This is a genomic window from Bacteroides sp. DH3716P (assembly GCF_025914115.1).
Classification (GTDB): domain Bacteria; phylum Bacteroidota; class Bacteroidia; order Bacteroidales; family Bacteroidaceae; genus Bacteroides; species Bacteroides ovatus.
The window spans coordinates 499036-556706 of sequence record NZ_CP083673.1; the positions used below are offsets into that span (position 1 = coordinate 499036).

Consider the following 57671-nt stretch of genomic DNA (forward strand, 5'->3'; position numbering starts at 1 on the left):
AAATGTAATAAATCAGCCTGATTTTAATAAGTACATAAGATTCTATTTATCAAATATTTGAGTATTTATTTTTCAATTAGGAATCTTTCTATTCTATTTTTTTCGAAAAAAATCTTATCTTCGTTTAGTAAGGTTACAACATAAAATGTATTACTATTGAATAAGCGCTTATGGAATTTATTTTAAGTATAACCTTTAAATTTATTAATTATGAGAAACAGAGATACATGAAACCTTTGTGTGAAAACGGTAATCTCATTTACCGCCTCTAATTACAAATTCTCTAAAAACTATTTCTAATTAAAAAGAATAAGATGAAAGAAATTATAAAACACAAGTTTTCATACTTGTTATTCTTCCTTTTGTTGGTTTCGTGTTTTGCTTCAGCTTATGGGCAAGAACGAACGATCACTCTTAATCTATCGAAAGTACCCTTGAACACTGCTTTGAAAGAAATTGAGAAACAAACTTCAATGTCAGTAGTCTATAACACAAATGATGTCGATATAAATCGTGTCATATCTATCAAGGTAACAAAAGAATCTTTGAATAATGTAATGAATCAGTTATTCAGAGGAGTAAATGTCAGTTTTTCAATAGTAGATAATCATATTGTACTTTCTGCGAAGAGTAATAAAGAAGAGCAGCAGAAAAAAACACCAATTACTGCAAGTGGTACTGTTACTGATTCAAAAGGAGAACCATTGATTGGAGTTAGTATTTTGGTAAAAGGAACTTCAAATGGTACTATCACTGATATGGATGGAAATTTCAAAATACAAGCAGCTAAAGGTGATGTACTTGAAGTATCCTATATCGGTTATGCCTCCCAAGCAATCACGCTTACTAGTGCACAACCCTTGAAGGTTACTTTAGGAGAAGATACGCAGGTGTTGGACGAAGTAGTCGTTACTGCATTAGGTATTAAGCGCGCAACTAAAGCATTAAGCTATAATGTGCAAGAAGTAAAAGGTGATGAATTGACAACTGTAAAAAGTGCCAATTTTATGAACTCACTGGCTGGAAAGGTGGCTGGTGTTAATATCAATGCATCTTCATCCGGTGTTGGAGGGGCTACACGTGTAGTTATGCGTGGTACCAAATCTATATCTTCAGACAATAATGCTTTATATGTAATTGATGGTGTTCCTATTTTTAATACAAATAAAGGTGACACTAACGGACAATATTCAGCCCAACCGAGAGGAGAGGGCATATCTGATATCAATCCGGAAGATATTGAAAGCATGTCTGTATTAAGTGGACCTGCTGCTGCGGCCTTGTATGGCTCTAATGCAGCGTCTGGTGTAATTTTAATTACTACAAAGAAGGGAAAAGAAGGTAAGGCACGAATTATTATTTCTAATAATTCTACTTTTTCCAATCCTTTTATAATGCCTGAATTCCAAAATTCTTATATAAACCGCGCAGGTTCCTTTGCTTCATGGGGAGATAAAGCGTCTTCTCTTTTCGGAACTTATGAGCCAAAAGATTTTTTCAATACTGGTACTAATATCCAGAATAACGTTTCTTTATCTGTTGGTAATGAAAAGAATCAAACTTATCTGTCTGTAGGTACTACTAATGCAACTGGTATCATTCAAAATAGCAAATATGACCGTTACAATTTTACCTTCAGAAATACAACAAAATTCCTGAAGGATAAAATGACATTAGATGTGGGTTTTAGCTATATTATTCAAGAAGATCTTAATCTAATGGCACAAGGTGAATATTTCAATCCACTACCAGCCGTATATCTGTTCCCGCGTGGCGAAAACTTTGAAGCTGTGAGGATGTATAAAACGTATGACACAACTCGTAAGATAGATGTACAGAACTGGGGATGGGGTGATCCTGGATACAGTATGAAAAATAATCCATATTGGGTGGCTAATGAGATGAACCATGGCATGAAAAAACAACGTTACATGGCTAATGCTTGTTTAAAATATGAAATTTTGGATTGGCTTGATGTGACAGGGCGCGTTCGCATTGATAATGCAACCAATGATTATTCAGATAAAAGAAATGCTTCTACTGATCTTTACTTTACTAATAGTTCTATTTATGGATTCTATAAGTACTATAAAGCTGACGATAGACAGGCTTATGCAGACGTGATGGCTAATATTAATAAACGCTTTGGTGACTTAAGTTTAAGTGCTAATATTGGCGGTAGTTTTACTCAAACTTATTATGACGAAAGAGGATTCCAAGGTGGTTTGAAAGATATGTCTAATGTTTTTAGTCTATATAATATGACTACTACCTTGGATAAAGATACTTATCCTATAGAAAGTGGATATAAACAACGTACCAACTCTATTTTTGCTAGTGTGGAAATTGGCTGGAAGAGTATGTTATATATGACTTTAACCGGGCGTAATGATTGGGATTCAGCATTGATTAATACAGAACAATCATCTTTCTTTTATCCATCAATAGGACTTTCAGGAGTTATTTCCGAAATGGTGAAATTACCCAAAGCTATTACTTATTTGAAAGTACGCGGTTCATTTGCTTCAGTAGGTGCTCCTATTCCTAAGAATCTTTCTTCTAACAAAACGTATGAGTGGGACCCTGCGACTAGTCAATGGAAATTACAAACTTACCGTCCTTTGCCTAAACTTTATCCTGAACGTACAAATTCTTGGGAGGCTGGTTTGAATGCCAAATTCTTTAATAATAGTTTAAGTTTGGAAGTTACCTGGTATAAGGCTAATACTCGCAAACAAACATTCCAGGTTCCTTTGTCAGGAACCGCTGTATATGCGACTATGTATGCACAGTCTGGTAATATTGAGAATAAAGGTATGGAATTTTCTTTAGGGTATAATAAATCATGGGGAGATTTCTCATGGAATTCCAATTTGACTTTTAGTTTTAATAAAAATAAGATTGTAGAACTCTTGGATGATGCAGTGGATGATGAAGGTAATCACTATAGTTTGAATGAGATAGATAAAGGTGGTATTGGATCGGCTAAAGTTATTCTTCGTAAAGGAGGAAGCATGGGAGACATGTATGTCACTAATCGTTTGAAACGTGATAACGAAGGAAATGTATATATTGATAAAGCGAGCCAGAATGTAAAGAAAGAAGATATAAAGAATTCGGATGAGTTTATTCATATTGGCTCTGTATTGCCTAAAAGCAATTTAGGCTTTAGAAATGACTTCTCTTATAAAGGTATTAGCCTGGGATTTATGCTTGCTGCCCGCTTTGGAGGTATTGTTATTTCACCGACACAAGCTGTGATGGATCAGTTCGGAGTATCTAAGGTCACAGCTTTAGCACGTGATAATGAAGGTGTTCCTGTAAATAATGGAAAAGTGGATCCCCAGACTTATTATACAGAAGTGGGTGGAATAAGTGGATTGATGTCTAACTATGTATATAGTGCTACTAATGTTCGTTTACAAGAGTTATCGGTGGGCTATTCACTTCCAGCCAAATGGTTTAATAACAAATGTAATCTTAGTTTGTCAATAACAGGTCACAACTTGTGGATGATTTATAATAAAGCACCATTTGATCCGGAAGCTACCGCTTCTACTGGTACTTATTATCAAGGTGTTGATTACTTTATGCAACCAAGTTTGAGAAGTTGGGGATTTAATGTAAAAATACAGTTTTAACGATAAAAGAATAACCAAATGAAAATATATAAATTCATAACGCAGATTTCTATTGCAGGTTGTATGCTTGTTGGAACTCCAATGTTACAAGGATGCATGGATAATAGCTTGAATGATCCGTTGGGAAAAGTTTCGGAAGAAGAACTTGGACGAGATGGATTTGCTGCCAATGCTTTCTTCTTGACTTTATGTGATTATGCATATCCCATAGCTACTGAAAACATTTATAATACCAATGAATCCTTGATTGGTGACTGCTATGGACGTTATCAGGTAATGGCAACAGATAAGTTTAAAGGGGCAAATTTTGCTACATATAATGCACCCGAGAACTGGTTAAACTGGCAGTTTGCAGATGATAATGTAATGGTATTGACGTATGGTGCATGGAATAAAATAAAGAATGTAACCCAAGGGACAGGGGTTAACTTTGCATGGGCACAGATCCTAAGAATTGCGACAATGCATCGTATGCTTGATATGTATGGGGCACTTCCTTATTCCCAAATTTCAAGTGATAAACTTTCGACTCCTTACGATACAATGGAGGAAGCATATCATGCAATGTTTACTGATCTGACTGATGCAATTAATGTAATGACTGTTTATGTGACCGAAAATCCAAACAACAGAACGATGGCTAAGTATGATAAAGTTTATGACGGTGATTTTGAGAAATGGGTGAAATTTGCAAATTCACTGAAACTACGTATGGCCATTCGTATTCGTTTTGCAGATCGTGAATATGCCAGACAGATGGCGGAGGAAGCTATTAACCATTCTATAGGGGTAATTACTTCCAATGAAGATAACGCAACTTCTTTAGGCACTAAAAATCAATTGTATACGGTATTAGTGCAATGGCCTGACCAATGTGTCTCTGCCGATATTACATCTTATATGAAAGGATACAACGATCCACGTATGTCGAAATATTTTAAAAAGAAAACGAGCGATAAAGGAGATGATGATTATGTGGGTATGCGCGCAGGTTTGTCTTATGGTAATGATATTACCGGACCGACTTTCTCTAGAATAAATGTTGGAGAGATGGATCGTACTTTATGGATGAGTGCAGCTGAAACAGCTTTTAATAAAGCTGAAGCGGCAATGTTAGGATGGGATGTAAAAGGAGAAACGGTGAAAGATTTGTATGAATCAGCTATCAGACTTTCCTTTGCACAATGGGGAGTATCGGATGGTATTGACCAATACCTGAATGATGAATCAAGTACTCAGGCTGATTATGTAGATCCTAATGAGAATAAGGGGAATGAAAGTGCTATTAGTTCTATAACTATCAAATGGAAAGATGATGCTGGTGAGGAAGAAAAACTGGAAAGATTAATAACCCAAAAATGGATTGCAATGTGGCCTTTGGGACAAGAAGCATGGAGCGAGTATCGTCGTACTGGGTATCCGCGTTTTTTCCCGTTATTGAATGGAAATGTAACCAATCTTCCTTCCGCTAATCGTATTCCGTTCCCACCATCGGAATATATTCGTAATGCTGCTAATGTAAATGCTGCTGTAAGTAAATTGGGTGGCGCTGATAATTATCAGACTAAGGTTTGGTGGCAGCGTAGGGATAAGTGAATAATAGTATAATCTATATTAATATAAATAGTATGAGAAAGATATTCTATTTTATAATGTTGTTATTTGGCATAACGGTTGCGAATACAGCGTGTGATGATTGGACAGACATGGAACCAAAATTCCAGGAAGATATGACTCAGTCGTCACTTCCGGAAGAATACTATGCCCAGCTTCGCGCTTATAAGAAAACAGATCATCCGGTTGCTTTCGGATGGTTTGGTAATTGGACCGGAAATGGAGCTACTTTAGAAAAATGTTTAGCCGGACTTCCTGATAGTGTGGATTTTGTTTCTATTTGGGGTAACTGGAGAAATTTGACAGAAGCGCAAACAAAAGATTTGCGTTATGTACAAAATGTAAAAGGGACTAAAGCTTTGATGTGTTTTATTGTTCAAAATATCGGTGACCAATTGACTCCCGAGGAATATAAAGATAATTATCTGGAATTCTGGGGATGGAATGAGAATAAGGAAGAAGCTATAAAGAAATATGCCCATGCAATATGTGATAGTATTGATAAATATGGATATGATGGCTTTGATATTGACTATGAGCCTAATTTTGGTCATCGAGGTAACATGAGTGGAAGTGATGAGAATATGTTGTTGTTCATTCAGACCTTGGGAGAAAGAATCGGACCAAAATCGGGTACAGACAGGCTATTAGTAATTGACGGTGAGCCACAAAGTATTGTATCGGAGTCAGGTCCTTATTTTAATTATTTTATAGTGCAGGCTTATGATTCTCCAGGAGATAATACTGGACGTGACAATTTGGATAGCCGTTTAAACTCTACAATAAGAAACTTCGATGGGCATTTGACTGCAGAAGAAGTTGCTAAGAAATATATTGTAACTGAAAACTTTGAAAAATGGGCTTTGTCTGGTGGGGCTGATTTCACTGATCGATATGGAAATAAAATGAAGTCATTGGAAGGTATGGCACGTTGGACACCTATTATTAACGGGAAAAAATGTGTAAAAGGAGGGGTTGGAACTTATCATATGGAGTATGAATATACAATTGATGGTACAGAAGAATCTTATCCTTATTTGCGTAATGCTATCCGCATTATGAATCCACCGGTAAAATAATAAATTTAAAGATATAATAATTATGAGATATCTGGTAAAAAATAAAAATACAATAATGTTCGCCTTTGCCATATTGCTTTGTGCAATTATAGCAAGTTGTGAAGATGCAAAGTATGATACTATCGGCAGTAGAATTTATTTAGCTGAATCCAGTAGTTTGTCTTATGAGTCCAAAAAGGTAACAGTAGCCGAAGAGGGTAGTGTTGTCACTGTGACTCCGCGGTCGGGACAAATTGCAACAGAAGATATAGAAGTTACTTTGGGACTAAGTCCGAAATCGTTGGAAGTATATAATACAAAAAGTGGTACGAACTATAAATCTATGCCGGAAGGTTCATATTCTTTTGATCAAAAGACAGTGGTTATAAAAAAAGGAGAATTAGTGGCTCCTACTGTTAAAGTAACAATTGATCCGTTGACAAAGGAAATGCTTGATTCTGGTGATAAATTTGCACTACCGGTTGCTATTACTGCTGTATCAGGTGGGCAACAAACTTTGGAAGGTGCAGATGTGATGATTTATATCATGGATCAGGTTATTATAACCTCTGCACCAGTGTTGACGGGTACAAAACCAATTACTATGGAAATGCGTCAGGATTATACAGTAACTCAATGGTCACTTGAAATGCGTATTAATATGAGCGAACTTGGGGATGGGGTGACTCCTGGAGTTGGTTATCCTGGTCCTCCTAGCTATCAGAATCAAGCAATATTTTCTGCAGGTCCAGGTAATGGTATCGCAGAAGATGGTGAAATTTATATCCGTTTTGGTGATGGCCCGATTCCTGGTAATATTTTGCAGATAAAAACACAAGGTACTCAAGTAAATGCTGCTACTAAGTTTAAAAATAATCAATGGTATCATTTAGCATTTGTTTGTGATGGAGTGAAATTGACTATTTATGTAAATGGAAATATTGATGCAACATTAGATCTTCCAAGAAAACCTTTGCGTCTTGTTAAGAATAGTTTTGGTATATGCAATGGTGATTGGATGGTTACAGATGCTATAGTTAGCGAAGTACGTTTTTGGACTACTGCTATTTCACAGTCGCAGATTCAGAATAATATGTTTGCGATAAATCCGGGTACGGATGGCTTGGAGGCTTATTGGAAATTGAATGAAGGGGCAGGAACCGAGTTTAAAGACGCAACTGGTCATGGAAATAAAGCCACGGCGCCTAATGGAGTTGTCAGATGGGTAGATGGCATTAGATCAGATGGTAAATAATATAATATTCAAATGATGTAATTATGAGATTGAAAAATATAATATGGAAAACAGTAGTGATGTCATTAATGGCATCACCACTGTGCATCTCTTGTGACGATGATGACGAAGTTACTGTAAATTCTAAGTTTTATCTTTCTACGAAAGTTTTTCCGGTAGATTCTTATGAAGCATCGTTGTCAGTGATTTTGAAAGATAATTCAGTGGTCGTAAATGAGTTACAACCTAATTATCGGTTTGTTGCATGTGCCACGGAGAGATTATCGAAAGATGTGAAAATAACAGCCGATAGTGATGATAATCTAGTAAGTGCTTACAATAAAGCTAATGATACGGAATATAACATATTACCTGCTGAAAATTATTCTTTCACCAATAAAACTGTTACTATTGAAAATGGAGAAAGTGTATCTGGAGATTCTATAAAAATAGAGCTATTAAATGTAGGATCGTTGACTACAGAAGGGGGATATTTGTTGCCAGTTACCATATCTTCTATAGAAGGTAATAACTTAGATGCACTTAGCTCTAACAGAGGAGTAGTTTATGTGAAAATTCAAAATATTCATGTCAATGTAGAGTCCGGGCAACCGGCTGAAGGTACTTTGATTGCCGATCGTTCTGGCTGGACTGTAAAAGTTGCCCCGACGACTCGTGGAGATGCTAAAAATCTAATTGATGGAACAAATTCTGATGTAGCTCGTGATGGAGGAGCAGAATATTGGCTAACTGTGGATATAGGTAAGGTGCAGACATTAACAGGAATAAGAAATAAGTGTTATGCTAGTAGTTATTCACCGACTGCAGTAGAAGTATTTAGGAATAAAATGGAAATCTATCGGAACTGTAACTATTTCAAGAAGTGGCACACAATATATTAAGTTTTCGAAAGCTATTGAAACGCGTTATTTAAAGTATTATGTGAAACAAGGTCCCAATACGGTCAGCCTTACGGAATTTGACCTATATGCGAAATAATTAATAGGTTATTGAAAATTTTTAAGTCCCACTTTTTCGTATTTTCGGATAAAGTGGGACTTATTATATAAGTTAATAAATAAAAAAAGAAAAAGATTGATTGTTTAATAGTATCATATTGATTGTATTACTATTATATAATAACTTTTAATAGCAAGAAAAACATGAAATTATCTATTATTCTACGGTTCTGTTTATGGTTTATGGGAATTAGTATGGCGTTTCCGTCTCTCTCTCAAACTATGTTAGTAACTAATGGGAATACAAGTTCTAGGATCATTTTGAAAGAGAATAATCAAATATCGTGGACAGCTGCAAATTTGTTACAAACATTTATTCAAAAAGTAACCAGTTGTAAGCTGCCTGTTGTTGTAAGTCAAACTCCTCGAAAAGGAGATATTCTCATTGGTGGTCAATCTTCGGCGGAAGTAACAGAGGACGGATTCTCTATTTCTACTCAAGATGGTATTCTAAAAATATCTGGTAAAGAAAACGGTGTTGTATATGGGGTTGTTACTTTATTGGAGCAATATTGGGGTATCGATTATTGGGGAGAGAATGAATATTCTCTTACCCCTTCAAAAACGGTGAACTTACCCTTCATTAATAAAGTCGAGAATCCGGGCTTTCGTTACCGTCAGACACAATGTTATGCTATCCATACAGACTCTATTTATAAGTGGTGGAATCGTTTAGAGGAACCGAATGAAGTGTTTGCTGCCGGTTATTGGGTGCATACTTTTGATAAGCTTCTGCCTTCATCCATTTATGGGAAAGAACATCCGGAATATTATTCTTACTTCAAAGGAAAACGCCACCCGGGAAAGGCCAGTCAGTGGTGTTTGAGTAATCCGGAGGTTTTTGAGATTGTAGCTCAACGTGTTGATTCTATTTTCAAAGCAAATCCAGATAAGCATATCATGTCTGTAAGTCAGAATGATGGTAATTATACAAATTGTACGTGTGATGCTTGTAAGGCAATTGATGATTATGAAGGAGCATTATCAGGAAGCATAATCACTTTTCTGAATAAGTTGGCTGCCCGTTTCCCGGATAAAGAATTTTCCACATTGGCTTATCTATATACTATGAATCCTCCGAAACATGTGAAACCTTTGCCGAATGTGAATATTATGCTATGTGATATTGACTGTGACCGTGAAGTAACTTTGACGGAGAATGCTTCGGGAAAAGAGTTTGTGAAAGCCATGGAAGGATGGTCTAAGATTACCAATAATATTTTCGTGTGGGATTACGGTATTAACTTTGATAATTATCTGGCTCCATTTCCTAATTTCCATATTTTACAGGACAATATCCGTCTTTTCAAAAAGAATCATGCCACCATGCATTTCTCTCAAATAGCAGGGAGCAGGGGAGGAGATTTTGCAGAACTTCGCGCTTATTTAGTGTCAAAGTTAATGTGGAATCCAGAAGTTAATGTAGACTCATTGATGCAACATTTTCTGCATGGATATTATGGGGAAGCAGCGCCATATCTTTATCAGTACATAAAGATAATGGAAGGAGCATTAATTGGTAGTGGACAGAGGTTGTGGATATATGATTCACCTGTATCACATAAATATGGCATGCTAAAGCCTGCTTTGATGCGTCGTTATAATCATTTGTTTGATTTGGCTGAAAAAGCTGTTGAAGCAGAACCTGGTTTCTTGAAACGAGTTCAACGGGCACGTCTGCCAATTCAGTATTCAGAACTGGAAATAGCACGAATGGAGACAGAAAAAGACTTAGTAGATATCAATAAAAAGTTAGACCTTTTTGAGGAACGCGTGAAAGAGTTTCAAGTTCCGACATTGAATGAGCGTTCCAATTCATCGGTAGACTATTGTAAATTGTACAGGGAACGTTACATGCCACAAAAAGAGAAAAGTTTGGCATTGGGTGCAAAGGTTACTTATCTAATTCCTCCTACCGGAAAATATGCGGCATTAGGAAAGAACGCACTGATTGACGGTTTGTTTGGTGGAGCAACCTTTGTTGATAGCTGGATTGGTTGGGAAGGAACCGATGGTGCATTCGTTATAGATTTGGGCGAAGCGAAAGAGATACATAGTGTGGAAACAGATTTTCTTCATCAAATAGGGGCCTGGATTCTTTTTCCTCTAAAGGTGGTTTATTCATACGCTGAAGACGGTGAGCATTATACACATTGGAAAACGATTGATTTACTGGAAGAACGTACCGGTGAGGTAAAATTCCGTGGAGTCAAGGCTGAATCAGCCGAACCGATAAAAACTCGTTATGTGAAAGTAGAAGTCACCGGAACAAAAGAATGTCCGACTTGGCATTATGGTGTAGGCCATCCTTCGTGGTTTTTTATAGACGAAGTGATAATAAAATAAAAAAAGTAGGGGGGAGACGTTAGTAGTTTCCCCCTTTTAGTTGTATTATATATAGATGGGTCAGAAAAATGAATTTTTTCATCTATATACTATGATTTATGCAACAGAATAAAACTGCTTCTCAACGAAAAACTATTAACCCGGCTTGCTGGGTACCTACTGCTTATTTTGCAATGGGACTTCCCTTTATTGCTATTAATCTGGTTTCTGTTTTCATGTTTAAGGATCTTGGAATTTCGGATACGCAAATTGCATTCTGGACTTCTCTGATTATGATGCCTTGGACACTGAAATTTTTGTGGAGTCCTTTTCTTGAAATGTATCGGACGAAAAAATTCTTCGTATTGATTACAGAATTATTGAGTGGTGTATTGTTTGGAGTAGTAGCCTTTTCTTTGTTTTTCGATTACTTTTTCGCCATAAGTATCTCTACGATGGCAGTGATTGCTTTTAGTGGAGCAACGCACGATATTGCTTGTGATGGTGTATATATGGCTGAATTGAACAAAGAAGATCAGGCAAAATATATCGGAGTTCAAGGTGCTTTCTATAATGTAGCCAAATTGGTTGCTAATGGAGGATTAGTTGCTATGGCAGGAGCATTGGCAGAGCACTTCGGAGCAATAGAAGGTGCTTCGATAGATGCTAACAAAGGAGCGTATTCATCTGCATGGATGATTATTTTCGGCGTAATTGCGGCAATAATGGTACTGATCGGTATTTATCATATAAAAATGTTGCCTTCTACACAGGTTCCGTCAACAACAAAGAAAACTGCATCGGAGGTTGGACACGAATTGGTAGCAGTCATTGCTAACTTCTTTACTAAAAAGCATATTCTTTATTACATCTGTTTTATTATTTTATATCGTTTGGCAGAAGGCTTTATCATGAAAATAGCTCCGCTGTTTTTACGTGCTTCAAGGGATGTAGGCGGCTTAGGACTGTCGTTAACAGAGATCGGCACGCTAAATGGTATCTTTGGTTCCGCTGCTTTCGTTTTAGGCTCATTGTTAGCAGGTATTTATGTCTCTAAGTTCGGATTGAAAAAGACATTATTTACTCTCTGCTGTATTTTTAATCTTCCGTTTGTAGCTTATACTTTTTTGGCAGTTGCACAGCCTACTAATGTATATCTGATCGGAACTTGTATAACAATGGAATATTTTGGTTATGGCTTTGGTTTTGTCGGATTGACGTTGTTTATGATGCAACAGATTGCTCCAGGTAAACATCAAATGTCACATTACGCATTTGCTTCAGGAATCATGAATCTGGGAGTGATGCTTCCGGGAATGGTTAGTGGTTATCTTAGTGACTTATTAGGATATCGTAATTTCTTTATCTATGTGTTAATTGCAACTATTCCAGCTTTTCTGATTACTTATTTCATACCTTTCACGTATGATGACTCAAAAAATAAATAATATAAAATCAACGATTATGAATAAAATTCAAATTCCTTGGGAAGATCGTCCTGTCGGATGTACGGACGTTATGTGGCGTTACTCACAAAATCCAGTTATCGGACGTTATCATATTCCTTCATCTAATAGTATTTTCAATAGTGCTGTTGTTCCTTTTGAGGATGGTTTTGCAGGCGTATTCCGTTGTGATAACAAAGCTGTACAGATGAATATCTTTGCAGGTTTTAGTAAGGACGGAATTCATTGGGATATCAATCATGAACCTATTCAGTTTAAAGCAGGTAACACGGAAATGATTGAGTCGGAATATAAATACGACCCTCGTGTTACATGGATTGAAGACCGTTATTGGGTGACTTGGTGTAATGGCTATCATGGCCCTACGATTGGTATTGCCTATACTTTTGACTTTAAGGAGTTTTTCCAGTGCGAAAATGCTTTCTTGCCTTTCAATCGTAATGGTGTACTTTTCCCGCAGAAGATCGATGGCAAGTATGCGATGTTGAGTCGTCCCAGTGATAATGGACATACTCCGTTTGGCGATATATACATCAGCTATAGTCCGGATATGAAATATTGGGGTGAACACCGTTGTGTAATGAAAGTGACTCCTTTCCCGGAAAGCGCTTGGCAGTGTACGAAGATTGGTGCAGGTTCAGTTCCTTTCCTTACAGATGAAGGCTGGTTGCTGTTCTATCATGGTGTAATCACTACTTGTAATGGTTTCCGTTACGCTATGGGAGCTGCCATATTGGATAAAGATCATCCGGAAAAAGTTCTTTACCGTACACGTGAATATCTGCTTGGTCCGGCTGCTCCTTACGAACTTCAAGGTGACGTTCCTAATGTCGTATTCCCCTGTGCTGCTTTGCAAGATGGTGAACGTGTTGCTGTTTATTATGGTGCGGCAGATACTGTGGTAGGTATGGCCTTCGGATATATAAAAGAGATTATCGATTTTACGAAACGAACGAGTATCATTTAATAAAGATATGAAACGTATTATATTAACTTACACACTTGCTTTTTCCCTTCTTTCCGCCTATGCGGGGGAAGGGGGGAGCCCTCCCCTTAAAAATACGGATAAAAGTCTTTTGATAGATTATGTGGATCCTTTTATCGGAACTACAAATTTCGGAACGACCAATCCGGGAGCGATTTGCCCCAATGGTATGATGTCTGTGGTTCCTTTCAATGTGATGGGATCTTCCGAAAACACATACGATAAAGATGCCCGATGGTGGTCTACGCCTTATGAATATACAAATTGTTTCTTTACCGGATATGCTCATGTGAATTTGAGTGGAGTCGGTTGTCCGGAATTAGGTTCTTTATTATTGATGCCTACTACCGGAGAACTGAATGTGGATTATAAAGAATATGGTAGTAAGTATAAGGATGAACAGGCCTCACCGGGCTATTATTCTAATTATCTGACTAAATATAATGTAAAAACAGAAGTTTCGGCTACTCCGCGTAGCGGTATTGCCCGGTTTACTTTCCCAAAAGGGAAAAGCCACATCCTGCTGAATTTGGGTGAGGGGTTAACGAATGAGAGTGGCGCTATGCTTCGTCGTGTAAGCGATAGCGAAGTGGAAGGAGTCAAACTACTTGGCACATTTTGTTATAATCCTCAAGCTGTATTCCCCATTTACTTTGTATTGCGGGTTAAGAAGAATCCTTCTGCAACAGGGTATTGGAAGAAACAACGTCCGATGATGGGGGTTGAGGCTGAATGGGATAAGGATCAGGGAAAGTATAAACTTTATACTCGCTACGGAAAAGAAATAGCAGGAGATGACATTGGTACTTATTTCTCCTTCGATACAGAAGAAGGTGAACAAGTAGAAGTACAAATGGGAGTTTCTTTTGTAAGCATAGAAAATGCCCGTTTGAATCTGGATCGTGAACAGGCTGGAAAGGATTTTGAGAAGATTCATGCGGAAGCACGTTCCAAATGGAATCATGACTTGTCACGCATAACAGTGGAAGGTGGTACAGATGCCCAAAAGACTGTGTTTTATACAGCGCTTTATCATTTGCTGATTCATCCTAATATTTTGCAGGATGTAAACGGAGAATATCCGGCAATGGAAAGTGATAAGATCCTGACAACCAAAGGTGATCGCTATACCGTATTTTCTCTTTGGGATACCTACCGCAATGTTCATCAATTGCTGACCTTGGTTTATCCGGAACGTCAGATGGAAATGGTGCGCACAATGCTTGATATGTATCGTGAACATGGATGGTTGCCTAAGTGGGAATTATATGGCAGAGAAACATTGACAATGGAAGGTGATCCGAGTATTCCGGTAATTGTAGATACCTGGATGAAAGGTTTGCGTGACTTTGATGTTGATTTGGCTTATGAGGCAATGTACAAATCTGCTACGTTACCGGGGGCGGAAAACTTGATGCGTCCTGATAATGATGATTATATGTCTAAAGGATATGTACCCCTTCGTGAACAGTATGACAATTCCGTCTCTCATGCATTGGAATATTATATTGCCGATTTTGCATTGTCTCGTTTTGCAGCTGCTTTAGGTAAAAAGAAAGATGCAGAGATGTTCTATAAACGTTCTTTAGGATACAAACATTATTATAGTAAAGAATTTGGTACTTTCCGTCCGATTCTCCCCGATGGAACGTTTTATAGCCCGTTTAATCCGAGACAAGGAGAGAACTTTGAACCGAATCCCGGTTTCCATGAAGGTAGTTCCTGGAATTATACGTTCTATGTACCACATGATGTATATGGCTTGGCGAAATTAATGGGGGGAAAGAAACCTTTTATCGATAAACTACAAATGGTTTTTGACGAAGGACTTTACGACCCGGCAAATGAACCGGATATTGCTTATGCTCATTTATTCTCATACTTTAAAGGTGAAGAATGGCGTACGCAGAAAGAGACGCAGCGTTTATTAGATAAGTACTTTACAACAAAACCTGATGGTATTCCAGGAAATGATGATACGGGAACGATGTCTTCCTGGGCTATTTTCAATATGATCGGTTTTTATCCGGATTGTCCCGGACTGCCCGAATATACATTGACGACTCCGGTCTTTAATAAGGTAACGATCCGGTTAGATCCGAAATGGTATAAAGAGAACGAATTGGTGATTGAAACCAATCGTACTCAACCAGGAGCTTTATATATTGATAAGGTACTATTGAATGGCAAGAAGTTCAATAAATATCATATCACACATGATGAACTTGTTCACGGCAAATATTTAAAGTTTGATTTGAAATAACACACAGTGTTTCATAGGTATCGTTTTTGGGTTGACAGGGCTGTCGGACTTCTTATAGTCCGGCAGCCCATTTTTTTACATTTACTTCTGTTATTACTTCTTCGAAAATAGTGACGGTATATGCCCGGGATAGTGACGGTATCGGACTAAGATAGCGTCACTATTTGTCTTGGATACCGTCACTATCTTACTTTTATTAAATTATACTCCGTAGTATTTTTAGTTATTCTCTGTTTTATAGGTGATTACAAAAATCTATTCCATACGTCTACTATGTAAATCGTATGCAATAAAATAAAAAATGAGAAGAAATTTATTTAAACATATCCTTTGGATATTGATACTTGCAGAGTGTTTTCCTCTATTGGCAATTGCCGGATCGCAGCAAAAGGAACAACGTTATAAAATAGCCGTATGTGACTGGATGATTCTGAAACGTCAGAAAATCGGTTCATTCCAATTGGTACATGAATTGAATGGTGACGGTGTAGAATTGGATATGGGTGGTCTTGGCAAGAGGGAAATGTTTGATAATAAATTGCGCGAGCCCCATTTCCAGCAGTTATTTCGTGAAACTGCTCAAAAATATCAATTAGAAGTTTCTTCTATTGCTATGTCCGGTTTCTATGGACAGTCTTTTCTGGAACGAGCTAACTATAAAGATTTAGTTCAGGATTGCCTTCATGCCATGAAAGTGATGAATGCCAAAGTTGCCTTTCTTCCTTTGGGAGGAATCAAAGCCGGATGGGAAAAGATTCCGGCACTACGGACAGAAGTTGTAAAACGCTTGAAGGAGGTAGGAGATATGGCAGCTTCTGAAGGGGTGGTGATTGGTATTGAAACTCAATTGGATGCAAAAGGAGATGTGAAACTACTGAAAGAAATTAATTCTCCCGGAATCAAGATCTATTTTAAATTTCAAAATGCATTGGAGAATGGAAGGGATTTGTGCAAGGAGTTGAAGATTCTGGGGAAAAAGAGGATTTGCCAGATTCACTGTACGGACACAGATGGAGTGACTTTACCTTATAATGAACGATTGGACATGAATAAGGTGAAAAAGACGCTGGATAAGATGGGATGGATTGGATGGCTGGTAGTAGAACGTTCGCGCGATAAGGATGACGTGCGGAACGTGAAAAAGAATTATAGTACGAATATTAAGTATTTGAAAGAGGTGTTTCAACAGAGATAGGAGGATATTATGATATAGTTAATATTACAAAGAGAGAGAAAAAAATGCAAAATCTATTTTTTTTATTCTTTTAAGTGATTACATATTTTTTGATTGTACGTCTTTCCTTAAAAGAACTTTTAGATTTTGAAGATATAATGTATTATTTTTGTTTAAATTAAAATTTAATCTATGAAGAGTAAGATGAAGATTAAAATGAAAGTTGTCGGGAGCATAGCTTGTTTATCGATGATTTTATTTATGGGCTCTTGCGCTGGAGATGGTTTTGATGAAGAAACCTTCTCCGGTGGCGTGACGAATACGCAATTGGATTCGCCGAAAGCATCGGATGTGGCTTTTGAAAAACTGGCTACAACTGAAAATAATGTAAAAGTTACTTGGTCTGTTGTTATGGGGGCAGGTGGTTATAAATTTTCTATGTACATTGTAGATGACCCTGATCATCCTGTAGCTGTAGTGAAGGACAGTATTGTAGACGGGACGGCTGTAGTATGTCCTTGGGTAGAAGATACGAACTATAAGGTTGAGATTGCAGCATTGGGGAATGAAAAGTTGAATAATACAGCTTCCGTTTCCGCCACTGAAATCAGTTGGTCTACACTTGTTGCCGCAACGCTTGTTCCTAATGGTACAGACTTGACTACATATTTTGCTGAACATCCGGTGACTACGGGAAAAGATACAGAAGTTGCTTTCGAACTGGAAGCAGGAGGGACGTATTATATTTCAGGAGATTTGAACTTTGGCGTAAATAATGTACAGTTGCGCGGAAATAAAACACGCGGGAATGCGAATGTGAAATTCACTGCTCCGGCTTCTATTATTACTTGTGGTGGAGGATTAGCCTTGAAGTTTATCAACTTTGATTGTGATGTAGTGACAGATGGGGCTTTTTTAAAGTTTGGTGATGTTCCGGAAGAGATATTGGATACAAAGAGAACCGATCATGGAAAAGTAACTAATCCTATGGTTATTCAATCTTGCAATATCAAGGCTGTTAGAAAATACTTAGTTCACATTAACGGAAAGAAGTATGGTATTCAAAATTTTGCAATCAGAAATTGTGTAATAGATTGCTATCAAGCTGCTGACCTGATAAACTTTAACTCTAGCAGTTCGATTGTGAAAGACTTCGAAATAAGTAACTCTACGATTTATAGTCATAACCAAAACGGTTCTCGTTTTTTACGTTATGGAGGTGGACAAACAACCAGTTATGATGGTTGGTCAAGAGGATCGATGACATTTATAAGCAATACATTCTATAATCTCTCCTATTCCGGACAGAGTTTTAATGGCAATGGTTGGTCACAGACACATAATGAGGTAATTTCAAAGAACAATTTGTTTATTGACTCATTTTCGGGAAATTTCAATCGTCGTATAAGAATGCAGGGTACAAAGGTAGCTGCAACTTTTGAAAATAACTGTTATTGGTACAATGGCGCATTGCCACTGGATGAGACTTCAAATCGTGCGGATGGTGATAAGAGCAATTCTGCTTATGGCGTGGATCCGGGATTCGCTGATGCTGCAAACGGTGATTTTACTCCGAGTGCTCCCGAAGTATTTGCTCATGGTAGTGGCGACCCGCGTTGGTTAAATTAAAAAGATAATAAATCTAGAATACGATAAAGATGAAACATAAGAATATATATAGAATCAGTATCAGCCTGCTTCTAGCTTTTGTGATGGCTTTGCCGACAATAGCACAGAATACTAAAACATTCAAAGGAGTTGTGCTGGATGAGACCGAGCAACCTATTATTGGAGCTGCCATAAAGGTTGTAGGAACAACAGTGGGAACAATAACGGATTTAGATGGAAATTTCACATTGAATGTTCCTGATGGTAAGGAAGTGGAAATCTCTTATATAGGATATGTACCACAACGTTTTTCTGCTCCATTCAAATTGACAAAGATCATCTTGAAGGAAGATACGCAGCAATTGGATGAAGTTGTAGTTGTGGGTTATGGTACGCAGAAGAAAGCGCATTTGACTGGTGCTATCGCCACTGTTCCCGTTGATGATATTCAGGATATTTCAAGTGGAAGTTTGGCCAGTACATTGAGCGGTTTGGCAAATGGTATCTCTGTAAACGGAGGTGATACTCGTCCGGGACAAAACGCTACGATTACTATTCGTCAGAATGGTGAGTTGGAAGAAATGGGAGGTACCAACCTGCAGCCATTGTATGTTATTGATGGTTACATTTATCCTACGGAAGTAAAAGTGGGAAGTACTTATACTAATTTGGGTGCGGAAGCGTTTAACAACTTAGATCCATCAGTTGTGGAAAGTATTTCTATCTTGAAGGATGCTTCTGCAGCAGTTTACGGTGCTCGTGCAGCAAATGGTGTTATTCTGGTAACCACAAAAAAGGGAAAGTTAGGTGCGCCTAAAATTTCATATAATGGAACATTTGGTATTACAGATGAAGTATCTCGTCCTAAGATGTTGAATGCGTATGAGTATGGCAAGTTATGGAATGCAGTACGTATGGCTGACCCGACGGAGACAAGTATTGATCCGTTAAGAGCTATTTTTCAGCAGGATGAGTTGAATGCCATGAAAAGTTTGCACTATGATTTACTGGATAAATATTGGGAATCCGCATTGACGCAGCAGCATAGTGTAAACCTGAGCGGTGCTACTGAAAAAGCCAGTTATTTTGCCGGAATTTCTTATTTTGATCAGGATGGTAACTTAGGTAAGCTGGATTACAATCGTTGGAATTACCGTGCTGGTGTAGATGTGAAAATCAGCAAGTGGATAAAAGCGAATGTACAGGTCTCCGGTGATTATGGAAAGAAAAATACTCCTCTGAATCAGGTCGGAGGTTCGTCTGCAGAGAAAGATTACAATACGCTGTTGACACATCCTTATTATATTCCCGAATATGTGGGTGAATATGCGGTAGCTGCTTACGGTCCTACTAATTCATCGGTAAGTAATATTCAGAATTACAATTTCAATGTACTTCAGAATAATGGCGACTATAAACGAAACATGACATCAAACATGAATATTAATGCCGGGTTGGAATACGATTTCGGATGGAATAAATGGTTGAAAGGACTGAAATTGAAGTTTACTTATTCGAAGAGTGTCAATACGAATAAGACAAATGATTATGGTACTTCTTATAATCTTTATTATTTGGAGACTCGTTCTGGTAGTGGAGAACATTTGTATACTCCAATTGAAGGAGCGGATAACAGTGCATTTGAAAATACTAGTTTTTATTTGGCAAATAGTGGAAAACCGGTGGTTAACTCCAGTACAAGTGATATTACTGGATATTTGTCTCGTTCCATGACTCGTTCGGATAACTATCAGATGAACTTTACTGCAGCATATAATAGGGATTTCGGACTACATTCTGTAGGAGGTTTATTCTCCATTGAAAAGTCTGAATCAGAAACAGAATATTTGTACGGTATGGTTACTAACCCATACGAATTTACGACAGGACAATCTAATTCGGTAGACTGGAATAGTACTCCTAGTACAGAATTCACTCGTTTTGAGTCGGGTAATTTATCTTATATCGGTCGTTTGAATTATTCTTATGATAACAAATATTTACTGGAGTTCCTGCTTCGTTCGGATTCTTCCACCAAGTTTGCTCCTGAAAATTATTGGGGATTTTTCCCGTCAGTATCTGCTGGTTGGGTGGTTTCACAAGAAGAATGGTTTACTAAGAACGTTACATGGATTGATTACTTAAAGTTGCGTGCATCTTTTGGTTTGACCGGTCGTGATAATACAACAGCATGGCAATGGTTGCAGACTTACGGAACAGATAAGGATAAAGGGCCAGTATTTGGCACTAGTACAGAGGCCAATGCCGGTAGTCACCTCACAATGAATAAAAACAATGCAGCAATCAATCGGGATGCTCATTGGGATAAATCTTATAAAGGTAATTTGGGGCTTGATTTCAATGTTCTCGATAATCGTTTATCATTCAATATTGACGCTTACTATGAATGGAACCGTGAGATGTTGCTTAGTTATAATGCCTCTGTTCCATCTACAGTGGGAGCTAATTCTGCGAAAGTGAATTATGGAGAATTGAATACTTATGGTATCGAACTGTCTGCTACATGGAGAGACAAGATAGGTAAGGATTTTAAGTATAAAATTCAGTTGAACACCGGGTATAGTGATAATGAGATTTTGGTAAGAGACTGGGATCAGAAGCCTACTTATAAGAGCTATAAGAAGGGTGATCGTTTGGATCAAGGCATCTGGGGTATGCAGTGTATCGGTATGTTCCGCAGCTATCAGGATATTGACGAGTATTTTGCCAAGTACAATATTACTTCCTATATGGGTAACGTTAAAGAAGATGTAAAACCGGGTATGTTGATTTATAAAGACGTGCGTGGAGCCAGACAAGATGATGGTACATACGCCGGACCGGATGGTGTGGTTAGCTCTGAAGATGACCAAGTACGGTTATCTAATCGAAGCAATCCTTACAGCATGACAATGAACCTGAACGCAGAATGGAAGGGGCTTTCTTTGACAGCTCAGTTTAATGCGAGCTGGGGTGGTTATAGTTTCTTGCCTGATGATGCAATTTCTTTAGGAAACCAAGGAACATCGGCTAATAAGTATAATGATTTGGAATATGCAAATATGCCTTCGTTCTGGACTACAGACAATATGTTTGTGTATAACGATGTAGTAGATGCAGCAGGTAATGTAGTGGTGAAAGCCAATCGCAATGGTAAATATCCGAACTTGAGATGGGGCAGCGTGAATGCAGTAACTTCTTCTTTCTGGAGAGTAAGCGGAACACGTGTCAAACTGAATCGCGTTACATTAGCTTACCGTATACCGTCAAAATATACAAAAATGATAGGTATCGAAAGTTGCCGTTTCAACATTACAGGACAGAATCTATTAAGTTTCTATAATCCTTATCCGGATAATTTTATTGATCCGATGACTACTTATGGAAATTATCCTACACTGCGTAAATTCACGATTGGTGTCAATTTAACATTCTAAAAGAACAGTAAAATGAAAAGAAAAAATATATTCCGTATCAGCGTAGCTTTTTTTGCAATGACGGCGTTTACTTCTTGTAGCGACCAGTTCATGCAAGACAAGCAGAACTTTGACAGCACTACTGCCGATGCTTATAATTATTGGAGTGGTGCACTGGGACGTGTGGCAGACGTTTATAGAGTATGTTTGCCAGACCCTAAGGCTACTCCCAGTTCAATGTATAACAGTACCGGTTTAGCAGACGACCAATCTAAGTCGACTGAAGAATATAGTGGATTCAGTGCTTTTGTCGATCCACTCAAGCCGTTGACTTATCAAACCGGGAATAACCCTGTACCTGATTACTTTGAAGGTACGAAAGGTGACCCTATAACTTCCGCTTACGGACGTATTCGTAATATTAATGATGTCATTGCAGGCATTGAAGGAAGCACGCTTTCTCAGGAAGAAAAGAATGAGTTGTTGGGGCAGGTTTACTTTTTTCGTGCATGGTGCTATTATAATTTGGTGAAATGGTATGGTGGTGTGCCCATCATTACGGAAGTACAGGAACCTGTTGAAAGTTCTGTTGTTCCCCGTTCTTCCGCAAAGGATTGTTTCAAATTTATTTGTGATGATTTGGAGAGAGCTGAAACACTGTTAGCACCTTTTACGGGAGCCGGACAATGGATGTCGGGTGATAATTACGGTCGTGTTACTTCCGGTACAGCAGTGGCTTTGTTGGGTCGGGTACGTGTACTATATGCCAGTCCGCTATTTAATCGCTCCAATGATTTGTCCCGTTGGACACAGGCTTACAATGATATAAAAAGATCTATTGACGTGCTGGCGGCTGCCGGATATGGTTTGGCTAATGAAAGTAATCCCGGTGTGAACGCTTCCGGTTGGGCTAGTCTTTTTACTGAAGTGCCGAGTCAAGAAGCTGTATTTGTAACGCTCCACAACACGCTGACGGAAGGAGTTCCTGATTATCGTAAAAATAATACGTGGGAAAATGGCATCCGGCCGTACAATGCTAGAGGAGGTGGTGGTAAAACGCCTTCCGCTATGTTGGTAGATATGTTTCCTATGTCTGATGGTAAGATACCTGCAACTTGTGAAACATACACTACGTTAACTAAATCAGATATAGCTTATTATCGCGAATTTCCTTTCGTCGATCGTGATCCGCGTTTCTATCGTACATTCGCTTTCCCGGGAGTTCGTTGGTCGTTTGTCGGCAATCCTACGACACAGGGAAACCGATACCCGCACAATGGTCCTGATTATGAACTTTGGAACTATACCTGGTATACAGATGCAGCTTATGTAGATGATATTGAAGCTAATAGCAGTGTGACCTATGGCGCCGATGGTCTCCTTAATGATGTAAAAGGGTTTTATGTACGTAAACGCTCTGATGACAGAGATGTGAATGCAACTGCCCGTTATGTCTATGATGAAAAGTCCGGGGGCTTCACACGTTCTGCCGCGCCGTATATGGAGATTAGATATGCGGAAGTATTACTTAATTATGCAGAAGCAGCATGTAATGCAGGTGAGATGGGAGTTGCCGTTGATCAATTACAAAAAATCCGTGCTCGTGTTGGTTATAAAGCTGAAAATAATTATGGATTGGAAGCTGGTTTGGATGGTGACCAGGCTAAATGTATGGCGGCCATCATGTATGAACGTCAAATCGAACTGGCATACGAAGGAAAACGTTTCGATGATATGCGTCGCTGGATGTTGTTTGATGGCGGCGTAGAACTTCCTGAAGGTGCGCCTGTTACTTGGAAACTGACTGGCTGGGGTGGAAACACATGTACATATCTTGGCTTTAAGCCACTCAACGGACAACGTCGCGAGAATCTTGAATTCCGTACAACTGTAAATGGTGGCATTGGTGGAACAAACGTTGACAACGATCCGTTAGTAAAAGCTGGAATTACCCGTCCGGCTGCAATGGATTTGAGAAAGGATCTTGCCGGCGAACAGGATAGGCTGAAAGAATTTTATTCAAATTATTTGACCCGTAAGACAAAGAAAGGCGACTCTTATGATGATAGCCATTCTCCACTGTATATCTCGTTCCTTCCAAGGTATTATATCCTTGGTTTCTCCCAAGGTATCCAGGGTAACAATAGTACATTACTGCAAACCATCGGCTGGGGAGATTACAACAACGGTGGCGCAAACGGTACTTTCGACCCGCTGGCTGAATAAAAATCTCAACTCCCTTCGATATAATTATCCCTGCATTTCGGTGCAGGGATAATTACATCGGAGATGAATCACAGGGGATGCTTCGGCATCGAAAACCATAGAAATTCACCGGTTCCTCCCTCTTTTCTTTGAGAAGACGGCAGGAATTGGTGAATTTTTGTTAGTTAAATCAGCTGATTTTAGTTATCTTTGCCTTTGCAAACTTCTCAAAACGCTTCCCCGAGCCTGCTAAATGCCTGCAAACTTCCAGAAACGCTTTTCCAAGCTTGTAAAATGCCGGAAAACTTTTAAAATCGCTTTTGTAAGCTTGAAAAACGCTTGCAAATTTTAAAAAATGCTTTCACAGGTATGCAAAACGTCCGCGAATTTACAGCAACCATTTCGTAGGCTTGTCCGGATTTCGAATTTTTCAGAGATAGATAGAACAAGTATGAATTCCTAAAGAAAAAATTATGGGAAGTTATCAAAAAGCAGACGGTATCACACTGTCACAGTTGAACAACACCGAGTACACCAATTTCATGAATCGTGTGCTGGCACTCCTCACCACAGGCAGTATCTCCAAACTAACAGTAACAAACATCGTGAACAGCATCAAACCGAGGTTGGCACAAATGGAAGACCTGGTGAACCGTTCCATGGCCAATGCCGAAACAAAGGATTTACTGAAATTGGACGCCGAACGCGATTCGTATGTCAGTTATTTATTGGCTACTGTCCGTGCAGCTAAAAATTCACCGTTAGCAGCGCAACGAGACGCATACAATACCTTAGAAATCACGGTGCGCCCTTATACCGGACTGGCACGCATGCGCAATATGGAGGAAACGGCAGCCATCACCGGACTGCTGCTTGACTTCCGCAAGGAAGCCGTGAAAGCCGCCGTTACGGCACTTAATTTGGATGCCATATTGACGGCACTTGAAACCGCCAATAAAAACTATTCGGCTCTGACGGACGCCCGTTCCGCCACTCGTACGGCAGAATCGACTGCGGACTCAAAGACTGTACGCGCGCAGCTAGATTCGCTCTACGATGACTTGGTGATGCACGTAACTGCGGTCAATATACTGACTCCCTCTATAACGGAAGCTTCAGCGTTTCTAACTGCTCTCAACCAAGTGATAACCGAAACAAAAGCTGCCTATGATCGTCGTAAAGGCATTACGGCTCCATCAAAACCATCCGGTGGCGGCGAAGCTCCCGATCCAGATGGAGGCGGTGGGGTAACTCCTCCCTCCGGTGGCGGTGGAAGTGGCGAAGCTCCCGATCCGGCAGCTTAACGGCCATCAATAGATGAAAAAACGAAAAAGAGGGAGTTTGACATTCCCTCTTTTTGTATCAATTCAACAGACTGAATCTGCAAGTGATTTCAACTGCTGGTCCGCATGAGCTACAGCCCCTTTTCTTTCTTCGATTTTACTTTGCGCAGAGAAACAGCCGGCAGGAAAAAACATTTAAGCAAATAATCCACTTTATGTGATTACAAACTATCTCTTTTTTCGTCCTATTCATGTATATTTGAACTTACAATAGTAGAAAAACAGATAAAAGATGAAGAAAAGACAAGTATTTTTGGCAGCATTTGCTGCAACGATGCTGATTCCTGCCGTCGCATGGGCGCAATACCCGCAAATCACGGAGGAAGCAAAAGCAAACTATACGAAAATGATGACCGAAGAGCGGAAACGCTCTGACGAAGCATGGGCAAAAGCCTTGCCGATTGTACAGAAAGAAGCCAAGGAAGGACGCCCGTATATCCCTTGGGCTGGCCGCCCCTGCGATTTGCCGCAAGCCGACATTCCTTCATTTCCCGGAGCGGAAGGCGGAGGAATGTACAGTTTCGGTGGTCGTGGCGGAAAAGTGATTACCGTGACCAACCTGAACGACCGCGGACCCGGTTCTTTCCGTGAAGCCTGCGAAACGGGTGGGGCACGTATTATCGTATTTAACGTGGCAGGTATCATCCGTCTGGAATCTCCGATTATTGTCCGTGCGCCATACGTGACCATCGCAGGACAAACCGCTCCCGGCGACGGTGTCTGCATTGCCGGAGAATCGTTCTGGGTAGACACTCACGACGTAGTGGTGCGCCACATGCGTTTCCGTCGCGGAGAAACCAAGGTATGGCACCGTGACGACTCTTTCGGAGGGAATCCTGTGGGCAATATCATGATCGACCATTGCTCCTGTATGTGGGGACTGGACGAGAATATTTCTTTCTACCGCCACATGTACGACCCCAGCGAAGGGCAATATAAAAGCACGGATCTCAAACTCCCTACCGTCAACGTCACCATTCAAAACACCATCTCCGCCAAAGCGCTGGATACCTACAACCACGCTTTCGGAAGCACCTTGGGAGGAGAAAACTGTGCGTTTGTCCGCAACTTATGGGCAAGCAACTCCGGACGTAACCCTTCCATCGGCTGGAACGGAGTATTCAATTTCGTCAACAACGTAGTGTTCAACTGGGTACACCGCTCTTCCGACGGAGGTGATTACACCGCCATGTTCAACATGATCAACAACTACTACAAACCGGGACCCGCCACACCGAAAAACTCCAACGTGGGACACCGCATTCTGAAACCTGAATCAGGGCGCAGCAAACTGGATCATCACGTCTACGGACGAGTGTATGCTGATGGAAACATCATGGAAGGCTATCCCGAAATCACGAAAGACAATTGGAACGGAGGTATCCAGATTGAAACCCAACCCGACACGGAAGGGTTTACAGAAAACATGCGCAGCTACCGTCCGTTTGAAATGCCCTATATCAATATCATGGGAACAAATGATGCTTATGAGTATGTGCTCAATCATGTGGGAGCAAACATCCCTGCCCGCGACATCATAGACGAACGTGTGGTGGAAGAAGTCAGAACCGGTATTCCTTATTATGAGAAGAAACTTCCGAAGGATGCTTATGGTGATTTGACTGGTTTGTCTCCTAAATCAATGGGTGAAGACGGACAATTCAAATATCGTCGTCTGCCGAAAGATTCATATAAACAAGGTATTATTACCGATATTCGTCAGATGGGTGGACATCCCGAGTATAAGGGAACTCCTTATGTAGATACAGATGGTGACGGTATGCCGGATGAATGGGAAAAGGCCAACGGGCTGAATCCGAACGATCCGAGTGACGCCAATGAAGATTGCACAGGTGACGGATACACGAATATTGAAAAATATATCAATGGTATCAGCACAAAGCATAAAGTAGACTGGCGTGATTTGAAAAACAACTACGATACTTTGGCTGAAAAAGGAAAATTAATGTAATTCGGCAGGATGCCGGTGAAAAAACTAGCCCCGGCATCCTGTCTAAAAAAAAACAATATCAATGAAAAAGATATTAATCGTTTCTCTACTGTTGCTTTGCGGCTGGATGTCTGCCGGGGCAGTTGACTTGAACAAAGAGAACCGTGACCCCAAGTATGTGGAGTCCATTATCAATCGTTCGCAGAAGATTGTCGATAAACTCGGACTTACAGATGCGAAAATAGCCGAAGATGTTCGCAATGTCATAGCCAATCGTTACTTCGAATTAAATGATATTTATGAAGTGCGGGATGCTAAAATCAAGAAGATAAAAGAATCTGGGTTGACCGGTGAGGCTAAAAATGAAGCTTTGAAAGCCGCGGAGAATGAAAAAGATGCAGCGCTATATCGTTCACATTTCGCTTTTCCTGCCAATTTATCTCTCTTTCTTGATGAAAGGCAAATAGAAGCCGTTAAAGATGGCATGACTTATGGAGTAGTAAAAGTGACTTATGACTCACATCTGGACATGATTCCTACTTTGAAAGAAGAAGAAAAAGCTCAAATCTATGCATGGTTGATTGAGGCCCGTGAATTTGCGTTGGATGCAGAAAATTCGAATAAGAAACACGCTGCTTTCGGAAAATACAAAGGACGTATCAATAACTATCTGGCTAAACGCGGATATGATCTGAAGAAAGAACGTGAGGAATGGTATAAGCGTGTAAAAGCCCGTGGAGGTTCTCTATAATTAAAAAATAAGATACTATAAAAAGAAGTGAAATTCTTTCCCATTGTAAATGGTTAGTTTGTTTGATGGTGGAAAGGGTGGCTCGGAGAGTCGCCCTTTTATCGTATATAAATTTTGAATCTACTGATTCTTCTAGTATATTTGAGTACAAATGGCGCTTTCCATCGTCTCCTCTGTATAAAAGATACAAATATAGAATATACAAATGAAAAAGTTAAGAAATACATTAGCCGCAATAAGTCTTCTGTTTCTGGCTTCTTGTGGGGGGAACAAAGACTACTACATGTTCACTTCGTTTCATGAACCGGCTGATGAGGGGTTGAGATACTTATATAGTGAGGACGGAATTCACTGGGACAGTATTCCGGGAGTTTGGCTAAAGCCGGAACTGGGACAGCACCAGCTCATGCGGGATCCCTCGATGGTACGTACTCCGGATGGAACCTACCATTTGGTCTGGACTACAAGTTGGAAAGGTGATTTAGGATTTGGCTACGCACATTCCAAAGATCTGATCCATTGGTCGGAACAACAGATGATTCCTGTAATGGCAGACGAACCGACTACTATTAATGTATGGGCTCCGGAAATTTTCTATGACGACGAGAACGATCAGTTTATGGTAGTATGGGCTTCCTGTGTCCCCGGGCGTTTCGAAAAGGGGATAGAAGAAGAGAATAATAATCATCGTTTATACTATATCACTACAAAAGATTTTAAAACCGTTTCGAAAGCAAAACTTTTGTATGATCCGGGATTCAGTACCATTGATGCCGTTATCGTGAAACGGGCAAAGAATGACTATGTAATGGTACTCAAGGATAACACCCGTCCGGAACGTAATCTGAAAATCGCTTTTTCCGATTCTATGACCGGTCCTTATTCGCCCGCATCCCAGCCTTTCACTGAATCCTTTGTAGAAGGACCGTCTGTAGAGAAAGTGGGAGACGATTATCTAATCTATTTTGATGTATATAAGAAAAAAATATATGGCGCTATGCGTACGAAGGATTTCCGGAACTTTACAGATGTAACAGAAGAGGTAAGCATCCCTGTGGGGCATAAGCATGGAACCATATTTACGGCTCCGGAATCAGTCGTAAAAGCATTGCTGGAAGAAAAGAAATAAACCCGGAAACAATTTTAAATCAGAATAAATCATGAACAACTCTGCTAAAATTCTTGTTGTACTGGCTGCCGGTTGGTTGACTACTACAGCCTTTGCACAAGATAGAATTCATTATACAGGAAAAGAATTATCGAATCCTGCTTGTCACGACGGACAACTGTCTCCGGTAGTCGGAGTACATAACATTCAGTTGGTACGTGCCAATCGTGAACATCCCGATGCTTCGAACGGCAATGGATGGACGTATAATCATCAGCCGATGCTGGCTTATTGGAATGGACAGTTTTTCTATCAATACCTGGCAGATCCTTCTGACGAACACGTACCGCCTTCACAGACTTTTCTGATGACATCGAAGGATGGATATCGCTGGACAAATCCGGAAATTGTGTTTCCTCCTTATCAAGTTCCCGATGGATACACCAAAGAGTCTCGTCCGGGTGTGCAGGCCAAAGATCTGATTGCCATTATGCACCAGCGTGTCGGATTCTATGTTTCTAAATCCGGCAAGCTGATTACAATGGGAAATTATGGAGTTGCTTTGGATAAAAAAGATGATCCCAATGATGGAAACGGTATTGGCCGGGTGGTTCGTGAAATAAAGAAAGACGGTTCTTACGGACCGATCTATTTCATTTATTATAATCATGGATTTAATGAAAAGAATACTGATTATCCGTATTTTAAGAAAAGCAAGGATCGTGAGTTTGTGAAGGCTTGCCAGGAAATTCTTGACAATCCGCTGTATATGATGCAGTGGGTGGAAGAAGCCGACCGTGAAGATCCTATTCTCCCGCTGAAGAAAGGATACAAAGCATTCAATTGTTATACATTGCCGGATGGACGTATTGCCAGTCTTTGGAAACATGCGCTTACCTCTATCAGTGAGGATGGCGGACATACTTGGGCAGAGCCTGTGCTTCGTGCAAAAGGTTTCGTTAATAGCAACGCGAAAATTTGGGGACAGCGTTTAAGTGATGGTACATACGCTACTGTATATAATCCGTCGGAATTTCGTTGGCCGCTGGCTATATCTTTGAGTAAAGATGGATTGGAATATACAACATTGAATCTGGTGCATGGTGAAATCACTCCCATGCGTTATGGAGGAAATTATAAATCATACGGTCCTCAATATCCGCGTGGTATTCAGGAAGGTAATGGAGTACCTGCCGATGGTGATTTGTGGGTTTCTTACAGTGTGAACAAGGAAGATATGTGGATTTCCCGTATTCCTGTCCCGGTGGAAATAAATGCTTCAGCACATGCGGATGATGATTTCTCTAAAAATAAATCAATTGCGGAACTGACTGACTGGAATATTTATTCTCCGGTTTGGGCCCCTGTTTCTTTGGAGGATCAATGGTTGAAGTTGCAGGATAAAGATCCGTTTGATTATGCCAAAGTGGAACGTAAAATTCCGGCTTCTAAAGAATTGAGAGTATCATTTGATTTGAAAGCCGGCCAGAATAATAAAGGCACACTCCAGATTGAATTTCTGGATGAGAATGGAATAGCCTGTTCTCGTATGGAACTTACTGATGATGGCATTTTCCGATTGAAAGGCGGCTCCCGGTTTGCAAATATGATGAAATATGAAGCAGGAAAGGTTTATCATGTAGAAGCAGTCCTTTCTACTGTTGATCGTAATATTCAAGTATATGTAGATGGCAAGAGAGTAGGGCTGCGTATGTTCTATGCGCCCGTGGCTGCTGTGGAACGAATTGTATTCCGTACTGGCGTACCTCGTACATTCCCGACTGTAGATACTCCTGCCGACCAGACTTATGATCTGCCGGATGCAGGTGCGCAAGATCCATTGGCTGAATATGGCATTGCCAATGTGAAAACATCTTCCGCAGATAAAGATGCGTCTTCTGCTCTTTTAAAGTATGCTGACTTCAGTCATTATGCAGATTGTTTCAATGGCATGGAAGACGAAAATGTTGTTCAGGCAATTCCCAATGCAAAGGCTTCGGAATGGATGGAGGAAAATATTCCTTTGTTCGAGTGTCCGCAACATAACTTTGAAGAAATGTATTATTATCGTTGGTGGTCATTGCGTAAGCATATCAAAGAGACTCCTGTTGGCTATGGTATGACCGAGTTTCTCGTTCAGCGTTCTTATTCTGATAAATATAATTTGATTGCCTGTGCAATTGGACATCACATTTATGAAAGCCGTTGGTTGCGTGATCCGAAATATTTGGATCAGATTATTCATACATGGTATCGTGGCAATGATGGCGGTCCGATGAAGAAAATGGATAAGTTCAGCTCATGGAACGCAGATGCTGTTTTGGCTCGTTACATGGTAGATGGTGATAAGGACTATCTGCTGGATATGAAGAAAGATCTGGAAACCGAATACCAGCGTTGGGAACGTACGAACCGTTTGAAGAACGGATTGTATTGGCAGGGTGACGTACAGGATGGTATGGAAGAATCAATCAGTGGCGGACGGAGGAAGAAATATGCCCGGCCGACAATCAATAGCTATATGTATGGCAATGCCAAAGCACTTTCATGTATAGGAATTCTTTCCGGTGATGAGGGGATGGCTATGAAATATGGCATGAGAGCGGATACTTTGAAAAATCTGGTAGAAAATGAATTGTGGAATACACGTCATCAGTTTTTTGAGACGATGCGTACGGACTCTTCTGCGAATGTGCGTGAAGCAATTGGATATATTCCCTGGTATTTCAACCTACCGGATACCACCCAAAAGTATGAAATTGCCTGGAAGGAAATTATGGATGAAAAAGGCTTCTCTGCTCCTTATGGACTGACAACTGCAGAACGTCGTCATCCGGAATTCCGTACACGTGGAGTAGGCAAGTGTGAGTGGGACGGTGCTATCTGGCCGTTTGCTTCCGCACAGACATTGACAGCAATGGCTAACTTTATGAATAATTATCCGCAGACTGTATTGTCTGACAGTGTATATTTCCGTCAGATGGAATTGTATGTGGAATCACAGTACCATCGTGGTCGCCCCTATATTGGTGAATATTTGGATGAGGTGACCGGTTATTGGCTGAAAGGAGATCAGGAACGTAGCCGTTATTATAACCATTCCACTTTCAACGACTTGATAATTACAGGACTGATCGGGCTTCGTCCGCGTTTGGATAATACGATTGAAGTGAACCCCTTAATTCCTGCCGACAAGTGGGATTGGTTCTGCTTGGATAATGTATTATATCACGGTCATAATCTGACGATTCTTTGGGATAAGAATGGTGATCGTTATCATTGCGGAAAAGGATTACGCATTTTTGTAGATGGTAAGGAAGTAGGGCAGGCGGATACATTGACAAAAATCGTTTGTGAAAATGCACTCAAATGGTAAGTTAGAGTTCACCACAGATTACACAGATTATTTTCATTTTCGTTGAATCCCCATAGTGAATTAGGGTATTGATATACATATTTATTTAATCTGTGTGAATCTGTGTAATCCGTGGTGCCTCTTAAATTCGAACGAATAAAAGATACTTGAAAAATGAAATTCAAAAAGATTCTTCTTTCATTGCTAATTTGTTTGTCTTGTTTTGTACAGGCGAAAAATATAACCATCAGTCGTCTTACCTGTGAGATGCAGGAAGGGCTGGTAGTGGTCGAAAGTTCACCCCGTTTGGGCTGGGTGATGGAATCGCCGGAAAATGGGACGCGACAATCTGCCTATGAGATTGATATTCGGGAAGCTTTTACAGGGCGTTCCGTTTGGAATAGTGGGAAGGTTTATTCTTCGCAGAGCCAGTTAGTTTCTACAAAGGGGGCAGATATACGTCCTGATAACTCATTTAATTATAGTTGGCGCGTTCGTGTTTGGGATGAAACAGATACACCTTCCGAGTGGAGCAATGAAGCGAAATTCCGGGCAGTACCCGAAAGGTTATCTTCGGGGCAGTGGATTGGAGCTATTACCCGACAAAATGCTCATTTACCGGAAGGGCGTAAGTTCCACGGTGGAGAGCTGAAGAAACCGGAAGTGAAAGCTGCTTGGGAAGCAGTGGACACTTTGGCAAAGAAAAGTATTTGTTTGAGAAGAACATTCCAGGTAGGAGATGCGAAAGAAGGGGGTGCAAACCGTAAACCGGGCAAGAAAATAGTGGAGGCAACGGCATACGTTTGTGGTCTGGGATTCTATGAGTTTTCTTTGAATGGCAAAAAGGTGGGTAACAGTGAGTTTGCCCCATTGTGGAGTGATTATGATAAAACTGTTTACTATAACACATACGATGTGACGGAACAATTGCGGCGTGGTGAAAATGTCGTAGGAATCTTATTGGGGAATGGATTCTATAATGTGCAGGGGGGGCGTTATCGCAAATTACAGATCAGCTTTGGTCCTCCCACACTTTTATTTGAGCTGGTTATTAACTACGAAGATGGAACATGTACGACGGTTCATTCCGATAATAATTGGAAATATGATTTTAGTCCGGTAACCTTCAATTGCATATATGGAGGAGAAGATTATGATGCGCGTCGTGAACAGAAAGGATGGAATCAGATTGGCTTTGATGACAGTCATTGGCGTCCGGTAGTCATACAGGAAGCTCCTAAAGGAATACTTCGTCCACAGATGGCGGCTCCAGTGAAAATCATGGAACGGTATGATATTCAAAAGGTAACCAAACTAAATGCGGACCAAGTTGCATCAGCTTCTGTATCAACTAAGAGAACAGTCGATCCTTCTGCTTTTGTGTTGGATATGGGACAGAATTTGGCTGGCTTTCCGGAAATAAAAGTACGTGGCAAACGTGGTCAGAAAGTAACTTTGATTGTAGCCGAAGCATTGACAGAGGAAGGTGCTTGCAATCAGCGTCAGACAGGGCGTCAACACTATTACGAATACATTCTGAAAGGGGAAGGCGATGAAATCTGGCACCCTCGTTTCTCTTATTACGGTTTTAGATATATTCAGGTAGAGGGTGCTGTCTTAAAAGGACAGAAGAATCCGCAGAAATTGCCTGTATTAAAGAATATTCAATCCTGTTTCGTATATAATTCAGCCAAGAAAGTTTCCACTTTCGAATCATCCAACCGGATATTTAATGCTGCCCATCGATTGATCGAGAAAGCGGTTCGCAGCAATATGCAGTCTGTGTTTACGGATTGTCCGCATCGTGAGAAACTTGGGTGGCTGGAACAGGTACATCTGAATGGTCCGGGTTTGTTGTATAACTATGATTTGACAGCATACGCTCCGCAGATTATGCAAAATATGGCAGATGCACAACATTCCAACGGGGCCATGCCGACAACTGCTCCGGAATACGTGATTTTTGAAGGTCCGGGTATGGATGCTTTTGCCGAATCTCCGGAGTGGGGTGGTTCTTTGGTTATTTTCCCTTTTATGTACTATGAGACTTATGGAGACGATTCATTGATTAAGAAATATTATCCGAATATGCGTCGTTACGTGGATTATCTCAAGACTCGTGCAGATAAAGGTATTCTTTCTTTCGGATTGGGAGACTGGTATGATTACGGAGATTTTCGTGCGGGATTCTCACGGAATACACCCGTTCCTTTGGTGGCTACTGCGCATTATTACATGACAGTCATGTATTTGGTACAAGCTGCGAAAATGGTAGGTAATGACTTTGACATTCATTATTACACTTCGTTGGCACAGGATATAATGGTTGCATTTAATAAATGTTTTTTTCATAAAGATACGGCACAATATGGTACAGGAAGCCAATGCAGTAATGCGCTTCCGTTGTTCCTCCAAATGACGCAGGATGCAGATGAACAAGATAACTACCGACCGGATGCAGATTTGAATGAGAAAGTATTCGCGAATCTGATAAAAGATGTGGAAGCACATGGCAACCGTTTGACTACCGGTGATGTGGGAAACCGTTATCTGATTCAGACATTGGCGCGTAATGGAGAACATGAACTTATTTATAAAATGTTCAATCATGAAGAAGCTCCCGGATATGGTTTCCAGTTAAAATTCGGCGCTACAACTTTGACCGAGCAATGGGACCCCCGTCAAGGTTCTTCCTGGAATCACTTTATGATGGGACAGATTGATGAATGGTTCTTTAATTCACTGGTCGGTATTCGTCCTTCTACCACTCTAAAACAAGGTTATCAGAAGTTCATCATCGCTCCCCAACCTGTGGGAGATTTGAAATATGTCAAAGCGTCGTATGAAACTTTATACGGTACCATTAATGTGGACTGGACTTGTGAGAATGGGACTTTCACTTTAAACGTGTCTGTTCCGGTGAATACTACCGCTGTTGTTTATCTCCCGGGCGGAAAAGAACCGAAAGAAATACAGAGCGGAACATATCAATTGGTTTGTGCAAAATAAAAGAACCTTTTTGTATATATTTGTAGAATTAAAAAACAATGTATTCGTATAAAAAATCATGCAGCATCTTTATTTTAATCATGTAGCATGTTTGAAAAAAACATCTCAATGATTGTCTTCAAACATTGGGAAGAAAAAAAGATTCTATTAGCATGATTTTTTAGAAGGAAACGATGAAATATACTTTAATAATATCGATTATGAATTTACGAACAACTCTTTTTGTCTTTCTTTGCTTCTGTGCAACCACAGTTCTTCGTGCCGAGCGTGTAGATATGCTGAAGGCCGGTGCAAAAGCAAATGGCAAGACTCTTAATACAAAGCTAATCAATTCAACGATTGACCGTCTGAACCGTGGCGGCGGAGGTACTCTTTTCTTTCCTGCCGGAACTTACCTGACGGGGAGTATCCATCTGAAAAGTAATATTACACTGGAGTTGGAAGCCGGAGCTACCTTGCTCTTTTCCGATAACTTTGATGACTATCTTCCTTTTGTCGAGGTTCGTCATGAAGGAGTGATGATGAAAAGTTTCCAGCCTTTGATTTATGCGGTAGATGCCGAGAATATTACGATCAAAGGAGAAGGAACTTTGGACGGACAAGGAAAGAAATGGTGGATGGAGTTCTTTCGTGTCATGATTGATTTGAAAGACAATGGCATGCGTGATGTGAATAAATATCAGTCCATGTGGGATGCAGCAAATGATACGACAGCAATTTATGCTGAAACGAACAAGGATTATGTAAATACATTGCAACGTCGCTTTTTCCGTCCTCCGTTCATTCAGCCCGTTCGTTGTAAGAAAGTAAAGATTGAAGGAGTGAAAATCATAAATTCTCCCTTCTGGACGGTCAATCCGGAGTTTTGCGACAATGTAACTATAAAGGGGATCACCATAGATAATGCGCCCTCACCAAATACGGACGGAGTGAATCCGGAATCCTGCCGCAACGTACATATCAGCGACTGCCATATATCAGTAGGAGACGATTGCATCACAATCAAGTCGGGAAGAGATGCGCAGGCCCGTCGTTTGGGAGTACCTTGCGAGAATATCACTATCACCAACTGCACCATGCTTTCCGGTCACGGAGGCGTTGTTATCGGCAGCGAGATGAGTGGGAGTGTGCGTAAAGTTACTATTTCTAATTGCGTGTTTGACGGAACAGATCGTGGAATCCGTATTAAGTCGACCCGTGGAAGGGGAGGAGTCGTTGAAGATATTCGTGTCAGCAACGTCGTAATGAGCAACATTAAACAGGAAGCTGTCGTATTGAATTTGAAATACAGTAAAATGCCTGTCGAACCTAAGAGTGAACGCACTCCGATATTCCGTAACGTACATATCAGCGGAATGACTGTGACAAACGTAAAGACTCCGATCAAAATAGTGGGCTTGGAAGAAGCGCCGATATCTGACATCGTTTTGCGTGATATTCACATTCAAGAAGGGAAACAGAAATGTATCTTCGAAAATTGTGAACGTATCACGATGGATGACGTAATCGTCAATGGTGAAGTAATTAAAAGCACCACAAATACTACAGATTAACACAGATTTTTAATTCGACTAAATTATAAGAATAATAAATCTGTGAAAATCTGTGTAATCTGTGGTGAAAAAACAACTTACATAAATTAAAAATAAATGAAACGAATCCTTTTTACTATGCTTCTTGCCGCATCTCTTTCGGCCGAAGCCCAGACGCAAACATACGAGACGGAATTTGCCCGTCCCTTGAATGAAGTACTGACGGATATACAGAACCGTTTCGGAGTCCGTTTGAAATATGACATTGATACGGTGGGAAAAGTGCTGTCTTATGCCGATTTCCGTATTCGTCCTTATTCCGTGGAAGAATCCTTGACGAATGTATTGGCACCTTTCGATTATAAATTTGTTAAGCAGAAAGGAAATATGTATAAGCTGAAAGCATACGAGTATCCACGTCGTACAGATGCAGACGGAGAGAAGATGCTGGCTTATCTGAATACACTCTATACAGACCAACAGTCCTTTCAACTTCGTGCCGATTCTCTGAAAAAAGAGGTACGTCAGCGTTTAGGTATTGATACTTTGTTGGCTCAATGTGTCAAAACCAAACCTATTCTTTCAAAGATACGTAAGTTTGATGGCTATACCGTGCAGAATTTCGCACTTGAAACACTTCCCGGATTATACATTTGCGGTTCTATCTATACGCCCCAATCGAAAGGAAAACATGCGTTGATAATCTGCCCTAACGGACATTTTGGTGGCGGACGTTATCGGGAAGACCAACAACAACGTATGGGAACTTTAGCACGTATGGGAGCTGTTTGTGTAGACTATGATTTGTTCGGATGGGGAGAGTCGGCTTTGCAAGTTGGCAGTGCGGCACACCGTAGTAGCGCGGCGCACACTATTCAGGCAATGAACGGCTTACTGATTCTTGACTACATGCTTGCTTCCCGTAAGGACATTGATACCAGCCGTATCGGTACGAATGGCGGTTCGGGTGGAGGTACCCATACTGTATTGTTGAGCGTATTAGATGATCGTTTCACCGCTTCAGCTCCGGTAGTGAGCCTGGCTTCTCACTTCGACGGTGGCTGTCCCTGCGAAAGCGGAATGCCTATTCAACTATCTGCAGGAGGAACCTGTAATGCGGAATTAGCCGCTACTTTTGCTCCTCGTCCACAACTGATCGTATCGGATGGCGGCGACTGGACGGCCAGTGTTCCTACTCTTGAATTTCCTTATCTGCAACGAATCTACGGATTCTACCAGGCAAAAGATAAAGTAACGAATGTACATCTTCCCAAAGAGAAACATGACTTTGGCCCGAATAAGCGGAATGCTGTTTATGACTTCTTCGCAGAAGTATTCAAATTGGATAAAAAGATGTTGGATGAAAGCAAGGTCACCATTGAACCGGAATCCGCTATGTATAGTTTTGGCGAAAAAGGAGCTTTGCTTCCTGAAGGCGCCATCCGTTCTTTTGACAAGGTAGCTGCTTATTTTGACAAGAAGGCTTTTGCTAATTTAAAATCAGATGCTTCTCTCGAAAAGAAAGCCATCGACTGGGTAGCTTCTTTAGAGTTGAACGATGATAAAAAAGCAGGTTTTGCAGTAACTGCCATTTATAATCATCTTCGTAAAGTGCGTGACTGGCACAATGAGCACCCTTATACAACAATCCCCGAGGGTATCAATCCCCTGACAGGCAAACCGCTTTCTAAGCTCGACCGTGAAATGATTGCAGATTCTGCTATGCCGAAAGAAGTGCATGAAAGGCTAATGAAAGATTTACACAGAGTATTGACGGAAGAACAGATTGAACAAATCCTGGATAAATACACGGTAGGTAAAGTTGCTTTTACCTTGAAAGGTTATCAGGCCATCGTGCCCAATATGACGGAGGAGGAAACGACTTTTGTTCTGGAACAGTTGAAACTGGCTCGCGAACAGGCTATTGACTACAAGAATATGAAGCAGATTTCTGCTATCTTCGAAATTTATAAAACCAAATGCGAACAGTATTTCAATGAGCATGGTCGCAACTGGCGGCAGATGTTCAAAGATTACGTGAATAAGCGAAACGCAGAAAAGAAGGCTCAAGGAAAGAAATAAATGAGGGTAAACCCTTAACCTCCTACATAACCGGAAAATCTCCGGGATAATAGAAGAATATAATAGAGCTATGCTTTGCAACTGACAAAGCATAGCTTTATCATATCTAAAGCTATGCTTTAGTTCCCCTAAAACACTGCTATAATTTATTTCTTCACGATTACTAAACATCTTTTTCGCAGAAAATGTGTTATTTTGTAGATGGCTAACAGAAATGTATATGATATGGATAAGCAAAAAGTAGCATTAGTCCTTTCCATGGGTGGAGCACGTGGAATAGCACATATAGGAGTAATTGAAGAATTACTTCGTCACAACTTTGAGATTACTTCCATTGCAGGAAGTTCCATGGGAGCAATGGTGGGAGCAATGTATGCTTCAGGAAAAATGGAAGAATGTAAAGAATGGCTGTATAGTTGGGACAAACGCAAGATGTGGGAATTGGCGGATCTTACCTTAAGCCGGGATGGATTAGTGAAAGGTGACCGTTTTATTAAAGAACTGAAACAAATTATTCCGGACATGAATATTGAAGACCTGCCTGTCCCTTATGTAGCGATGGCTACGGATATTGTCCGCGATCAGGAAGTCAGGTTTGACAGAGGGAGCTTACATGAAGCTATTCGTGCGTCTATTTCTATCCCTATGCTTTTCCGCCCATTAAGAAAAGACGGTATGGTATTGATTGATGGAGGTATTCTGAATCCTCTTCCATTGAGTCATGCGCAACGTACTGAAGGAGACATTCTGATAGCTGTCGATGTGAATGCACCCATTGAAATCGGAAAGAAAAAGAAAATGTCTCCTTATAATCTGTTGACAGAATCTTCGAGAATGATGATGCAACAAATCACTCGTTACCAGATAGAACGTTGTCAGCCGGATATCTTAATTCAAATTTCCGGCGATACGTATGATATGTTGGAGTTCCATCATGCTGCTTCGATAGTGAAAACTGGAGTGGAAGTTGCTCGAAGAATATTAATGCAATAAATAGTATTCATTAAAGTGATAGATTTTTATTCAATATAAATCATCTTTTTCGTCATTCCCCCGTCAATCGTGATGTTTTCTCCATTGATGAAATCATTGTTTTCCTCGCAGAGAAACAGACACATGCGGGCAATATCTTCCGGTTTACCTACCCGGCGTGAAGGATGCTGTGAATGGTCTTCCGGTTGGAGTTGATTATAATCATGGGTCTGTATCCATCCCGGAGCAATGGAATTTACGGTGATATTCCATTCGGATAAAGACAAAGCCAATGCATGAGTCAAAGAATAGATACCACCTTTCGAAGCTGCATAACCTTCACTTCCCGGTTCACTCATCAGATAACGTGTAGAGCAGATATTTATAATTCGGCCGTATGGGTTGGGAGAGGGCTGCTTTTTACGATGGATGGCAAGCAGCCGGGAAGTGATGAATACAGGACGCAGGTTAATAGAAAGAATTTTGTCGAAATCCTCTACACTTGTTTCTGTGATAGAAGAAAATTTGCTGATACCGACGTTGTTGACAATAATATCAATATCGTTCCATTCGGCAAGAATGGTTTGCATACAACTTTCAAGTGCGTTTTTATCACTTACGTCGACCTTATGGAACATAGCCCCGGTTGCCTTCGCAGTCTCCTGTCCCGATGTTTCGTTTATATCACAAAAGGCAACTTGATTTCCAGCTAGGCAAAAAGCTTCTACTATTGCTTTGCCTATTCCTTCCGCTCCGCCTGTTATAAATACTCTTCTTTTTGAATCCTCCGGTTTTGAAACCGTTGAAGTGTGAGACTTCGATTCAGCCGGACGTACTGCTGTTAGTTTCTTCTTACCATATTTTTGTGCTTGTTTCCAAGCAGCTTTTCGGGCTTCGTATTGTTCCTGTTGTCTTTCTATGTAATTATCTGCCATCGTTATTTTTTATTTATTGGCAAATGTAAAGTATAAAATGGATAAATACAAGAATCGACCGCTCTTTTGCGGGCAAAGGAGCGGTCGATTTCATTCAGATGATCGTTCAATATTTAAAACTTCGTCGGATCTATCTCTGCATATTTAATTCGTTGACGACGCCATGTATAAATGGCATGCAGCTTCCCGTCTTTCCCCTGAATAATGCTAGGGTAAGAGTATTGGCTGATCGGACTATCTTCTAATGTAAGAACAGGCTGCCAATTGATACCATCTTCTGAAACGGCCACACAGAGCGGAGTACGCGGACCTTTCGGAGTTCCGGGCAATGTAGAGAAATTATTGTAGATAAGGATATGTCTACCGTCTTTCATTGTCACGGCATCCGTACCGGAATTATTATTCGGGACATCCAGCAACGTAACTTTACTCCATGTGTCACCATTATCACTGCTCCACGCAGTTGCTACCTGTGCGTTACGTGTACGGCAGAGTATCTGTAATCTTCCATCCTTATGCTTCAAAATACTGGGTTGTATTGCATAAACAGGTTTGGCTCCTTCTCCTTCGATCGCTTCTCCGCCTTCCTGGTCATCCACATTCACACCTCCCTTTTTACGATTTTGGGTGGGGACAGATAACTCGGCATCCAGTGGTCCGACCATCTTCCAGGTCTTGCCTTTATCATCGGAAATCTCGAAATGGACACGCCATCCGTTACTTCCTTCCGTACTGGAAGGGCAGATGATACGCCCATTGATATATTCCGGTTTATTCTTAATAGGTCCAAGAAAACCTTTCGGAAGCGCTTCGCGTTTGCTCCAGGTTTTTCCTCCGTCGCGTGAACGGACAAGCCATCCTGTCCAGTCGCTCACTTTCAAACCTATTTTATAAAACAGAATCAGGTCACCTCCGGGAATCTGGAAAAGAACCGGGTTCCAGCAAGCTTTTCTGCGGGCAATAAGTGTTCCTTTTGCATCTTTCACCGGGGTACAGGTTGAATCGATTCCGGCCAATACTGCTTGTGGGTCTTTGAGTGAAAACACACCGTCGGCAGCAAGTTTGGGGGCGGTCCATTCTTTAGAGCCTTTAGGTTTACGACATACCCAGATGCAACAATCCGGATTGCGCTCTTTGGTTCCTCCGAAGAAAGAGGCTACGAGATCACCATTTTTCAGCTCTACTATCGTAGCTCCATGACATTCGGGGAAAGAAGCGTTTTCATACAGAAATTCATCAGTCAGAATAGCCGTATTCCGGGTGGGAATGTCTACACTGAAATGATATTTTCCCGAACCGATTTTTTCTTTCCGTCCATCCGGAAGATGTACTTCCCCCGTCGTATTGGCGGGAAGTTCGATATCCCATTCCAAATGTGTGGGAGTCTTTGTCCATCGGCTGGTTATTTTTCCGTAGATACTCATGTACGATGCATCCACGTTACTCAACTCCTGAATTTCAAAAGCCGGCTGGAAGACGATATGCTTGTAACCGGACTTCCAGCGGTCCGCACGGATACCTGCTAGGTTATTGAAGCACCAAGGCAATAAATCACCTAAAAGCATCACGTGATTACCGCTATTCATTTCAGGATTTGCCGTATCACCGTTCCATAACTCCCAAATAGTGGTAGCACCTTTTTCAACCATATATCCCCAGGAAGGATATGTTTTATTGGTAGCCAGTAGATAAGCTACATTGGCATGACCGCGACGGCTCAATTCACGCAATAGCCATTGTACACCGATTACTCCGGTACTTATATGTCCCTTGTTGGTTGTAATAATGGAAGTTACGGCATTTTTAGCTACTTCATTGATGTAGTTCTTTGGCACTAGACCAAAAGCAAGTGGCAAGATATTGGCAGTAACTGTGTTGTTACCATAGAAAATACTGTCCGGATATAAGGTATGTCCCGGTACGGGAGAAGTACCTTCTTTTATGTGTAGAAAACGGGCATTGAATGCGTCTTTCATGCGATGTTCCAAATCTTCCCATTCTTCTGCGTCAGCTTTCAGCCCTTGCAGGCTTGCAAAGCGGTGCATCAGTTGTAATACCTTTAGATAATAAGCCGTTGCGATCAAAGCTCCGTCAGTCTTGCGGGAAGGGTCCTTACTATGAATTAACTCCAGTGATTCGGGCGGAACGCACCAGTCACCATATTTATCTTTGGTGATGATAAAATCTTCTGTCATGTAGTATTCCCGGATATGAGATACCCACTTCTTGATAGCCGGATAATTCTCTTCGATCGGACGTTTATCTCCAAAGTTTGTGAAAAGCATGTCGCAGGCCATTGGTAAAGCGGCAGGCCAGGTCACATTGTCCGAGTAGTAGTTCCAGTATGCCGGGGCTACATCAGGAATACAGCCGTCTTCCCGTTGTGCTTCGCGGATGTCACGCGTCCATTTGGTATACATGGCGTAATTATCGAAAAGCATGCTTTCTCCCCAACAGCCCATGGTACGGTCACCCAACCATGGTTGGCGTTCATTCCGTTGCGGACAGTCAACCGGCATCCCTTTATAGTTGCTCCGGATTCCCCAAAATGCATTACGGATAATCTTATTCAGAGTTTCGTCAGAACAGTTGAAAGTACCAGTATGCTCCATTTCATCTTCTACTACTTCGGCAACGAAATCTTCTGCCTTCGCATTCGGATAACCGCTGACTTCTACATAACGGAACCCATGATAAATAAAACGAGGTGCCCAGGTAGCATCTTTTGTTTCGCGTCCGCTGACAACATATACATCTGTAGAACGGGCATCCCTGAAGTTTCTTGTATAAAGTTCGCCATTGTCTTGCAGACTTTCTGCAAAACGGAGACGGATGCTATCGCCAGCCTGTCCTTTTATCCGGAAACGTACCCAGCCCGCCATATTCTGACCGATATCCAGGATATATTTGTTACCAAGCTTTTTAATAGAAACGGGCTTCAGGGTTTCTGTAACTTTCATGCCCGGCATCATTTGTGCGCGCAATGTTCCTGAAGGAATACTGACACGTTGGGCCGGCATCCAGTTTTTGTCATCATATCCGGTTTGAGTCCAGGCTCCTAGCTCTTTACGGGCATCATATTCTTCGCCATCATATTCATTATTGCTACGGATAGGACCTTCAGTAGTCAATTTCCATGAAGTGTTTGTAGCAATCGTTTCTTTGCTGCCGTCTGCATATTCCACAATCAGATTCAACCGGAGTTTAGGATAACCGAAAGTCGGTATCTTATACGGTTTATAGTTCTGACGCATCGTATAGAAGCGACCATTTCCAAGAGTTACTCCAATAGCATTTTCTGTTTGAAGCAGTGAAGTAACATCGTATGTGTTGTACAGAATTGTTTTCCGGTAGTCGGTAGGAGCAGGTGCCAGTACTTGATTGCCGATGCGTTGTCCGTTGATAAACAACTCGTACAATCCCATTCCGGCGATATGTACTGTGGCACGTTTCACACTTTTCTTTACTGCAAACTCTTTACGGAGATAACGGGCTGCCAAACGGCTCCATTGTGTTTCGCTGTCTCCGGGAGCGGCCCTGTCCAAGCCGATCCATTGCCCTTGCCAGTCCGCTTCATTAAATAGTCCGGTGGTCCAGAAAGCCGGAGCACTCCAATTTGTTGCACCTTTGTTGGTGTCTATTTTCACTTTCCAATAGTAGGAGGCATTACATTTTAATGTTTTTCCCTGATAAGTGATCCATTGGGAAGCGTCAGATTCAATCTTTCCTGAATCCCAAATATCTCCTTTTCCTTGTTCCAATAGCTCCGGGGAAGATGCGACAAGAATGTGATACGCAGTTTGTATCACATTCTGTTCATCCGATTCGATGCGCCAACTCAATCGGGGTTGGCGCACATCGATACCTGCCGGATTTTTCAACTGCTCCGTTCGCAGGTCAGTGATACCTATGGCTGCGTATAGTGAACCTGCAAAGAGCAGAAGAAAGAAAAATGATACTATTCTTTTATTCATAAGTATGTTCTCATAATTCGTTTATATAATAAATTTAGGCACGGATTGCACGGATTAATGCTGTTGTTTTACTTATCTGTCATTCTGAAAACCGTAAAATCCGTGTAATCTGTGCCTAATAATACAAAATTATTTAGCCCATTTTTGTTGTGCATTTGGTAATTCTGTCCAGGCCTTCTCCACATAGTTCTTACTACTATCCACTACAATCAGAATATGATCGTTTCCACTGCAATAACCACTGTCGTGCTGGAATTTGTGCACTCCGTTATCAAATTCTCCGATGTATTCCAGTTTACCATCTTTCGTGGTGTACCACCAAGCATTCTTTTTCGCGCCGCTAATCTTGCTGAAATCAACTTCTATCGGACGTCCGGTATAGTTGTATACCATCAGATAATCATTTCCACGTGTAGCGATAGCGCGGTCATAACGTTCTCCATTCTGTCCTGTGATGATAGACTGATCGGGTATGCGTTCAAAGAACGGGAAAGTCAACATCAGGTTTTTCAGATACTTCATCTGATTGTAGCCCGGATCATTCAACGCATCATACCAAGGTTTCTTTGCACCATAAGCACCACCTACACCCGGTTTGATAAATTGCATGATGGAATTATGACCGTAAGTATGTCCGAAAGAACCTGCAAATACAGACCAATAAGCATAACGACGTACGTCATAATCCTTCCACAACAGTTCGTTTTCATCGTGCAGACCATGAGGTATTTCTTCATAGATCGGTTCACCGTCAATCACAGGCTTCATGGGTTTCATGGCCAGGCTGCGTTCTACAAAACGCCAGTTATCTTCTTCCGTATTTTCTTCGATAGGGTAGTCACCATCTCCGAAACGTTGCCCGTAGCGACGATGTCCGCTTTGAAACATGTTGAAATCCAACCAGGGAGCGTTATTGAACCAAGTTGCGGAAGTTGTTCTTCCACGTGGATGGAATGTCATCAGGTGATTTTTGTCGATAGCTTTGATAGAGGTTGCCAAAGCTTCCCATTCAGCAGTTTTCACGTCGCCACGGATATCTCCACCGATAAACCAGATAATATTCGGTTCGTCCTTATAACGCTCTGCCAAAAACTTGCCGTATGCTTTTGCCTGTTCTACAGTCATCTCGCCCCGGTTCACCGGGCTTCCCCAAATGCAGACCATGCCGATATACTGACCTTTCTTGGCTGCTGTACGGATAATGTAATCCATGTGATCCCAATAACCGTATACGCCTTTTTGATTGATGTTTTTGAAGTTGTATCCGTCAATCATCGAATATTGTCCGTAGATATTCATAGACGGAACATTATTCAACGTTTGAACCTGAATCACGTTGTATCCACGACGTTTGCATTGTTCCAGGTAATATTCGGCTTCATCCCGGTTCAAGCGTTCAGGCAATAGCCAACCGGTTTCTCCTAACCAAAAGAAAGGAGCACCGTTTTCGTGTTTCAGGTAACGTCCCTCTTCGGAAACTACGAGTTTGCCGTTGTCCCAGGGGATATACGTCTTTTGTGTTTTCTTCTGTGCTGCAGCCGAAGTTGCCATTGTCAATAGCAGCAACAAAAGGGGAAGAATCTTGAATTTTCTCATTGTATTTTATCGTTTTTAGTTTATTTTTTAGTCATTTTCTCATACTCAATAGCAGCCAAGATGAATGAACCTACCGATTTCGGATCATTTTCTATGATCGGTTCACTGATATAATACTCAAATGAGCCGTCACGATATCTTTTTGAATCTCCGCCCAATCCTGCAACAGCACAGCAATTGGTAATTGTATAGCTGCCATCCTCTTCCAAACGGGTAAATGTCTTTACCATTCCGTCAAAGGCTTTTTGTGTCGGTTCGATATACTCGTTGCCAATATATCCTTTATTGATAGCTTTGGCAAGCGTATAGATAAACAGGGCAGTGGCAGATGATTCCAAATAATTACCTTCACGTGCTCCCTGATCGGTTACCTGATACCAGGTTCCGGATGAAGGATCTTGGTATTTCACAATCGCTTTTGCCAATCCCTGTAGAATTTGTATAATGCTGTCACGTCCGGCTGTTTCCTGTGGCAGGAAGTCCAGTACATCTACAATAGCAGCTCCATACCATCCGATACTGCGACTCCAAAAATTAGGAGAACAACCTGTTTCAGGATTTGACCATTTCTGTTCGCGACTTTCATCCCATCCGTGATAAAAAAGCCCTGTTGCAGGATCATAAGTCTTGCTATTTATCAAAAGAATCTGTTTTGTTGCTTCGTCAAATAAAGCGGGCTCATTAAAAGTAGCACCATATTGAACCAGATAAGGAGAAGCCATAAAAATTCCGTCCAGCCACATTTGATGAGGATATCTCAATTTATGCCAGAATCCTCCCTCACTGGTACGGGGTTGCTCTGCCATTTGCTTGCGCAAAGTATCCATGGCTATTTTGTAACGTTCGTCTCCGGTCTGTGCGTAAAGATCGAAAAGAATCTTTCCGCCGTTGACATTATCAATATTGAATGAAAGATATTTCATGGTTTTGATATGTCCGTTAGCATCGATCAGACTATCTGCATATATTTTGGCATACTCATAATATACGCTGTCCCCGGTATGTTTCCATTCTTCCAACATGGATTTCACTACTAATCCGTGGGTATATCCCCAGCGTGGTTTTTTAGCTTTTTCAATCATCCAGGGTTCGGGGAAACGTTTCATTTCGGAGCGTGCCATGCGTTCACTCCATTTTTCCGTTTCTGTTTTTTGAGGTGCTGCGCAAGCCAGGAAACAAGCAGTTCCACAGGCGACAATCAGTTTCAATAAGTTTTTGTTCATATCGGTCGAGTTATTATTTTCCAATCAATACATATTCTTTTCCTGCTTTGGTAGGTAGGTCATAGAGGTATGTCTCTGCAATTTCCACTTTGTTCAAGTTGGCCTTTTCGTTAATCAATGGCTCCGGAATGGTGGGGACTGCATAAAGAGGGTTCGGATTTTCACCTTTGGCACGCTTCAAGCCATTCCCGGTTAATGGGTTGAGCGAACGTAAACGACAATTTCCTCCCTTATGAGATTTGACAACCAGTCGGCTGACTTTCCCGTTTTTCCAACTCAAATCAAGTTCGAAACCTCCACGGGCAATGATTCCTTTGATAGAACCTTCTTTCCAAACGGTAGGCAGTGCGGGAAGCAAATATATAAAACCGTCGTAGCTTTGCATCAACATCTCTGCAATGCCTGCGGCACAACCAAAGTTTCCATCAATCTGAAATGGCGGATGCGCATCGAACAGGTTAGGGTAGGTGCCTCCTTTTTTCTTTTCATTGCGTACGAGAGTCAGCTGGTCAGTTATCAGCTTGTAGGCGTGGTCGCCATCAAGCAGGCGTGCCCAAAGGCAAACTTTCCATCCCATGCTCCACCCGGTCGACGGGTCGCCACGATGAATCAGAGAAGTACGTGCTGCATCAAATAGTTCAGGAGTACGGTAAGGGGAAATCTGATTGCTGGGGAAGAGTCCGTACAAATGAGAAATGTGACGATGCACGTCCTTCGGATCATCCCAGTCGAACATCCACTCTTGTAATTGCCCCCAATGTCCCACCTGCATGGGAGCCATTTCTTTGAGACGTTGTGTCAGATGAGAGGCAAACTTCTGATCTGTATCCAGTATTTGAGAAGCAGATATAATTGCTGTCCAAAGATCGAAAATCAATTGGTTGTCCATGGTGCATCCGGCAGCTGTAGTAGCTTTCCCGTTACTTCCCGAATGTACATTCTCCGGTGAATTACTGGGGCAGACTACCAGCCAGTTGTGTACGGGTTCTTTCACCATAATTTCATCAAAGAAACGTCCGGACTCTTTCAGTATCGGATAGACAGAACGCAGGAATTCCACATCTCCGGTGTATAGATAACGCTCCCAAAGATGTCGGCAAAGCCATGCGCCACCACTGGGCCACATACCCGAAGGAGCTTTGTCAACTGCTCCTGTAATGCGCCATATATCCGTGTTATGATGCAACACCCATCCGTTGGCTCCATACATAATCTTAGCCGTCTCTTTACCTGTGTCACTCACTTCTTTTATCAGACGGAATAACGGTTCATTCAGTTCACTTAGATTCGTTACTTCCGAAGGCCAGTAATTCATTTCCAAATTGATGTTACAAGTATATTTGCTATCCCAGGAAGGGAATAATTTGTCATTCCAAATTCCTTGTAAATTGGCGGGTTGTCCTCCCGGTTGGGAAGAACAGATCAACAAATAACGTCCGAATTGAAAATAGGTGGCAACTAGATGTGTGTCATTGGTGTTTTTGAAATTCTCCACACGCTTATCGGTGGTTACATTCGCATATTGGTCTCGTCCCAAATCAAGAGAAACCCGTGTCAGATATTGTCGGTAAAAATCAACATGATTCTTCTTCGATTCAATGAACGGATGAACCATTGCTTTCGCCAAATAATTCTTTGCTCGCTCTGTCTGATTACCGGTGATGTCTTGATAGTTGTTGAAATTAGTTGCAATGGATACATAGATAACCGCTTCGTCGGCTTTCTCAACAGAAAGTATTCCATCGGCACAAGCTATTTTCCCACCTTTATTTTTAGCAGTCAATCTGCCTTGAAATTCTACTTTTCCTTTCAATCCTTCATGCAAGGAAGAGACTCCCGAGAGTGTCACACAGTTTCCCTCTTCAGAAGCAATCATAACATCCTGGTGAGGAGAAGTGAGTTGTGCATTGAAAGTAATTTGTCCGGGACGATTGGCGGTCAGTCGTACCATTACTACCTGATCGGTGAATGAGGTGATCGTTTCGCGTTGATACTGCACTCCGTCTACTTCATAACGTACGATTGCACGTGCGGAATCCAGACTTAATTCCCTGTAATAATTGGAATAACGTGTATGACCGGGAAAAGCGATTCGCAGGTCACCAAAACTTTGGTATGGCATTCCTGAATTAGTCTTTGCCATCACCTTCTCTGTGGCCAGTGTCTGTGCTTCAAGATATTTTCCGGCAAAGACCAGCTCACGCACTTTCGGAATATATTCCAGTGCATCCGGATTGGCGTTATTATTGGGACGTCCCGCCCAAATGCTTTCTTCGTTTAGTTGTATTTGTTCTGTGCCTGGTGTTCCATATACCATGGCCCCCAAACGACCATTCCCAAGGGGTAATGCCTCGGTCCATACCTGTGCGGGACAGTCGTACCATAGCTTGTATTCGGGTACAGAAGACTTCTGTTCCTGCGCCTGAATACAACCAACAGACATCGTGACGAACAGATATCCGATTAATTTCTTTTTATTCATTTCCTTCCAATTGCTTTTATACTTTTATAAAAGGACGATTGAAAGGGATTTTTGTACCCACTATGCAGGCAGTAAGAAAGGGAGAAGAATAAAAATAAGTTAGCAAACTTAAATGCAGTTATAAAGCCATTAAAATAGATGAATTTCGACAAACAAACAGATATACTGATTGTTGTCACATTGAATCATTCGTTTTTTTATTCACCTAAAAAATACAGATTATGGCAAAGAATTCTCCCGATGAAGGAAAAAACATCAAAATGGTAGAAAAGCAGGCGGTTGAAGCCTCTATGATTAACCTCAAAGAGTACCGGGCAAAAAGGCAATTCGGTAAAACACCGGAACCGATGGCGGATACGGTGGAAACTCCCAATCGAATGCCTGTTTTTGTTGTTCAGAAGCATGATGCCAGTCATTTTCATTTCGATTTTCGTTTGGAAGTGGATGGAGTATTAAAAAGTTGGGTGGTGCCTAAAGGACCTTCCATGAATCCAAAAGATAAGAGGTTGGCCATAGAAGTAGAAGACCACCCCTTGAGTTATGCGCACTTTGAAGGAGTTATACCGGAAGGTAACTATGGAGCAGGTACGGTGGAAATATGGGATAGTGGAACCTATGCTTACGTTGGTAATAATCATAACATTTCCGCTGCCATTAAAAATGGGATACTTGAATTCAAGTTACACGGGCATAAACTCAAAGGGCTATTTGTCCTTATACATACCAATATGGATGATCAGGATAAAGACTGGCTGTTGATAAAGAAAGATGATGTATTTGCGGCCACTCACGTTTACGATGCAAAGATTATTCCGTCTTATGATGAGGTATTCCTGTAAACTATGATCTGATAGTACTTATCAGAAGTCTATTATTTTCAAATTATATACGCGGCTTTATAATTCTACTTATTTCATTATTCTAATGATTAAGTGGAACTATATGCTCGTGTGGTTGTATTGTTTTGTGGTAAAATATTTTACAATTACTATGTTTTACCAAATAAAATGATGATTTTAGAATCTATCCCTTGATATTTCGGTAACAAACGATATTGTTACCACTTTTGATAGAAAACACCCATTGTTTTTGTTAGAATCCACCTCATATGTGGACGTTGAAAACTTTATACTTGTGCCGGATTTAGACACGTTAAAAGATCATCAAACGTGTTTTGCTGAAAATGTAAGTATTAATCAAATCCTATATAAGTATGAATGATTGTTACCTGAGTTTATTATTAAACTTTCGCGCTTTACTTTCTATAGATAGTGGAGTCAATTTAGTAAACAGTAAACAAGCTATTGGCGTAATTTTGCCTGATTTGTCATTGCTTGGTTATGCAGTTCCTGTAGAGAGTTTCGGCATTGGGCTATTTATTGTTTTGTTTGCGTATCTTGCGGTAGAGTATAATGTTCAGTTGTTGTCACATGAAAAACTTAAGATAGCTATGAACATGCTCCATACTACGCATACCCCGTTGATACTATTACGAAATCAATTGGAAGAACTTAAAACCGGTAATCTTCCCGAATCGCTTTCCCAACAGGTAGAAGAGGCATTGGGGTATACCGAATGCATCATATATTGCAATCAGAATATTGTAACCCTTAATAAGGTAAACAAAAAAATACTTCCTAAGACATCAACAGTAAATTTGGAACTCTCTTCTTATATTACTTCTATTGTTAATCAATGTCGTCCCTATGCTGATTCGCGCCGTATACAACTGACTGTCAGCGAATGTTCGGATTGCGTCAGTTGCAGGATCAATGAGAACATAATGACGGCAGCGCTTCAACATCTTATAAGCAAACTAATTTTGGCTTCCGATTTAGGCTGTTGCATATCAATCAATATAACACATACAATAGATTCCTGGCAGTTGCAGATTACTAATTGTGAGATAGCAGACAAAAGAGTAGGGAAAATGTTTCCTTTTATTCCGGTCATATTTCCCATATATGGGTATAGTGATTTGTGGACTGTAAGAAAAATCATTCGCCTGCATGGTGGAAAAATAAACGGATATAGACATGGCAAATCATTTGCTTTCCAAATTGTCATTCCAACAGATTGTCATTGCCGGAATCAGGAATGTTCGGCTATCAAACATTCTTCAACAAACACGAAGAAAAAAACTAAAGAATCTTCAGAAAGTGATAAAGATGATACCCCGAATACTAAAACAAAAGATACATCCCATATCTTATTGGTAATGGCGGACGGGGCATTCAGGAATTATTTAAAAAAAGCCTTATCGCGGTATTTTCAGATTTCAGCTTTGGAGGATCCTGATTTGCTGAAGGATACAGTAGTCCGCCAAAATCCTGATGCTATAATTATTGACGATAATGTAAACGGAACAAATGGAGATACACTTAGTTTCCGGATCAAAACAGATAAAATGATAGGGTATATACCGGTTGTTCTTTTGATAAGGGCCTTTGATAACGAAAGTTATTTGTCTCATTTAGGAAGTGGGGCGGATCGTCTGGAATTACGAACAGAAAGCATTTGCAGGCTAAGGGCAAACATACGTATGCTTGTAGAAAACCGCATGGTCTTGCGTGAACGGGTCAAATTGTTTTTGTCGGATGCTGTTTTCCCAATGGTACCCACCAAAGAAGAAATGGAAACAGAAAATACGGATCAGATATTTATGGATAAAGTCAATAAAATCCTGGAAACGAACCTTTCTACTGATAAATATACAATAGATAAATTAAGCATCGATATAGGAATGAGCCGTACTGCTTTTTATAGCAGGATACGAGAGATAACCGGGAATCCTCCGGAAAATTATATCTATTCGTTCAAAATGGGCAGGGCACTTAAACTGCTGGCCTCCCAACAGTACACTGTTTCGGAAATTGCAGGAATGCTGGGATATTGTGATGCTAAATATTTTGGAAAGAAGTTCAAAGACTTTTATCATGTATGTCCTACGGATTACATTAAAAGTATTATAGGGTAAAAGAATGTATAGTACATATTTTCAGTTTAAATGATATAAACTAAAATATGTACTATATTCATTGTAAATATTAGATAGAGAAGAACATATAGCTCTGTTAATTTCTAATACAATTGTGTGCGATTAAGTAAACTTTACCCATACCTATGGGCAATCCTTCAAAGTGGTGACATGTTCTTTTAAACGAGAAAAAAATGAAAATCCTATTTCTTATGCAAAACTTGCGATATGATTTCTTTTTGTATATTCTCATCAATGATTTCCATTTTTATTTTGTTCAGGAATTCCATTTCTCCTTTCTTGTATTTTTGATTGATGATAAGGGCAGCTAGTATCAGTACATGTTTGTAATACCGTTCTATAAAATATTTATTATCGCAGACATGTATTTGGCGAAATAGACTATCTGTGACTTTCTTCCAAAATACCTCTCGTTCTATTTCATCATTGAAAGCTTCAGAAGCACTAATAAGCAGTAGTTGGCAGCAGAATATGAAACATTCTGATTGTAGCTTATCATAAAGATCATTCTCTGGCGTCGCATTCCATCCCTCATACACAATATGGCATAATTTCGATTCCTTTTCTAATAGTAACTTGCCGGAATCTCCCATATGCGTTATTGCATTGATCATTGTATTGAGATTAGCAATACTGTTAGAATCCAATGTTGGATACCATTTATATGTATTATTCTTTATATTATTAATGATAGTCTTTATAGCCGATTCTAACTTAGATACATTGGGCTCTTCATCATTGAGGAGTATATCTATCACAAGTATCAAGTAGTCAAAGTCTCCCGTATCTATATCCAAATAGGCTGCATTATACTTATTAATAATATAATCCTTTATCAATTTAGTCAACTTATTATATGCTTCAGAATGTACATCTTTCCTGCCATCTCTTTGTTTCAGTGTTGCTGCCCATCTGGTTAGTTCCTGCTTTGTGAAACATATTCGTAATTTTTCAAATATCACTTTTACATGAACTTTTAAATGAGTCTTCCAATTATTGTATTTGAGTTCACCTTGTCTTTGAATTTGAAGAAAGCTCTTATAATAATCATTGTCTTCATTCAGTGTATAAGAATGGAGGTTTACAGATACTTGTTGACTCCATTCGAACCAATATTCTCTTATCAAGGCAGCCATTGTTTTAGGATATTCGAAATGGTATTTTTCAAGATTATGGAGTATTGCAAGAAAATGTTGCTCTGCTTTAAGTTCCAGAATAAGTGCCGATTGCAGAAATAAATGTTTTAAGTTTTGTAGTAGAGTGAGCCATTGCAAATAATTGCCTTCTCGTAGTAACCTGTTAGAAAGTATATAATATTCACCAGGTAAAAATATATAGCAGGAGTGACAATGATAAATTTGTGAAACATCGTTTTGCAATTCTTCGTCACTTTTTCCTAATAATAGATAATTGAACGTTTCTTCTTTACCATGAGCACAAGAATGGGAACGTTTGAGTACATCGTCAGGATCGAGTGTCATGTTATTGTAAAGTGCATCTGCTATTGATTTTGCTTGCAACTCTTCTTTATTATATGTATGTGGGGCTTCCTTCCATTTTATGACATTACATAATTCATGGAAGTTTCTATTCGGAATTTCAATATCCAGATTCATAATGTCTTTATTTTGCTAATTGAGATTTCAGTGAGTTCAAAACTCTGGTCAAATGAGTAATATGTTTTAATAGCTTTCCTTCCGGGCTTGCATTGAGCTTAACTTTGCGTTGGATATAGCCGTCAAGTGACTCCGAGTTTTCTGTGTCATTCCACCATCTTTCGAAGTTCTTACGCATATATTCTAAACTACCTTGTGGTATCTTGCAAATAGAAGATGCTCTGTTGCCAAACTCATTTAATGAAGAACCAATAAGCCAGCCACAATCATCAATGATAATAAAACGATCGTGAATAGACAGATTTTTGGTAAGCGAACGACATTCTGCTACCTCTCTTCCTACTTTTCTGTTGTAGTAGTTGATGCAATCGTTCAATTTTAATAGATAGTCTTCGGAATCTGGTGCGCTTATATTACCTAACTGTTTCTCACTGTTGATAATTCTCACTTTAACATCAAGTTTTTCCATAAAGAATATGTACTTTTCGAAATCTTCTTTCTTGAAATAAGGATCACAAATGAGACATTCGTTTTCTGCAGAGTTGAGTAGTTGCATGACATATTCTCTTGCCTTTTCTTTGTTTTCTTTATTCTGATTAGTATCTGCACTAAAAAATACAAACTCCATGTGTTTTTCATTCAATTCAGCTAAACAACGCGACTCATCATCAGCAAGGTTATCCTTTAATTTTTTATTTGATTTCCTTCTTTTCTTACCATTCAAGGCAATTTTTGTTACAGTTACAGTTCTTTTGCTGCCATCTGATTCACTTTTCTCCAATTCAATTTCTTTAGATGAAAAAGTTTCATAACTGAATTCTTTTCCTAAAAAAAAGACACGTTTATTCATCCAAATTAGCTCACCATCGTTATTGAATATCTTTATGCCAACTTGCAGTGAGAAGAATGGTAGCGGAATAAATATATTCGCTGATCTGCAATCAATAACTGTATCCGTTTCAGTTATAATGTTACTTTCATTATCATACTGCGTTATTCTCACTTTTAAAGAATCTACATATGGCTTCCTGAATTTCATTTGCATATGAAGTCCATTTGGTTTTTCGGATACCCGAAAGTCAATATTCCGAAATATCTCATTATTATGTAGGATATATACATTACCGATATGGCTGGTATATTCCATAATGTCATATCCTAAATGTTTCTTTGTGAGATATGAGAGTTTTGGGAGCAAACCTTTCAATTGAAGAAGTTCCTTCAGCATTTGAGAATTAGGATCAAAGAAACCTTTCAGTCTGAAAGAACATTTGCGTTTAGGTAATATATCTGGTAAAGTAATCAATTCTTTTTTTTCCAATTCTAGAAATAGCTTTCCTAGGGGATTACCAGAGGGGTATTGCATAAAAGAATCATTCAAAAAATAAAGAGGCATTCCATATATAGTAATTTCATCCATAGGAGCTTGAGGTAGAATGTCGGTATCAATATCCTCTATTAGTAGTCCGGTACGGAATGGAGCATCGTCTCTACCACGATCGAGAAAACATTTTCTTGACATTGATGGATTGTAATCCTGCATATCATCCAAAATATTCTCAATAACAGTAAGTATATTATAATACTTATTCTGTTTTATGTCTTTAAGGTATAATATGGTTCGTCGTATCATATTGATAGAAGTGAGTGTATACTTTCATAATCGTCTGTTTTACAGTAATTTTCATACAATCTTCCATTTTTTGAATTACTACATGGGCAAGTCTCTGGATTCTATCTCTTCTATTATTTGCGTAACTTTGTTGATAATCCAATTGGCGACCTCACCAGTTTGCATGGGTAAGTAACTACTAGTGGAGTGCCAATCTTTACAAGGAAGCCATTCAGAACCATAAGGCCACCATTCATTGTTTGCTGAATCCGGTCCGGAAAAACATGATAGTTGAACACGAGGTAAAGTTCGATCTTCGCCAGCAGATTTATAAGATTTTGAGACACCAATATAAAGATTCTTCCAATCCGAATCTCTTCCATTATCTCTCGTTACAGTTATATAATGAGACCAATTTTGTTTTTTGAATAATATAGCCGGACCTTCATTCCCTTTTTTGACTTCAAAAAACAGGCCCATTTGGGATGCGAATTCACCTAATGGTTTAAATACGAATTCATTCCTTAATCTATTGCTAATTTCAGCTCTGTTATCCATCAAGGCCACAACAGCCTCTATATTATTGATGGCTAAATCTACTATTTTATCACTACTATCTTTATTCATATCTTGTCCGGTTATTTGTTTAATAAGTGTTATGTACTGGGAAATAGTCTCTCTTGCCAACGGTTTGTCGTATGCCAACATAACACACTGCGACAACCAATAGAGAATATGCTCATCGTATGAGATACAATGATAGTCAATCTCTTCGTCTCCCAATGAATCTTTGCTTGCCTCATGACCATCAAGTGTAAGATAAATCAGTTTGAACCCTTTTGGAAAGTGTTGCTTTCCATAGTTGTTGTATCGCAGTAACTGATGGTGTTGATCAATAGCATATATCTTATTCTCAATGATTACTGCATGTTCTCCATCCTCTAAGATTATATCAATGCGCCCACCAGTGGACTCTGTTCGCTCACCAATGTATCGTTCGACTATATTGGTTTTACAGTTGGAAATATAATCTTTGTTTAAGCCAATAGCTGCAAGGAATTCTTTAAGTAGAGCATCTTTCAGTCCATGACTTCCGTTTGGATTTAACAACTCTGCAAGAAATG

Annotated in this window: 32 protein-coding genes (1 of these 32 running past the window's edge); 24 read left to right on the plus strand and 8 right to left on the minus strand. The window is 40.2% G+C overall.

Going from position 1 to position 57671, the window contains the following annotated elements:
* Window positions 1-314: 314 nt before the first annotated feature.
* The 22 genes from KQP79_RS01745 (at window position 315) to KQP79_RS01850 (ending at window position 40132) form a co-directional block, all read left to right on the plus strand.
* On the plus strand, window positions 315-3641 hold the full coding sequence (locus KQP79_RS01745) for a TonB-dependent receptor (RefSeq protein WP_061448305.1): 3327 nt from the start codon (window positions 315-317) through the stop codon (window positions 3639-3641).
* A gap of 18 nt (window positions 3642-3659) precedes the next feature.
* Window positions 3660-5237 (plus strand): SusD/RagB family nutrient-binding outer membrane lipoprotein, encoded by a 1578-nt coding sequence (locus KQP79_RS01750; RefSeq protein WP_004310777.1) that lies wholly within the window; start codon window positions 3660-3662, stop codon window positions 5235-5237.
* A 32-nt stretch (window positions 5238-5269) separates the two neighbouring features.
* A complete protein-coding gene (locus KQP79_RS01755; protein WP_022199820.1) occupies window positions 5270-6334 on the plus strand; it encodes a glycoside hydrolase family 18 in 1065 nt (354 codons plus the stop codon).
* A 22-nt stretch (window positions 6335-6356) separates the two neighbouring features.
* On the plus strand, window positions 6357-7568 hold the full coding sequence (locus KQP79_RS01760; protein WP_008640544.1) for a DUF1735 and LamG domain-containing protein: 1212 nt from the start codon (window positions 6357-6359) through the stop codon (window positions 7566-7568).
* A gap of 23 nt (window positions 7569-7591) precedes the next feature.
* Window positions 7592-8449 (plus strand): DUF1735 domain-containing protein, encoded by an 858-nt coding sequence (locus KQP79_RS01765; protein ID WP_229093029.1) that lies wholly within the window; start codon window positions 7592-7594, stop codon window positions 8447-8449.
* Window positions 8450-8710: 261 nt separating this feature from the next.
* Window positions 8711-10912: a DUF4838 domain-containing protein gene (locus tag KQP79_RS01770; RefSeq protein WP_264386613.1), complete on the plus strand. Its 2202-nt coding sequence runs from the start codon at window positions 8711-8713 to the stop codon at window positions 10910-10912.
* Window positions 10913-11010: 98 nt separating this feature from the next.
* Window positions 11011-12339, plus strand: a complete 1329-nt coding sequence (locus tag KQP79_RS01775) for an MFS transporter (RefSeq protein WP_004306233.1) — start codon at window positions 11011-11013, stop codon at window positions 12337-12339.
* A gap of 16 nt (window positions 12340-12355) precedes the next feature.
* On the plus strand, window positions 12356-13324 hold the full coding sequence (locus tag KQP79_RS01780) for a 1,4-beta-mannosyl-N-acetylglucosamine phosphorylase (protein WP_004306232.1): 969 nt from the start codon (window positions 12356-12358) through the stop codon (window positions 13322-13324).
* Window positions 13325-13331: 7 nt separating this feature from the next.
* The gene (locus KQP79_RS01785; RefSeq protein ID WP_004306231.1) at window positions 13332-15605 is read left to right on the plus strand and encodes a GH92 family glycosyl hydrolase; all 2274 of its coding nucleotides are present in this window, start codon (window positions 13332-13334) and stop codon (window positions 15603-15605) included.
* 301 nt (window positions 15606-15906) lie between these two features.
* Window positions 15907-16800, plus strand: coding sequence for a sugar phosphate isomerase/epimerase family protein (locus KQP79_RS01790; protein WP_004300476.1), 894 nt, complete (start codon window positions 15907-15909; stop codon window positions 16798-16800).
* Between the two features lie 171 nt (window positions 16801-16971).
* The gene (locus tag KQP79_RS01795; protein WP_008640536.1) at window positions 16972-18408 is read left to right on the plus strand and encodes a DUF4992 family lipoprotein; all 1437 of its coding nucleotides are present in this window, start codon (window positions 16972-16974) and stop codon (window positions 18406-18408) included.
* A 29-nt stretch (window positions 18409-18437) separates the two neighbouring features.
* Entirely contained in the window at window positions 18438-21824 is a 3387-nt protein-coding gene (locus KQP79_RS01800; RefSeq protein ID WP_008640535.1) for a SusC/RagA family TonB-linked outer membrane protein, read from the plus strand.
* A 12-nt stretch (window positions 21825-21836) separates the two neighbouring features.
* Window positions 21837-24029 (plus strand): RagB/SusD family nutrient uptake outer membrane protein, encoded by a 2193-nt coding sequence (locus KQP79_RS01805; RefSeq protein ID WP_061448307.1) that lies wholly within the window; start codon window positions 21837-21839, stop codon window positions 24027-24029.
* Between the two features lie 452 nt (window positions 24030-24481).
* Window positions 24482-25312 (plus strand): DUF6261 family protein, encoded by an 831-nt coding sequence (locus KQP79_RS01810; protein WP_061448308.1) that lies wholly within the window; start codon window positions 24482-24484, stop codon window positions 25310-25312.
* A gap of 271 nt (window positions 25313-25583) precedes the next feature.
* Window positions 25584-27323 carry a thrombospondin type 3 repeat-containing protein gene (locus KQP79_RS01815; protein WP_061448309.1) on the plus strand — a complete coding sequence of 580 codons (1740 nt, stop codon included), beginning with the start codon at window positions 25584-25586 and terminating at the stop codon, window positions 27321-27323.
* A 61-nt stretch (window positions 27324-27384) separates the two neighbouring features.
* On the plus strand, window positions 27385-28053 hold the full coding sequence (locus tag KQP79_RS01820; protein WP_061448310.1) for a DUF3826 domain-containing protein: 669 nt from the start codon (window positions 27385-27387) through the stop codon (window positions 28051-28053).
* A 205-nt stretch (window positions 28054-28258) separates the two neighbouring features.
* A complete protein-coding gene (locus KQP79_RS01825) occupies window positions 28259-29182 on the plus strand; it encodes a glycoside hydrolase family 43 protein (RefSeq protein ID WP_004300482.1) in 924 nt (307 codons plus the stop codon).
* Between the two features lie 31 nt (window positions 29183-29213).
* Window positions 29214-32537, plus strand: coding sequence for an MGH1-like glycoside hydrolase domain-containing protein (locus KQP79_RS01830; protein ID WP_061448311.1), 3324 nt, complete (start codon window positions 29214-29216; stop codon window positions 32535-32537).
* Between the two features lie 153 nt (window positions 32538-32690).
* On the plus strand, window positions 32691-35525 hold the full coding sequence (locus KQP79_RS01835; protein ID WP_061448312.1) for a glycoside hydrolase family 78 protein: 2835 nt from the start codon (window positions 32691-32693) through the stop codon (window positions 35523-35525).
* A gap of 200 nt (window positions 35526-35725) precedes the next feature.
* Window positions 35726-37078: a glycoside hydrolase family 28 protein gene (locus KQP79_RS01840; RefSeq protein WP_004306223.1), complete on the plus strand. Its 1353-nt coding sequence runs from the start codon at window positions 35726-35728 to the stop codon at window positions 37076-37078.
* A 96-nt stretch (window positions 37079-37174) separates the two neighbouring features.
* On the plus strand, window positions 37175-39139 hold the full coding sequence (locus KQP79_RS01845) for a DUF3826 domain-containing protein (RefSeq protein ID WP_032855793.1): 1965 nt from the start codon (window positions 37175-37177) through the stop codon (window positions 39137-39139).
* Window positions 39140-39340: 201 nt separating this feature from the next.
* Window positions 39341-40132 carry a patatin-like phospholipase family protein gene (locus tag KQP79_RS01850; protein WP_061448313.1) on the plus strand — a complete coding sequence of 264 codons (792 nt, stop codon included), beginning with the start codon at window positions 39341-39343 and terminating at the stop codon, window positions 40130-40132.
* Window positions 40133-40158: 26 nt separating this feature from the next.
* Here KQP79_RS01850 and KQP79_RS01855 read toward each other — a convergent pair whose 3' ends face one another.
* The 5 genes from KQP79_RS01855 to KQP79_RS01875 all read right to left on the minus strand — a co-directional run bounded on the left by KQP79_RS01855 (window position 40159) and on the right by KQP79_RS01875 (window position 50321).
* A complete protein-coding gene (locus tag KQP79_RS01855; RefSeq protein ID WP_004308232.1) occupies window positions 40159-41046 on the minus strand; it encodes an SDR family NAD(P)-dependent oxidoreductase in 888 nt (295 codons plus the stop codon).
* 113 nt (window positions 41047-41159) lie between these two features.
* On the minus strand, window positions 41160-45020 hold the full coding sequence (locus KQP79_RS01860) for a family 78 glycoside hydrolase catalytic domain (RefSeq protein WP_138343181.1): 3861 nt from the start codon (window positions 45018-45020) through the stop codon (window positions 41160-41162).
* A gap of 129 nt (window positions 45021-45149) precedes the next feature.
* Entirely contained in the window at window positions 45150-46616 is a 1467-nt protein-coding gene (locus KQP79_RS01865; protein WP_061448315.1) for a glycoside hydrolase family 140 protein, read from the minus strand.
* Between the two features lie 20 nt (window positions 46617-46636).
* A complete protein-coding gene (locus KQP79_RS01870) occupies window positions 46637-47839 on the minus strand; it encodes a glycoside hydrolase family 105 protein (RefSeq protein ID WP_087323601.1) in 1203 nt (400 codons plus the stop codon).
* Between the two features lie 13 nt (window positions 47840-47852).
* Complete coding sequence (locus tag KQP79_RS01875) at window positions 47853-50321, minus strand: glycosyl hydrolase family 95 catalytic domain-containing protein (RefSeq protein ID WP_061448316.1); 2469 nt, start codon at window positions 50319-50321, stop codon at window positions 47853-47855.
* Window positions 50322-50542: 221 nt separating this feature from the next.
* On the opposite strand from KQP79_RS01875, the gene KQP79_RS01880 reads away from it, so the two are divergent.
* Window positions 50543-51160, plus strand: coding sequence for a DNA polymerase ligase N-terminal domain-containing protein (locus KQP79_RS01880; RefSeq protein WP_061448317.1), 618 nt, complete (start codon window positions 50543-50545; stop codon window positions 51158-51160).
* Between the two features lie 374 nt (window positions 51161-51534).
* Window positions 51535-53298 (plus strand): helix-turn-helix domain-containing protein, encoded by a 1764-nt coding sequence (locus tag KQP79_RS01885; protein WP_061448318.1) that lies wholly within the window; start codon window positions 51535-51537, stop codon window positions 53296-53298.
* 203 nt (window positions 53299-53501) lie between these two features.
* On the opposite strand, the gene KQP79_RS01890 is transcribed toward KQP79_RS01885, so the two are convergent.
* From KQP79_RS01890 to KQP79_RS01900, 3 genes are all read right to left on the minus strand, one after another.
* A complete protein-coding gene (locus KQP79_RS01890) occupies window positions 53502-54935 on the minus strand; it encodes a hypothetical protein (RefSeq protein ID WP_061448319.1) in 1434 nt (477 codons plus the stop codon).
* Window positions 54936-54942: 7 nt separating this feature from the next.
* Entirely contained in the window at window positions 54943-56568 is a 1626-nt protein-coding gene (locus KQP79_RS01895; RefSeq protein ID WP_061448320.1) for a VPA1262 family N-terminal domain-containing protein, read from the minus strand.
* Window positions 56569-56646: 78 nt separating this feature from the next.
* Window positions 56647-57671, minus strand: the 3' portion of a protein-coding gene (locus KQP79_RS01900; RefSeq protein ID WP_061448321.1) for a PD-(D/E)XK nuclease family protein. Its footprint extends 145 nt past the window's final position; 1025 of the gene's 1170 nt are visible here — the last part of the coding sequence; its start codon lies off the right edge, out of view — the gene reads right to left on this strand; its stop codon occupies window positions 56647-56649.

Coding starts and splice junctions, on each gene's coding strand:
- KQP79_RS01755 (WP_022199820.1), top strand. CDS start 5,270: ATGAGAAAGATATTCTATTTTATAATGTTGTTATTTGGCATAACGGTT.
- KQP79_RS01780 (WP_004306232.1), top strand. CDS start 12,356: ATGAATAAAATTCAAATTCCTTGGGAAGATCGTCCTGTCGGATGTACG.
- KQP79_RS01865 (WP_061448315.1), bottom strand. CDS start 46,616: ATGAGAAAATTCAAGATTCTTCCCCTTTTGTTGCTGCTATTGACAATG.
- KQP79_RS01785 (WP_004306231.1), top strand. CDS start 13,332: ATGAAACGTATTATATTAACTTACACACTTGCTTTTTCCCTTCTTTCC.
- KQP79_RS01895 (WP_061448320.1), bottom strand. CDS start 56,568: ATGATACGACGAACCATATTATACCTTAAAGACATAAAACAGAATAAG.
- KQP79_RS01790 (WP_004300476.1), top strand. CDS start 15,907: ATGAGAAGAAATTTATTTAAACATATCCTTTGGATATTGATACTTGCA.
- KQP79_RS01765 (WP_229093029.1), top strand. CDS start 7,592: ATGAGATTGAAAAATATAATATGGAAAACAGTAGTGATGTCATTAATG.
- KQP79_RS01880 (WP_061448317.1), top strand. CDS start 50,543: ATGGCAAAGAATTCTCCCGATGAAGGAAAAAACATCAAAATGGTAGAA.
- KQP79_RS01840 (WP_004306223.1), top strand. CDS start 35,726: ATGAATTTACGAACAACTCTTTTTGTCTTTCTTTGCTTCTGTGCAACC.
- KQP79_RS01835 (WP_061448312.1), top strand. CDS start 32,691: ATGAAATTCAAAAAGATTCTTCTTTCATTGCTAATTTGTTTGTCTTGT.
- KQP79_RS01830 (WP_061448311.1), top strand. CDS start 29,214: ATGAACAACTCTGCTAAAATTCTTGTTGTACTGGCTGCCGGTTGGTTG.
- KQP79_RS01770 (WP_264386613.1), top strand. CDS start 8,711: ATGAAATTATCTATTATTCTACGGTTCTGTTTATGGTTTATGGGAATT.
- KQP79_RS01825 (WP_004300482.1), top strand. CDS start 28,259: ATGAAAAAGTTAAGAAATACATTAGCCGCAATAAGTCTTCTGTTTCTG.
- KQP79_RS01850 (WP_061448313.1), top strand. CDS start 39,341: ATGGCTAACAGAAATGTATATGATATGGATAAGCAAAAAGTAGCATTA.
- KQP79_RS01760 (WP_008640544.1), top strand. CDS start 6,357: ATGAGATATCTGGTAAAAAATAAAAATACAATAATGTTCGCCTTTGCC.
- KQP79_RS01855 (WP_004308232.1), bottom strand. CDS start 41,046: ATGGCAGATAATTACATAGAAAGACAACAGGAACAATACGAAGCCCGA.
- KQP79_RS01775 (WP_004306233.1), top strand. CDS start 11,011: ATGCAACAGAATAAAACTGCTTCTCAACGAAAAACTATTAACCCGGCT.
- KQP79_RS01875 (WP_061448316.1), bottom strand. CDS start 50,321: ATGAATAAAAAGAAATTAATCGGATATCTGTTCGTCACGATGTCTGTT.
- KQP79_RS01810 (WP_061448308.1), top strand. CDS start 24,482: ATGGGAAGTTATCAAAAAGCAGACGGTATCACACTGTCACAGTTGAAC.
- KQP79_RS01870 (WP_087323601.1), bottom strand. CDS start 47,839: ATGAACAAAAACTTATTGAAACTGATTGTCGCCTGTGGAACTGCTTGT.
- KQP79_RS01845 (WP_032855793.1), top strand. CDS start 37,175: ATGAAACGAATCCTTTTTACTATGCTTCTTGCCGCATCTCTTTCGGCC.
- KQP79_RS01820 (WP_061448310.1), top strand. CDS start 27,385: ATGAAAAAGATATTAATCGTTTCTCTACTGTTGCTTTGCGGCTGGATG.
- KQP79_RS01885 (WP_061448318.1), top strand. CDS start 51,535: ATGAATGATTGTTACCTGAGTTTATTATTAAACTTTCGCGCTTTACTT.
- KQP79_RS01860 (WP_138343181.1), bottom strand. CDS start 45,020: ATGAATAAAAGAATAGTATCATTTTTCTTTCTTCTGCTCTTTGCAGGT.
- KQP79_RS01890 (WP_061448319.1), bottom strand. CDS start 54,935: ATGAATCTGGATATTGAAATTCCGAATAGAAACTTCCATGAATTATGT.
- KQP79_RS01745 (WP_061448305.1), top strand. CDS start 315: ATGAAAGAAATTATAAAACACAAGTTTTCATACTTGTTATTCTTCCTT.
- KQP79_RS01800 (WP_008640535.1), top strand. CDS start 18,438: ATGAAACATAAGAATATATATAGAATCAGTATCAGCCTGCTTCTAGCT.
- KQP79_RS01805 (WP_061448307.1), top strand. CDS start 21,837: ATGAAAAGAAAAAATATATTCCGTATCAGCGTAGCTTTTTTTGCAATG.
- KQP79_RS01815 (WP_061448309.1), top strand. CDS start 25,584: ATGAAGAAAAGACAAGTATTTTTGGCAGCATTTGCTGCAACGATGCTG.
- KQP79_RS01795 (WP_008640536.1), top strand. CDS start 16,972: ATGAAGAGTAAGATGAAGATTAAAATGAAAGTTGTCGGGAGCATAGCT.
- KQP79_RS01750 (WP_004310777.1), top strand. CDS start 3,660: ATGAAAATATATAAATTCATAACGCAGATTTCTATTGCAGGTTGTATG.